The sequence below is a fragment of the Lysinibacillus cavernae genome, from assembly GCF_009724685.1.
Classification (GTDB): Bacteria; Bacillota; Bacilli; order Bacillales_A; family Planococcaceae; genus Lysinibacillus; species Lysinibacillus cavernae.
The window spans coordinates 513,868-571,538 of record NZ_WMEF01000002.1 but is presented as its reverse complement, the minus strand read 5'-3'; the positions used below and the strand labels follow the sequence as shown (position 1 = coordinate 571,538).

55 protein-coding genes and 3 pseudogenes (1 of these 58 running past the window's edge) are annotated in these 57,671 nt (G+C 33.5%); 15 read left to right on the top strand and 43 right to left on the bottom strand.

The window, feature by feature from the left end; translation table 11 throughout:
* The 4 genes from GJU32_RS07250 to GJU32_RS07235 form a co-directional block, all read right to left on the bottom strand.
* Positions 1–1,401: the 5' portion of a DDE-type integrase/transposase/recombinase gene (locus tag GJU32_RS07250; protein WP_155591256.1), read on the bottom strand. It extends 777 nt beyond the left edge of the window; the window shows 1,401 of its 2,178 coding nt (coding positions 1–1,401); its start codon is at positions 1,399–1,401; its stop codon lies beyond the left edge, outside the window.
* Positions 1,377–2,027 carry a TnsA endonuclease N-terminal domain-containing protein gene (locus GJU32_RS07245; protein WP_155591255.1) on the bottom strand — a complete coding sequence of 217 codons (651 nt, stop codon included), beginning with the start codon at positions 2,025–2,027 and terminating at the stop codon, positions 1,377–1,379. The genes GJU32_RS07250 and GJU32_RS07245 overlap by 25 nt, the downstream gene beginning before the upstream one ends.
* Positions 2,028–2,164: 137 nt before the next feature.
* Positions 2,165–2,776, bottom strand: a complete 612-nt coding sequence (locus tag GJU32_RS07240) for an RHS repeat domain-containing protein (protein WP_155591254.1) — start codon at positions 2,774–2,776, stop codon at positions 2,165–2,167.
* Between the two features lie 185 nt (positions 2,777–2,961).
* Positions 2,962–3,741 carry a DUF7683 domain-containing protein gene (locus GJU32_RS07235; protein WP_155591253.1) on the bottom strand — a complete coding sequence of 260 codons (780 nt, stop codon included), beginning with the start codon at positions 3,739–3,741 and terminating at the stop codon, positions 2,962–2,964.
* Positions 3,742–5,036: 1,295 nt separating this feature from the next.
* Between GJU32_RS07235 and GJU32_RS07230 the strand changes: the two genes are divergently transcribed.
* On the top strand, positions 5,037–5,723 hold the full coding sequence (locus GJU32_RS07230) for a hypothetical protein (protein ID WP_155591252.1): 687 nt from the start codon (positions 5,037–5,039) through the stop codon (positions 5,721–5,723).
* A 153-nt stretch (positions 5,724–5,876) separates the two neighbouring features.
* Here GJU32_RS07230 and GJU32_RS07225 read toward each other — a convergent pair whose 3' ends face one another.
* The 6 genes from GJU32_RS07225 to GJU32_RS07200 all read right to left on the bottom strand — a co-directional run bounded on the left by GJU32_RS07225 (position 5,877) and on the right by GJU32_RS07200 (position 14,970).
* The gene (locus tag GJU32_RS07225) at positions 5,877–6,113 is read right to left on the bottom strand and encodes a tyrosine-type recombinase/integrase (protein ID WP_420798375.1); all 237 of its coding nucleotides are present in this window, start codon (positions 6,111–6,113) and stop codon (positions 5,877–5,879) included.
* 654 nt (positions 6,114–6,767) lie between these two features.
* Entirely contained in the window at positions 6,768–9,074 is a 2,307-nt protein-coding gene (locus GJU32_RS07220; protein WP_155591251.1) for a glycoside hydrolase, read from the bottom strand.
* A gap of 949 nt (positions 9,075–10,023) precedes the next feature.
* Positions 10,024–11,862, bottom strand: coding sequence for an alpha/beta fold hydrolase (locus tag GJU32_RS07215; protein ID WP_155591250.1), 1,839 nt, complete (start codon positions 11,860–11,862; stop codon positions 10,024–10,026).
* A gap of 57 nt (positions 11,863–11,919) precedes the next feature.
* The gene (locus GJU32_RS07210; protein ID WP_155591249.1) at positions 11,920–12,486 is read right to left on the bottom strand and encodes a TetR/AcrR family transcriptional regulator; all 567 of its coding nucleotides are present in this window, start codon (positions 12,484–12,486) and stop codon (positions 11,920–11,922) included.
* Positions 12,487–13,370: 884 nt separating this feature from the next.
* Complete coding sequence (locus GJU32_RS07205) at positions 13,371–14,486, bottom strand: hypothetical protein (protein ID WP_155591248.1); 1,116 nt, start codon at positions 14,484–14,486, stop codon at positions 13,371–13,373.
* Positions 14,473–14,970 (bottom strand): RNA polymerase sigma factor, encoded by a 498-nt coding sequence (locus GJU32_RS07200; RefSeq protein ID WP_155591247.1) that lies wholly within the window; start codon positions 14,968–14,970, stop codon positions 14,473–14,475. The genes GJU32_RS07205 and GJU32_RS07200 overlap by 14 nt, the downstream gene beginning before the upstream one ends.
* 658 nt (positions 14,971–15,628) lie before the next feature.
* On the opposite strand from GJU32_RS07200, the gene GJU32_RS07195 reads away from it, so the two are divergent.
* A complete protein-coding gene (locus GJU32_RS07195) occupies positions 15,629–16,066 on the top strand; it encodes a hypothetical protein (protein WP_155591246.1) in 438 nt (145 codons plus the stop codon).
* Positions 16,067–16,226: 160 nt separating this feature from the next.
* Here GJU32_RS07195 and GJU32_RS07190 read toward each other — a convergent pair whose 3' ends face one another.
* The 5 genes from GJU32_RS07190 to GJU32_RS07175 all read right to left on the bottom strand — a co-directional run bounded on the left by GJU32_RS07190 (position 16,227) and on the right by GJU32_RS07175 (position 20,218).
* Positions 16,227–16,784, bottom strand: a complete 558-nt coding sequence (locus GJU32_RS07190; protein ID WP_155591245.1) for a carbon monoxide dehydrogenase — start codon at positions 16,782–16,784, stop codon at positions 16,227–16,229.
* Positions 16,785–17,035: 251 nt separating this feature from the next.
* Positions 17,036–17,614 (bottom strand): GNAT family N-acetyltransferase, encoded by a 579-nt coding sequence (locus tag GJU32_RS07185; protein ID WP_155591244.1) that lies wholly within the window; start codon positions 17,612–17,614, stop codon positions 17,036–17,038.
* 497 nt (positions 17,615–18,111) lie between these two features.
* Positions 18,112–18,267: a hypothetical protein gene (locus GJU32_RS23120; RefSeq protein WP_196426596.1), complete on the bottom strand. Its 156-nt coding sequence runs from the start codon at positions 18,265–18,267 to the stop codon at positions 18,112–18,114.
* A 441-nt stretch (positions 18,268–18,708) separates the two neighbouring features.
* Positions 18,709–18,972 carry a cold-shock protein gene (locus GJU32_RS07180; RefSeq protein ID WP_155591243.1) on the bottom strand — a complete coding sequence of 88 codons (264 nt, stop codon included), beginning with the start codon at positions 18,970–18,972 and terminating at the stop codon, positions 18,709–18,711.
* 283 nt (positions 18,973–19,255) lie between these two features.
* Positions 19,256–20,218: an alpha/beta hydrolase gene (locus GJU32_RS07175; protein WP_230874971.1), complete on the bottom strand. Its 963-nt coding sequence runs from the start codon at positions 20,216–20,218 to the stop codon at positions 19,256–19,258.
* A gap of 106 nt (positions 20,219–20,324) precedes the next feature.
* On the opposite strand from GJU32_RS07175, the gene GJU32_RS07170 reads away from it, so the two are divergent.
* Together GJU32_RS07170 and GJU32_RS07165 are read left to right on the top strand one after the other, a co-directional pair.
* Complete coding sequence (locus GJU32_RS07170) at positions 20,325–20,504, top strand: hypothetical protein (RefSeq protein ID WP_196426620.1); 180 nt, start codon at positions 20,325–20,327, stop codon at positions 20,502–20,504.
* A 98-nt stretch (positions 20,505–20,602) separates the two neighbouring features.
* The gene (locus tag GJU32_RS07165) at positions 20,603–21,289 is read left to right on the top strand and encodes a hypothetical protein (protein WP_155591241.1); all 687 of its coding nucleotides are present in this window, start codon (positions 20,603–20,605) and stop codon (positions 21,287–21,289) included.
* A gap of 334 nt (positions 21,290–21,623) precedes the next feature.
* Here the strand turns inward: GJU32_RS07165 and GJU32_RS07160 are convergent.
* The 9 genes and pseudogenes from GJU32_RS07160 to GJU32_RS07120 all read right to left on the bottom strand — a co-directional run bounded on the left by GJU32_RS07160 (position 21,624) and on the right by GJU32_RS07120 (position 27,958).
* Positions 21,624–22,360: pseudogene (locus GJU32_RS07160) on the bottom strand (class I SAM-dependent methyltransferase).
* A 323-nt stretch (positions 22,361–22,683) separates the two neighbouring features.
* Positions 22,684–22,917 (bottom strand): hypothetical protein, encoded by a 234-nt coding sequence (locus GJU32_RS07155; RefSeq protein ID WP_420798371.1) that lies wholly within the window; start codon positions 22,915–22,917, stop codon positions 22,684–22,686.
* A gap of 217 nt (positions 22,918–23,134) precedes the next feature.
* Positions 23,135–23,551: a VOC family protein gene (locus GJU32_RS07150; protein WP_155591240.1), complete on the bottom strand. Its 417-nt coding sequence runs from the start codon at positions 23,549–23,551 to the stop codon at positions 23,135–23,137.
* A gap of 196 nt (positions 23,552–23,747) precedes the next feature.
* Complete coding sequence (locus GJU32_RS07145) at positions 23,748–24,188, bottom strand: IS3 family transposase (RefSeq protein ID WP_155591239.1); 441 nt, start codon at positions 24,186–24,188, stop codon at positions 23,748–23,750.
* A gap of 100 nt (positions 24,189–24,288) precedes the next feature.
* Positions 24,289–24,537, bottom strand: coding sequence for an IS3 family transposase (locus GJU32_RS07140; protein WP_155591238.1), 249 nt, complete (start codon positions 24,535–24,537; stop codon positions 24,289–24,291).
* A gap of 320 nt (positions 24,538–24,857) precedes the next feature.
* Entirely contained in the window at positions 24,858–25,418 is a 561-nt protein-coding gene (locus GJU32_RS07135; protein ID WP_155591237.1) for a DJ-1/PfpI family protein, read from the bottom strand.
* 197 nt (positions 25,419–25,615) lie between these two features.
* On the bottom strand, positions 25,616–26,071 hold the full coding sequence (locus GJU32_RS07130; protein WP_155591236.1) for a hypothetical protein: 456 nt from the start codon (positions 26,069–26,071) through the stop codon (positions 25,616–25,618).
* Positions 26,072–26,350: 279 nt separating this feature from the next.
* Positions 26,351–26,875 (bottom strand): P-loop nucleotide/nucleoside kinase family protein, encoded by a 525-nt coding sequence (locus tag GJU32_RS07125; RefSeq protein ID WP_155591235.1) that lies wholly within the window; start codon positions 26,873–26,875, stop codon positions 26,351–26,353.
* 585 nt (positions 26,876–27,460) lie between these two features.
* Positions 27,461–27,958: a hypothetical protein gene (locus GJU32_RS07120; protein ID WP_155591234.1), complete on the bottom strand. Its 498-nt coding sequence runs from the start codon at positions 27,956–27,958 to the stop codon at positions 27,461–27,463.
* Positions 27,959–28,647: 689 nt separating this feature from the next.
* On the opposite strand from GJU32_RS07120, the gene GJU32_RS07115 reads away from it, so the two are divergent.
* Complete coding sequence (locus GJU32_RS07115; RefSeq protein ID WP_155591233.1) at positions 28,648–28,923, top strand: YqhV family protein; 276 nt, start codon at positions 28,648–28,650, stop codon at positions 28,921–28,923.
* A gap of 280 nt (positions 28,924–29,203) precedes the next feature.
* Here GJU32_RS07115 and GJU32_RS07110 read toward each other — a convergent pair whose 3' ends face one another.
* From GJU32_RS07110 to GJU32_RS07095, 5 genes are all read right to left on the bottom strand, one after another.
* Positions 29,204–31,360 carry an ATP-dependent helicase gene (locus GJU32_RS07110; protein WP_155591232.1) on the bottom strand — a complete coding sequence of 719 codons (2,157 nt, stop codon included), beginning with the start codon at positions 31,358–31,360 and terminating at the stop codon, positions 29,204–29,206.
* A 473-nt stretch (positions 31,361–31,833) separates the two neighbouring features.
* Positions 31,834–32,175 (bottom strand): hypothetical protein, encoded by a 342-nt coding sequence (locus GJU32_RS07105; RefSeq protein WP_155591231.1) that lies wholly within the window; start codon positions 32,173–32,175, stop codon positions 31,834–31,836.
* A 975-nt stretch (positions 32,176–33,150) separates the two neighbouring features.
* On the bottom strand, positions 33,151–33,597 hold the full coding sequence (locus GJU32_RS07100; protein ID WP_155591230.1) for a YfmQ family protein: 447 nt from the start codon (positions 33,595–33,597) through the stop codon (positions 33,151–33,153).
* Positions 33,598–33,897: 300 nt separating this feature from the next.
* Positions 33,898–34,032 (bottom strand): hypothetical protein, encoded by a 135-nt coding sequence (locus tag GJU32_RS23560; RefSeq protein ID WP_274381807.1) that lies wholly within the window; start codon positions 34,030–34,032, stop codon positions 33,898–33,900.
* 64 nt (positions 34,033–34,096) lie between these two features.
* Positions 34,097–34,297 (bottom strand): DUF3977 family protein, encoded by a 201-nt coding sequence (locus GJU32_RS07095; protein ID WP_230874980.1) that lies wholly within the window; start codon positions 34,295–34,297, stop codon positions 34,097–34,099.
* 357 nt (positions 34,298–34,654) lie between these two features.
* On the opposite strand from GJU32_RS07095, the pseudogene GJU32_RS07090 reads away from it, so the two are divergent.
* Positions 34,655–34,792 (top strand): annotated as a pseudogene (locus tag GJU32_RS07090) (hypothetical protein); the annotation flags it as partial.
* A gap of 460 nt (positions 34,793–35,252) precedes the next feature.
* Here GJU32_RS07090 and GJU32_RS07085 read toward each other — a convergent pair.
* The 5 genes from GJU32_RS07085 to GJU32_RS07065 all read right to left on the bottom strand — a co-directional run bounded on the left by GJU32_RS07085 (position 35,253) and on the right by GJU32_RS07065 (position 42,459).
* Positions 35,253–36,710, bottom strand: a complete 1,458-nt coding sequence (locus tag GJU32_RS07085) for an aldehyde dehydrogenase family protein (protein WP_155591229.1) — start codon at positions 36,708–36,710, stop codon at positions 35,253–35,255.
* Between the two features lie 554 nt (positions 36,711–37,264).
* On the bottom strand, positions 37,265–37,930 hold the full coding sequence (gene deoC, locus GJU32_RS07080) for a deoxyribose-phosphate aldolase (RefSeq protein WP_155591228.1): 666 nt from the start codon (positions 37,928–37,930) through the stop codon (positions 37,265–37,267).
* Positions 37,931–38,631: 701 nt separating this feature from the next.
* Positions 38,632–39,015 (bottom strand): LysR substrate-binding domain-containing protein, encoded by a 384-nt coding sequence (locus tag GJU32_RS07075; RefSeq protein ID WP_274381810.1) that lies wholly within the window; start codon positions 39,013–39,015, stop codon positions 38,632–38,634.
* Between the two features lie 500 nt (positions 39,016–39,515).
* Positions 39,516–42,128: a heavy metal translocating P-type ATPase gene (locus GJU32_RS07070; RefSeq protein ID WP_155591226.1), complete on the bottom strand. Its 2,613-nt coding sequence runs from the start codon at positions 42,126–42,128 to the stop codon at positions 39,516–39,518.
* A gap of 10 nt (positions 42,129–42,138) precedes the next feature.
* Positions 42,139–42,459, bottom strand: coding sequence for an ArsR/SmtB family transcription factor (locus GJU32_RS07065; protein WP_155591225.1), 321 nt, complete (start codon positions 42,457–42,459; stop codon positions 42,139–42,141).
* A 288-nt stretch (positions 42,460–42,747) separates the two neighbouring features.
* Here GJU32_RS07065 and GJU32_RS07060 point away from each other — a divergent pair, with 288 nt between their 5' ends.
* Genes GJU32_RS07060 through GJU32_RS07045 form a run of 4 tightly spaced genes read left to right on the top strand, consistent with a single transcriptional unit; the run spans position 42,748 to position 45,246 of the window.
* The gene (locus GJU32_RS07060; RefSeq protein WP_155591224.1) at positions 42,748–43,431 is read left to right on the top strand and encodes a DsbA family protein; all 684 of its coding nucleotides are present in this window, start codon (positions 42,748–42,750) and stop codon (positions 43,429–43,431) included.
* Entirely contained in the window at positions 43,424–43,867 is a 444-nt protein-coding gene (locus tag GJU32_RS07055) for a disulfide oxidoreductase (protein ID WP_155591223.1), read from the top strand. Before GJU32_RS07060 ends, GJU32_RS07055 begins: the two co-directional genes overlap by 8 nt.
* 3 nt (positions 43,868–43,870) lie before the next feature.
* The gene (locus GJU32_RS07050) at positions 43,871–44,581 is read left to right on the top strand and encodes a cytochrome c biogenesis CcdA family protein (protein WP_155591222.1); all 711 of its coding nucleotides are present in this window, start codon (positions 43,871–43,873) and stop codon (positions 44,579–44,581) included.
* A gap of 44 nt (positions 44,582–44,625) precedes the next feature.
* A complete protein-coding gene (locus GJU32_RS07045) occupies positions 44,626–45,246 on the top strand; it encodes a class I SAM-dependent methyltransferase (RefSeq protein ID WP_155591221.1) in 621 nt (206 codons plus the stop codon).
* 55 nt (positions 45,247–45,301) lie between these two features.
* Here the strand turns inward: GJU32_RS07045 and GJU32_RS07040 are convergent, their stop codons facing one another.
* Positions 45,302–45,745, bottom strand: a complete 444-nt coding sequence (locus GJU32_RS07040) for a GNAT family N-acetyltransferase (protein WP_155591220.1) — start codon at positions 45,743–45,745, stop codon at positions 45,302–45,304.
* Between the two features lie 64 nt (positions 45,746–45,809).
* Positions 45,810–46,159, bottom strand: a pseudogene (locus GJU32_RS07035) (flavoprotein); the annotation flags it as partial.
* Positions 46,160–46,379: 220 nt separating this feature from the next.
* Here GJU32_RS07035 and GJU32_RS07030 point away from each other — a divergent pair.
* On the top strand, positions 46,380–46,793 hold the full coding sequence (locus GJU32_RS07030; protein WP_155591219.1) for a DUF3888 domain-containing protein: 414 nt from the start codon (positions 46,380–46,382) through the stop codon (positions 46,791–46,793).
* Between the two features lie 601 nt (positions 46,794–47,394).
* Here the strand turns inward: GJU32_RS07030 and GJU32_RS07025 are convergent.
* The 4 genes from GJU32_RS07025 to GJU32_RS07010 form a co-directional block, all read right to left on the bottom strand.
* A complete protein-coding gene (locus GJU32_RS07025) occupies positions 47,395–47,892 on the bottom strand; it encodes a DinB family protein (RefSeq protein ID WP_155591218.1) in 498 nt (165 codons plus the stop codon).
* A gap of 530 nt (positions 47,893–48,422) precedes the next feature.
* Complete coding sequence (locus GJU32_RS07020; RefSeq protein ID WP_274381809.1) at positions 48,423–49,019, bottom strand: HD domain-containing protein; 597 nt, start codon at positions 49,017–49,019, stop codon at positions 48,423–48,425.
* 232 nt (positions 49,020–49,251) lie between these two features.
* Complete coding sequence (locus GJU32_RS07015; RefSeq protein WP_155591217.1) at positions 49,252–50,130, bottom strand: ribokinase; 879 nt, start codon at positions 50,128–50,130, stop codon at positions 49,252–49,254.
* A 17-nt stretch (positions 50,131–50,147) separates the two neighbouring features.
* Positions 50,148–51,101 (bottom strand): nucleoside hydrolase, encoded by a 954-nt coding sequence (locus GJU32_RS07010; protein ID WP_155591216.1) that lies wholly within the window; start codon positions 51,099–51,101, stop codon positions 50,148–50,150.
* A gap of 93 nt (positions 51,102–51,194) precedes the next feature.
* Here GJU32_RS07010 and GJU32_RS07005 point away from each other — a divergent pair, with 93 nt between their 5' ends.
* A complete protein-coding gene (locus tag GJU32_RS07005) occupies positions 51,195–51,827 on the top strand; it encodes a Crp/Fnr family transcriptional regulator (RefSeq protein ID WP_155591215.1) in 633 nt (210 codons plus the stop codon).
* A 189-nt stretch (positions 51,828–52,016) separates the two neighbouring features.
* Here the strand turns inward: GJU32_RS07005 and GJU32_RS07000 are convergent, their stop codons facing one another.
* Complete coding sequence (locus tag GJU32_RS07000; protein ID WP_155591214.1) at positions 52,017–53,114, bottom strand: DNA alkylation repair protein; 1,098 nt, start codon at positions 53,112–53,114, stop codon at positions 52,017–52,019.
* 51 nt (positions 53,115–53,165) lie between these two features.
* Entirely contained in the window at positions 53,166–53,489 is a 324-nt protein-coding gene (locus GJU32_RS06995) for a hypothetical protein (RefSeq protein ID WP_155591213.1), read from the bottom strand.
* Positions 53,490–53,645: 156 nt separating this feature from the next.
* On the opposite strand from GJU32_RS06995, the gene GJU32_RS06990 reads away from it, so the two are divergent.
* From GJU32_RS06990 to GJU32_RS06980, 3 genes are all read left to right on the top strand, one after another.
* A complete protein-coding gene (locus GJU32_RS06990) occupies positions 53,646–54,587 on the top strand; it encodes a helix-turn-helix transcriptional regulator (RefSeq protein ID WP_155591212.1) in 942 nt (313 codons plus the stop codon).
* Between the two features lie 378 nt (positions 54,588–54,965).
* Entirely contained in the window at positions 54,966–55,784 is an 819-nt protein-coding gene (locus GJU32_RS06985; protein ID WP_155591211.1) for a MerR family transcriptional regulator, read from the top strand.
* Positions 55,785–55,802: 18 nt separating this feature from the next.
* Positions 55,803–56,984, top strand: coding sequence for an MFS transporter (locus tag GJU32_RS06980; protein WP_155591210.1), 1,182 nt, complete (start codon positions 55,803–55,805; stop codon positions 56,982–56,984).
* Positions 56,985–57,133: 149 nt separating this feature from the next.
* Here GJU32_RS06980 and GJU32_RS06975 read toward each other — a convergent pair whose 3' ends face one another.
* Positions 57,134–57,577, bottom strand: coding sequence for an SRPBCC family protein (locus GJU32_RS06975; protein ID WP_155591209.1), 444 nt, complete (start codon positions 57,575–57,577; stop codon positions 57,134–57,136).
* Between the last annotated feature and the right edge of the window lie 94 nt (positions 57,578–57,671).

Below are 57,671 nucleotides of genomic sequence, written 5' to 3'. Positions count from 1 at the left end.
GTCTCTGTTTTCCATTGGAATAGTAGCAATATGCATTCCTTGATTAATTCTACTTTCAAAGACCTCTAACGGAGTAAAGCCATCATTACCATCATGAGGTGTTGAATTGTAATTTGCTATAATTACATCACATAATTCCTCAATCGCATCTGAGGTAATAGAAAATTTAATTGCATTTTGCTCAGCATCTTTTCTTCTAGGATCCATTACATTACTTCCTGTAGTTGAGGGAAGCCTATGAAAACTGCTCTCTTCAATATTTCTGAAAAGACGTTCAACAATTGGTCTATTAACAGGAACTGCTACAGGTCCCATATTAATAGAACAACCTATTTGTTTTGTTAAAATATCTTTTATTTCTTTTGAAAGATGTGATTTTGCATTGTCATAACATATTTCGTCCCAAATACCATACTCAGCTTCAGAAAATTTAGATGACGGAAAGCCCGCATTTTTAGAATAACTTAATCCTGGTATAGTAAGTTCTTTAGGTTTCCAAGGTGAAATTGCAGATTGAAAACACATTTTTACATCTTCCAGGTTATATTCTTTATTGAATGATAAATGGTAACCTATAACAGCTCTAGTTGCTACGTCAACAACAGTTAGTAACCAGATACGATTTAGTATATCTATAATTTCATCCCCCTTGGGCGTTTGAAATACAATGGCTGTTATTACATCAAGTTTATGACCATCAAACTCTACTCTTTCCAATGGTCTAGTAATTGTTGAATTTGAGTTAATAGAGTTATTTACATTATTTAAAAGCATTGAGGATTGTCCCCCATTAATGTTAGCTACTTCCCGAATATAATTATTGGAAATATCTTTAATAAATCTTTCAACGGACTTTCGCGCCAAACTAACTGTGTTAAAAGGATACTCATTAGCTTTAATACCTAGTCTCCTACATTCATTAATAAATTTCCTATGCAAATTTTTATAACTAATTTTACGTTCTCTAGCGCTATTTTTTACTTTAGATTTATTAAAATACTCCTCTATTAAAAAAGTTTTTAATTCAGGGTAATTTTTCAAAAGTAATTGGAATGCACCTGAATAATTAGTTGGATTAATATTACAAATCAATTTACGATTATATGGAACAACAGTTTGATAATGTATCAATCCTCTATAACCTAGAATTTTGTTAGTGTCATCATACATAATACAGCGGGAAGCAAAACGATATATTTCACTCCTTACTATTCCTGTTTCTTCAACTATATTATCTATGGGAAGTTCGGTACTGAAAAAAAGATCAATTGCTTTCTTCCGCGAATTAAATGTTTGTAGTTCATTCACAGTCATATTCCCTGTATAAATATGTTCCCAATTTGAAATATTTAAATCTTTAATGGGTACTTTATCTGTTAGGAATCTTCGCATATCTTCCAAACCTCCATATTCTTCCCTAAATGTGTTGCATCTAAATCACAATTAATATATCCGTTATTTACAAGAATACATACAATTTTTATCAATTCACTTATTTCAATATTTGTTTCAATTGCTATTTGTTGAATCAATTTTGGTTGCCCCGAAATATGTTTTTTTACGATGTCTATTTTCTCTTGTTTTATTTCTGTTGTATTTTTAACTTGTCGTATTAAAAGCTTTAAGTTAGACAATTTAATAGGGCTGAGTCCTATTTCATATTCCGTCTTAATTAAATGAGTTGCTTGATTTGCTTTACACCAAAGTTGTTGTACATTTATTTGTTTCTTTACAGAGTCCTTCATTAAATCCTTTGAATATTTAATTTCAATAAAAAATTGCTTCCCATTTTTGTATCTTACCCACATATCTATAATAGAGAATTGTTTTTTATTATCTTCTATAATCTCCATTTTTATTGCTTGTTCACAAAAATCAATTATATTCGGATCGGTTTCTATTTGTAACCAATGCTGATATTCTAAATCGCTAAATAAATATACATTTCGTTTTAATTTAATGCTAAAAGATTCCCATCTGTTGTTACCATATCTTTTGCTAGCAGAAGTTATCAATGGTTTATACAAAAATATCACCCACTCATATAAATTGAATTTTCTGAAATTATTTTATATGGATATTCTTGTCTTTATTATACAAAATCCGGACATTCTTGTCTCTAAATTTAGACAAGAATGTCCAGACATAATTTTAATAAATACTATTATATCAAATAATATGTAAAATATTTAATGTCTGTAGATTCTTGTCCATATACAATTATTCTAGTTATTAAACCTGCACCAGTGCTAGCAATCGCTCTATAAAATCCCATTCCTCCAATGGAGGTAATGGCACCTACAGCAAAAGCTGTACCGAATCTCCCCCAATAAAAACCTTTTAGGTTTTTATGTTTAACTAGATAATTTAAAAGCATAGGCATAGCGTTTAAAAGACCTCCTGTAATTGCTGCACCTATCCACCAAGCTATCTCACCATCAGGGTCCACATTCATCACTGGATTATTATTCGCATAATTATAACCATTCAACGATAAGGGATTCATTGTATCACCACGTACTGGATCTAACGATAAGAACACACCTGTATCTGGATTATAGTAACGAGACATTAAATAGTATTGTTTAGTATTTTCATCATATCGATAACCTGCATAACGATAAGGATTAATAGTTGCCATATTACCTTTTTGGCTCATAATATTTCCCCACGCATCATATGCGTATTCAGCCACAATGTCACCGTTATTATCTGTTAATGCTAATACATCTCCTCGATAATTTGTTAAAATAAACTCTAATTCAACTAGTGCCATTTGATTTTGTTTTAGGTGATTTTTAGTGAATCTTTTCACTAGAACGATAAAGGATTTCTTGCTCCATTAAAGCGCCCTTTAATTGAATATCGATCAGCCTCTATTAGCTGGTTTCGCCTTCCATGAAGCCATGTTTCACTACAAAGAACGTAAGAAAATACGGTTCTTACATGGTAGTTATATAATTAGTTACCACCCCATAATACATATTCATATTTAGAGAAGTCCATTTGATGTTTCATAAACTTTTGAATGGAAGCTGCTTTTTTGTTAGTGAGTGAAAATGAGCCAATTACTGGATGTTCTTCTGATAAATTAAATAGTTTACGATATTCATTTAAAGGGATACCAATAAGTTCTTCCTCTCCTACAATTAATTTATCCTCATCATTCTTTTCTTTCCACTCGATTCTTCTAATTATTTCTTCTTCAGTGAGACAATAGGGTGACCTAGCATCCTCAACAAAAAGTCCATTAGCCTTCGCAAAGGAAATAGATGATGCACATTTTACACTTGAACCGATATACATGTAATAATCCCAACCGAAGTTCACAAAAAAGTTCCCTTTTGAATACAATTGACACCAACCAAAGTTCCTTAAAATCATTTTACAAATTGTTCGTATTTCGTTTGGATTTACTTCTAAATCTTCCTGTAGATCTAGTTCATCAAATGCTTTTTCATACAACGGCATAGACTTTTCTTCAGGTGAAATATCAAATTTAGATAATTGTAAAACTCTCAATTTATTAAGTCCGGATTTTTTTAAAAATGTTGATACGGTATTTAAATATGCAGATTCAACCCTGAAATACTCATCTAAAGTGAACTCTTTTCCGTCTATTATTTTTCCAATTTCAGAAGGACAAGTCCACTCTTCTTTTAATGTGTAGTGTCCATTATCATCTCTAAAAGCAGGATTGTATTTAGTTATTCTCCATTGAAAATTTATTTGATATGCCATTTTACCCCCCATTATTTCTTACTCTATGCTTCTCACACTAAACGCTCGGTTACTTTAAGTACAGAATTTCACAATCTCTTCTAAAATTTAGCATAGATTTCGCTTTTCTTTAACAGAGTTGCTCAACAATCTGGCCCTTTTCATGAAGAATGACACTTTCTTTATTTCAGAAAAGCGCCCGTTTGTGGCATAAAATTACAAGGTCACCGAAATAATCCACTTTATTATAAAGCGTAATGTTGACACAACTGTGCAATATAAAAAAGTTATCTTTTAGTAACTTAGAATTAGAATTTCTTTATTAATATTTAGAAAGCCAGTCAATTAATTGATCATAGTTACTGGAGAATATGACATTATCTTTAGTATTAGACTGTTCGAGGTGATTTAGAATATCCCCTTCTTCTATTAAAAAAGCAATCGCAATAGTGTTGTCTAATATACCATTTGAGAAAAATTTGTCTTTCCATAATTTTTGTACAGAAAAATGTTCTGGGGTATAACCTTTACGGTTAACTAACAACTTATACTTTTTTTCTTGTTTAATAAACGAATAGCATGTTTGCTCAAACGAATTAAACCACATGTTTACATCAGCGATGGTGATGTAACCTGTTAAATTAGTAATAATAATATCTTCAAAAACGGATGTACTTGTATTTTTAACATTTAATATAAAAATCAGCTCCTTAAAATCATTATAAACTAAACAATTATAAGTACATTGACTTAATATTTATTGCACAATACGAGAAAACGCTGCACTATTTGTTCAGCTAAGCCGTCCATTAGTGAAACAAGGTCCATCCCCTGTTACTAGGAATACCTCAAGGCTTATTCCGTTAAATGGCCCTTTAATGAAAACGAGAGCTGATTCTTGTTACAGAATCGCGCCCTATAATGGAATAACTAAAACATGACCTCCATTTAAAAAGGGCATCAAGGTTGAAACCCTGGTACCTAATACTTATTTTACTTTAGTTGTTTCCGAGTACTGTTCATCATTTACTTGCTCAAACCATTCCTGGTTTGCTTAAGTTGCTTGTAGCTGCTAAATGAACAGCTCTTCAACTACCCTGCTCTGTTGGTTTAAGTAGATTAGACTTAAGTCCTGAAGGGGCAAAGATATTGTTAGAAGAACTAAAAAAGAATAAAGCCGAGCATTAAAAACCTGACGCCTTAAAGGCGGCTTTTTTCTTGAAATCTAGTTTTCATGATACATTTTATAAAAATTGTTTAAGACGAAAATGGTCGAATACATTTTAATATCTGCTCATATCGTTAAATGAGAGGAGATGGGATTTATTAGAAATAAAGCCCTTATTGTAGTCTTTAGCATCATTGGCGTTCTTCTATTAAGCTTCGGATTAGCATCTTTAAATGGTTCTGCTGAAAAAAACATTAGTCCACCACAAAAAAATGCCGACGTTAAAATGATGGAAAAGATAGAAGAAAAACTGTCTGGAAAATATGACATAAGTGGAGTTAGTATTAAAATCCACGTTGATAATAATACAAAGGATATATATATAGGCGTTCTTGGAAGTCAAGAGTATTATGATTCAGTAAAAAATGAAGTAAAAGATATTGTGAAAAGTTTAATTAAGTCTACTAAATTTGAAGCTTATAATGTTAATGTGAAAAAAAGTGAAAGCCCAATGATAAACAAAGATCTGTTGGAAAGACATAATTTAATAAGTGAAATAGGTAAAACAATAGATAACGATATATCTAAGGCTCATTCAAGTTACTTTGACAGAGTAAATATGAGTATTACCCCAGCAGATTCTCCCACAGAACTAATTATTGAAGTAGATACATTCCTAGAAAGAAACAACCAAGAAGCTATTGGTAAGGAAATAGAAAATACAGTATATACAACGTTAGAAAAAAAGTTATTTTCTAATAAACTTGTAAATGAAAGTACCGTTAAAATATTCATCTATAACAAACATAAAGAAAAAATAAACACATCTTTTTAAAAAGATATCTACAGTCTGAGGCATCTAAAATAGATGCCTTTGTTTGTTTAGCTATTTGTGTATAGGAAGAGGAAATTACTTTACTAAACAGTCTGGCCCTATAACTAAAAAACACCCATTTCTACATGAGTGTCTTAATTGAATAAAAGTTTTTTAAAAGTTTTTACTGTATAAATCTTGTCTTAGCTTTCCGCTTAGTTGAGCGTATATCTTTGTAGTCTCACTCTTTTCATGACCCAGTAAACTTTGAATGACATCAATTGGCGCACCGTTATTAATCATATGCGTTGCAAAGCTGTGTCGTAATTGATGCGGATGTATACTCTTTTTTATCCTGTTGATACTTTTTTTTTCTAACCATATATTCCAATAACCGTCGTCGCTACTTATATCAGTGAAATATGTATGAGTCCACTCGTCTTTATACGGATTAGATACTAGTCCATAATTATTTAAAATCAAAATACGTTCTAACCCCCTTTTTTCACTTACGGCATACAATCCCCTTTTCTTAGCCGTTAAGTGCTTAGAAAAGAGGATTGTATTGTTTATAAAAATGCTTATTGGATTCGTTAAAAATGCTAGCGCTTATATTCGGGCTGTTCTAAAATAATCGGATTCGGATTGCTAAGTACCCATTGCACTGCCAACTCGCATAGTCTCGCAGGTTCCTCATCTCCATCGCTATTGTGAATTTCTTTCGCTAAAGTGATAGCCTCCTGAAGTGCAGCGGGATGTAATGGCGTACCAACAGCCCTTTATTCCTCGTTTCTTCTACAACATAAACAAAAATACCCTATAAGATGACCTCTTTGAAAGTGTCTATCTTATAGGGTACATTTTAAAACGTAAACTTCACCTTTTTTCTAATATTTTTACACTAACTGCAGCATACGTAATTATTACTTTTTTCAATGAATCCCCACAATGGATAAGCTACTTCTATGTCTTTTTGTAAACTTATTCCTTAGCGTTCAGATTTAGCCTCTCTGAAGATTATCTCAAGGAAAATTATTAGCAGTTATACTATTGCGAATTTCACGCTTATTTTTCCGGTGAATAGATAGTATTACTATTTCCATCAATAATTAACACTGATTTTCCTGGTATTGTCTTGCCTTGATAGTTAAATTCATCTTCTGAAAAATTTGCGACTACTCTTAATGCTTCACCATATTCAGTCATTTGAACGAGTCTATCATCTGATATAATTTTAAAATCTGTCATTTCTTTCGTTATTGCTTTTTTGCTAAAATTTGACCATACCTTTGAATGCTTTACAATTGTTTCTTTTTGTTTTTCCCACTCGTGTTTATCTATATGATATAAAGGAGGAACATTATAAAGTATCTCATACAACATTCTATTTGTTATTTCGTCTTTAAATTTTAAGGTTCCCCATCCCCACCAATGAGTTGTGATCACTGAATCGTTGTAAACCAACTTATACAATGGGATCGTGTAGTTTGAATCCAAAAATAACTTCTTGTACTTATCCTTTAGTGGTATTTGTTTAGAAAACATTTCGGGAACTCCACCATTACTCGAATAGTATCTCCCTACGTAATACTCACTTTGTTTGTTTTTTGCCATATCCTCGTCCATCCAAGAAAATGATGGCGTTTCTATTCCATGTGCAAAGGCAATAGATTTGCTAGCAAAATCATTTCCGCCCTCAGTTCCTACTACCATATCCCATTCTTTTTGCAGATACTCCATTCTCTTAATCCTAGCCTGGATATCTTCCTTTTCAGTAGTAATATGTTCTGGCGAATAGTCATCGAAGATTTCTCCAGTGCCATCTGTGTCTAAAAACCATGAGTTAAATGCTAAGCCAGTATTTAAAATCGAAGTTACTCTTTCTTTTACACTAGGCATTGCAAGCGTCGGATTCAACTTTCTGCCTGCACCTTGGAATCCTTCAATCTTTTCTCCATTTTTATTTGTGACAGTTGCATTCTTGTAAAGTGAAGCATCCTTAAACTTAGCAGTTTCCCACTTCTCTTTACCTGGTTCATGGATTGAATGATATGAATCATAGGTACCAAATAGATAGCCGAATTCTTCTGCATCTTTTACTAACTCAGGTTTAATGAATCCTTCCTGCCAATCATCCAAGCCGATCCACATATGTTCTAGCCCAGAATCCTTCATGTCCTTTATCACATCTACAGTATTAGCATCTGCCCACTTCTTTATTGGGTCAACTACATCTCCAAGTATGCTTTTTAATAATCTCTTATTTAGGTCAATTAATTCAACGGGATTTAATTTTTCTATTCCTTTGTTTAACAGCCTCTGAGTATCTTTATCTGTTTCAGTAAATACTTCCGGATTATAGAATTCATTTAGTTGCATTACTGCACTTAAGGATTTTATTATTCTTATCTTATTGTATATATCTACATAATCTAAGCTTTTTAAATCTTCAAAAGCTGATGAAAGCTCTGATCCATCCTCAACATTAGTAGTTAATAGCCTCTGAATCCATAATTTCAGTTTTTCGGGAAAAATGTCTCTCAGCTTTGCCCATTTAATATTTTCTTCTGAAATCACAGTTCTGTCCCAAAAATAAGCATGAGGTGCTCCATAAAGCTTTTCAATATTACTATTTTCTTTAGCCTTATCCGCCAAGCTTTTGAAGTCCCCCTGTTCAATCAAATAATTTTTATAGGTTTTTGCAACGTCTACTGGATTTTTTTTCGTTAAATATATTCTGAAACCATATTCCTTCTCTTTGTTAATAGTTGGAAACTCATGATTAAAAGTAAACTCAATATCGTTTTCTGTATTATAAACAATTTCACTATTATAAGGGTTTTTAATTATATATACTAGTGAATACCTACTTTTATCAACTGCAAAAAATTGCATAGATAAAGCCTCAATTACCTTCATTTTTTCTTCACTTAAGTAATTTTTCCAAATTGAATCATTGCTTGGAATATACTTCCCTTGATTTAATGGGAGCATATATCCGTCACCTTTCACTTTTGGCCATGCAAACATGTTGTCTTCATCCTTGCTGGATTGTATGGTTACATCAACATACTTATCTTTTTTTTCGATATCAACCTTAATTCCCTGTTCTGAATAGGTCCAGCTAATGTTATCTCCACTGTCTTTTAAATTTGAAACTTTCATTTTCCCCAATGGTTCAGATAATTTCTCAGTAATTCCATTGGATTCCACCTCAAGCGCAAGTGTCTCAGGATCCACACTAAAGTTAAAGTCTAAATTATTTACTTGTGGCTTACTCTCTATCCCTGTATTAATTTTTTCTTTCTTACATCCCGTAAGAACGCTTGTTAATATTGCAGCAATTAACATGATTGATAGAATTTTTTTCATGTAACACACCTCCATACCTAGTGTAATATCGGTTTGTTACACGAATGTCACAAAAAAAATCTAACTTATTATTTTTTAATTCAAAAAAAAGGCAAGCCCAAATCCTTAGTAGCAAGCTCCTTATTAGAAATCTCGTCAATCAGATTTTGGTTGACCGTCACATCTTCCCTCATTCAGGGTCAGTTTAACTCAGTGACCCCTTTTATAATTTCTATTCTCAGATAAAGAATAAAGACCCAGTTCCAAAATCCACTTCAATTATTTCCGATATGAAAAATTATTGATTGCCATTAAATTTAACTTCTGCGTTACAATCCTTGACCCTTATTACCTTTACACCTAACTCTTCTAGCGCTTCTCTGCTGCATCTGTTGGCTTAGATTAGATTATTGTCTGACAATTTGAAGTGCAATTAATTGTTACGATGAATATTTTATTCGTCTTAAGGAGAATCTAGATTAAACGATAATTAGTATTAATTCCCTTTTGAACGATAAATTATAGGAAGCTTTTATAATAAGAAAGTAGTGACCAAGGTATTTATATTATGTAAACTTTATTTGGCGTGGAGGAGGGCTTGGATACGAAAAGTTTCCATCCCAGTTGTATAAGGACAAGAACTTCCTGACACCCTCTCATAACACTCCAAAAAATTAAGTATAGTCTTAACATAAAAATCCATTAAAATTAGGCGATTTTCACACATTTAAAGTCTATATTATTTAGACAGAATCCAAGACACCTAGTTAATCCTAGATGTCTTTATTAATTTTATTTATTGTTCCTGTTTACTATTAAACTATTGGATGTTACTTAAATTAATTGATGTTCTTTTTCTAAATTGTAAAATGTCAGATAGTTTTGGACACTTGAGACAAGATCTCATCTTTTTTTGCACGATCTTACTCCACGCTTTTTATTTATCCCACACTCTCATTTGCTAGTACTACTATTCTATTACCAAATTAGCTGTTTCACTCGGATGGTTAAGAGGAAAATGATGACCATATGGGACAAAATCAACCTTACCCAGGTGCGAAGGAGCAGAATAGCCTCTGTCATAATTCCCCCAAATAATGCGAAGATTATACTTTGTTACTTCATTGAAATCAGGTTGAACGTTTTTCAAAAGTAAACTGTTAAGCTGAACCGTAGTATTTAAAATTCTAGGAGAAGTAAAACTTTTACTTATTTTTTCAATATAATGTTTAGGGATACTCTCCGTATTTTCAAATAAACCATTACTTAATAAATAACGCTCTATCAAATTAGTAGTAGACAATTTCAATGTCCATTTGTTCATAAATTGAGGAAAATTTATCGAGTTAGCATTTTTTTTAGCAACAGGTGGCTGAAGTAAAGTAATTGTATACTTCTTATCTATGTACTTTTGTACTAATGCTTCCAAAAGAATATATGCACCAAATGAATGGCCAATTAGATGTGCACCATTAGTAGCTTTCTCCAATAACTCTTTCACTACATTTAAATAGATATTTAAAAGATTTTTCTCTCGTTTAAAAGGAGAACGTCCCAAACCTGGAAGATCCATGATCCATACAGGCTGACCCGTTTTCTCATGAAGCTCTTTCCCTAAAGGAAATAAATCCTCTCCATCACTTAATAAACCATGTAATAAAATGAAAGGTTTACCCTCTCCTTGAGATTGGTAAATGGTAGTATTATTACATAATGTTCGTTTAAATAAATGACTATGCTGGCCATTTTGATACATCATGCGATAATCCAAATCAGCTATTACGGCTGGGAAAAATTTCATTACATTCGTCTCCTTAAACCAATCTTCTCCCATAATCTTTTTCACTGAACCATTTGAAAATGTTCGATTTGTAATAAAATTCAGCCCATCAGTAGGAATTTGGGTTATTTTGCTTACCCCACTATTCATAATTGCTTTCATAAATGGCAATGGTGCAGAAATTTTAGGTGCAGTCATATTCATACTTTCTGACATAGCATCTAATAATTCTGAAATATTTTGATCTTGTTGTTTATCTTCAACAAGTGTATATGTTTGTATAGTTGGTTGCTCCAATCTGAAAACCTGCACAATAAACTTTGCTAGCTCATCGTTTGCAATAAGTGGTAATCTATATTCCTTACCTCCAGGAATCACTGGCATGAGCCCTTTTCGCATACTCATCACAAGCAAGCCTAAGCCTCCTGTTTGCTCCGTACTCCCTGTTTTACTACTACCAACTACAGTTGGTGGATTAATTACTGATAGCGGATAACCTACTGTTGATGCTTGCTGACGGATATAAAGATCTGCTAAAAACTTTGTTCTCTCATATGGATTTTTTATTTTCAAAAAATTGTTTCCTTCTTTAAACACATCTATCGCAATCTTGCTATTTTTATCATCAAAGGGACTCATATAACCTACAACATGAATAAATTGTTGCAATCCCTTCAATTGATGAATATTTTTAGCGAATTCACTAATATGTTGGGCACCATTCAAAAATACGGAAGCTGCCTCTTTGCTTGTCGCTTGAATATCCATGGGGCCTCCTGCGTGAATAATCACATCCGTTTTCAATACCCACTCCTTATCTTCAGCACTTAAACCTAAGTCTATTTTAGTCAAATCACCTTCAATAAAGTGCATAACTGCCTCTTTTAAGAGGCCTCTTTCTTGAAAAATGCGTGTTGCTTTACTTTTCGATCTCACTAATAAAAGAATTGTAACCTGCTCTTTGGCTAATTCCTTCACTAATTGCTTTCCAATAAAACCTGTTCCACCAGTTAAAAATACTGTTTTCATATAAATCCTCCTTTTAGTACTATTCAGTACTAATTTGATGTAAAAAAAATGCTTCTTTTATCGAAGCAAGTTAAAAAAATGATCTGCTGTTTTCATGATTACAGTTGCATCCTTCAGTGTTTCTGAAATAAATAGCGCTCCTTCAAGATTTGTAATAAAAAGAGATGCAACCTCGTCAATATTAATTGTCTTTCTAAATTCACCATTCTCTACCCCTTGTTTAAGTAATAGAGAAACTTTTGTTTGTAATCCTATAAAGAAAAGACCTATTTTTTCTTTTACTTTTGTGGCATTTGTAGGGCTTTGAATATAAAGTGTAATAAATGGACAGCTCCCCTTATACTCTCTCGTCTGAACTCCTTGTGATAATTGCTTTAAAAACAGTTGGATACGATCTTCAACTAATAATTGGTTTTGAGATAGTAAGCCATCAATTGCAGATTGATACATTTCAATCCAATAATCAACGACCCCTTCCAACAATTCTTCCTTATTAGAGAAGTGATAATACACATTAGACTTTGAAACTTTGCTTACACGAACTAGTTCATCCATGCTTGTATAAGCAAACCCTTTTTCTAAAAATAATGTTGCAGCTACTTCAATCACACGTTTTTGATTCATTAATTTTCCCTTTGTCATAATTAGTACTGTACAGTACTATAATAGGTGTTGCAAGTATTTTTGTTAGTTTAATAAAAAAATTGATCAAAAAAGCTATACTTTAATTGATTTTACTGCTAAAAATTAATCTCATTTTGAACAAAGTTGAACTGAACCCCAAAACTGTTTGGGATGGCTTGCAATTCTTCACTTGTGTTTTAACGCTAGGTTCATATATTTTTGAAAAGAAAATAAATATGTTTTTTTTTGGAAGATACATACGAATTTATTTTGAAGTCACTAAATTGTTTAGATGAGATGCTTTTATGCCCATTTCAGTACAGCATATTTGACATGCTACATCAATTATCTCAATAAATGGAAAACGATTTCTGTTTGATCCTGATCATCTTCTACATGTACAGCTCCCAAAATAGCCATAACATCATAAATTTTCCTGGTTGACTTTAACTTTTTAATTTCTAATTTAGAGTAATTATTGGAAAAAATAATTAAAAAACATCCCTCAATCCTTATCTAATAGCAACTTCAAAAACTCCATTTTGAAAAAAGATTGTTCAAAATGGAGTTACTCCTTTTAAATAAGTATAAGTTTTTTATAAAAAAGTTTGATCATTTTCCAACTATGTTGTTCAATAAATGTGCCCGATTGTTGTATAAGATGTCCTCACATTCCTCATATATATGATACAACATTAAGCACAAAAGTCTTCCCAAATACAATTTTGGGAACGGGGTTGGATTATAATAGCATGGGAATGAAAATTGCCAAATGACGCTTTGGGAAGGTTTTTACTTCATAAAGAATTTTTGATGCACCCAAACAGAATCATAAGGAAATCAATGCAAGCATTTAAGAGTGAATTGATGTCCTTTCTTAAAAGCTAATAGATTCCCCTACTAAAGGCTGGCTGCCATATTCCTTGGGCATTTTTCTCCATACTTAGCTCTGTTTGACCTTCAAGTGAAATAAATTTTACAACCCCAGTTGTATCTGTTTGTTGCTCAAACTCTGCATTTTCTAACCCAGCAAAGAGATTTGCAATAATAAGGCGATTTATTTCCTCTGTAAACAACTCCTGACGTACGATTTCCGTTTTCTCGTAATATCTTCGAACACTTTCTGTTTCTTCGTTAATATTTGTTGTAAACAATGCTTCATATGTTTCATAATCTTTTTCAATATCACTCAATAAAAACATTTTAGTAATCGCTTGTGGTGTCATATTTTTTAACTTTTCAATATTATAATCCGTTTTAAAAGCATTAAAAACTTGCTGCTCCTGTTCAGTCAATTCAAATGTTAGTTCAAAATTTTGGAAACCTACGACCTTACCTACTAATTGCTCTTCATTAATTTTCATAATCGTGTGCCCTTCGTCACTGTCATAAACAACAATTTCTTTTTCTTTCGCAGAAATCGATTTGTCATTGAATGGCGCTGGTCTTGTTCCAAAATTATGAAAAAAGTAAGGATTCTTAAATGGGTCATTGATATCCTCTTTTTTTATTTGCTCATTTAATCCATGAACTTTTAATGCGGTATGATCTACTAAAATTTGCCCTTGATTCATTGTTACATTATCATTACCTAACCCTAATACAGTTGAAACTACAAGCCCATCAGTTCCATAAAAGGCAATATAATCTCCATACGTAATGGTGGCATCCTTATCGATAATCATTGGCAAAAAATGCAGCATCCATTGTTTCCCAAGTAGACGGGCATATTTCGGTTCAATTATGTCTAAAGAGGAAACATCATCGACAATCGGTAGTAGCTCATTTTGCTGACTAGCTGTTTGTAGGTTATTCTTTTGAGAAAATTCAACGAATAGCATTAACCCAATAATGAAACAAGCTGCAATAGATACAGAGACGACCTGCCAGTTACTCTTCCTTTTTATTGGTTTAGGTTGCAGTAAGCGTTGCTTTATGTCGTTTGTAAATGGGGCATCTTGTCGCAATTCTTCTTTTAGCCTGGTTTTAAATTCCTTCATAAAATATTGCCTCCAGTTCCTGATTTGTTTTCAACAATTCTCTCGCTCTACGAATCCTTGTACGAACGGTGTTTTGTGAAACATTTAATAAACTTGCAATTTCAGAAACATCAAATTCTTCATAATAAAACAGTATTATGACTTCCCTATAATGAAGTGGTAATGTGAAGACAATTTGCTTTAAAGTTGTATAATCTTCAGTTGATATATACGTTTGCTCCACTGATGGTTCAGTTCTACCAAGTGGGAAAAGTTTTGAAATAAATGATTTTCTCTTTTGTTTTCGTAGTTCATCATGACAACAATTAATAGCGATACGAGTTAAATATGTTTTCAATGAAGCATCTTTTCTAAAATGGTCTTTATGTAATAGATACTTCATTAGTACGTCCTGTGTAACTTCCTCTGCAAGTTGAAAATCATTCACATACAAATAATTAAGATGATATAAATATTCACCATATTGTTCTACGATTTGTTCCAACGACAACTCACCTCGTTTCAATCCTACTACTTAGACGCTCGTTTCCTAAAAAATTGTTCAATCTCCTGAAATTATTTTAAGAATAGCCTTTTTATATTTATTTTTTAAGTGCTTACTTAAAAAAGATTGCGGTTTTAGCAGTATTTGATGTCACTTATAGCCATTTTGATGATGCAACAGTTGCCTTTGTATTATTCCAACTTCAGAATGTTAGCTTAGGGGATAATTGGTAATAGAAGGGGTTACTTAATTAAGTGTTACAGTGTAAACTTAATTCACAAAAATAAATGATGAAGTTTGTGTCTCTTTTCACTTAAACTAACGGTGCTTTAGTGCAATAAGGATTTAAAAAGTATACAAAATAAAACTAAATTACGTTTCCAAGTAAAATTTTGGAATACACCCAAAAGGCACGAAGGCTGTTTAATCAACGTTCGTGCCTTTTTGCGAGGACTATTATTTATACAAATAGCACAAACAGTTGATGCAACAGCATTTATATTTGCTGGGGTTGTTCTTCAATTTGCATAAAACATGTATAGTATATTTCTTATCGTTGTAAATCTGCATCTTTTTTGACGCTACCCATAAATATTGTTCCTCAATTTAATGGCACTTAAATGGAAAAAGACGCTTTCCTTATTACGGAAAAGCGCCAATGAAAAAAATTCTATACACGTCACTAGTCTTTATTTCTTTAATTTCCATTTTTTTAAACAGTTCAATTTCTGCAAAATCTCAGACTTCAGAAAACGTTGGAAATTCTTCGCATATAGAAAATAACGATGAAGGAAAAGTTGTTTTTACTTACAAAAGAGATTTTAAATCTTTAGCAAATTTTTTCAACCTTACTGAGAATGAATATTTCCAAATGCGGGAAGGTAAAAGTATGATTGAAATTGCTGAAATTCAAGGTATAAACAAAGATGACCTATTTTATTATTTGGTAGCTAGAAATTATGAAGCTCTGGAATCGGCGTACAATAAAGGGCAAGTAGATTTACAGTTTGTTATGGATTATGTTTTATATTTAAAACAAGATGTGGAGCAAGAAATGCAAGCTAAAAGAGATATAGATCTTCAATACGAAGATTAATTTTGTAAATAAATTTATTTAATCGATGTATCTTTTCCTTATCAATTAGTCAATTTTACTTTAAACACTAAATAGCCATCTGTTGAGAAATCAGCAAGATGGCTATTTAGTTTTATAAGGTCCCAATGATTTTCATCTAAATTATTATTTGAATTAATTATTAAATTGAGTTAGCTATTAGAACAAAAGTTTCAGGTGTTACTTTGTTGGCTACTTTATTATAAATTCCAAGCATATACTGCAAATTATTTTTTTCAAAGACAAAAAAGTTAAATAATTGATGCTCAAAATAAATGGCTTTTGCACCATCTTGAAGTGCATACTCCTTTCCATTTAAGTTCAGTTTATCTGCGAAGTCCAATTTGTTTTTTAAAGGACGAATATCAATTTTATAAATATTATTACTTAAATCTTTGTTAACAAACCTAATTTCTAGGGAATCATTCACATTATAGTTCTTATCTTCAAAGAATCTTCCATATTGATGTGTGAAAGAAATAGAAGGCAACTTTTCGGGTAGCTTTACATCACATTTACACTGATTTTTAAATTCCTTAACAGCAGCTTTTACAGATTTATATCCAGCTTCAGTGTACTTTTCCTCAAAAGAAGGAGGCGTGTCACTCGAATTTGCATTTTTTACTGTTCCAAAACACCACACGCAAATTAATAGACTAAATAAAACCATTAGAAGAGGAATACGTTTATCCAATTTCATCACCCTAATTTTTATTTAGGTATAGTATGTCTTGTTCATTTACAATAATTCTTTCTTCAACTATTACTATCCTGCACCTTTAATTTAAGTGAAAATTTTTATAATTTATTTGCTCCATATCGATTTTCTTTAAATGTGTTACTCAAGAAAATGGCCCTTTCCATAAATAAAGAAGCTATCTTCATTACGGAAAAGCGCCCAATTGTTGAATAGTATTATTGATAAATATGTCATTCATAACTTAGAAATGATTAAAATGATTTTTCAAAACAAACACATTGGTGAATACGTTTATTATTTGTAAATTGGTCAATATCTTTCCCAACGTAATGAGTAAAAGCATTAACTAAGTATAGATTGGGCATATTACTTTGAATTCGATGATTCATTTCATTTCCTTCAAAATAAACGTGATAATAGGAATCAACGATATTAAAATTCATTTTTTTATACCAGTTCTGAACCCATAAATCATCTCTTGTCCAAGCCTCAAAACGATTTAAATTCACTCTTCTAGCTTTAGTTTCAGCAGCATAGAGTAATTGTTGTCCTATTCCACGTCGGGAGAAATCCGGATGAACAGCGATATGCCAAATCATCCCTCCTAACCCTTCTCCTCTGGAGCAAACTGTTCGTTCTTCTATTTCATATTCTACATCAATAAGCCCAACGATTTGACCGTCCAACTCTGCGACTAGCTCGATTGCTGGATTTTCATAACATTCTTTCTTATTTAGTACATTATCAAAATAGGCAGTCTGTAAAAACGCAAGTGTTCGGCATCTTACCCAACCAGTCTCGTCATTAACCCTATAGTCTCTAATAATCACTTTTTTCCCTCCGGATTTTAGGGACCACATAGTTTATAGGGGATTTATACGCTCGTCCCTTAAAATAGATTCACCCCGTTAAATATGTTCGCGATTTTCACAATATACCGCCTCCTTCTAACTATAATTATTTAAATTTTATCAGATTTTTCCAAAATATACTGAATCACTTTCAAGTCCCGTTTGCGCTGTCATAGATTACTATTATTTCATTTTTTAATTCAGATTATAACCCGTTTTTCTGAGAAACTACTACTCCCTACTCGCTTTCTAATACTTCGGTTGTTTTACATCCAACTAAAGATTGAACAAAATACAATTCCATTACTTAGCGCGTTTTTTATTTGTAGATAGTCATAGCAATGAAAGCACAAAAAAATGACAGGAACATATCGTAGTTTACGTCTGTCGAAGTTTATTATTTAGTAGTTCAATGACTATTGAAGATACTTTTAATAAAAATTAGAGCCACAGTTTAGTGACTCTAATTTTTATGTCTATTCTTTACAAAAATCTACAAATTTTTTTGCCTGTATTAAGGATATATCTGTTTGTTCTCTCACAAACTTCACCGCTTTAATTTCACCGACGGACTTTATTTTCTCTTTTACTAAGGCAATCAGTTCCTCATTATAGATTTTAGTATAATCCATTTTTCCGACCTCCTCTAATCTATAAGACCTTATACGACTACTTTAACCATTTAGTTTCAAATATATATTAATACCACAAAAAGAAGGTTTCCGAGGTTGAAAGATTCGGATTATCTTTGACCTTTTCAACATACGGATAAAACAGTTGATTGGCATGAATAATTTTGTACTTTTGTTTGGTTTGAGGGTGCTCAAATGAGAACACAATCTCTTTTTAATCTGTTATTTGCTTTTTCTCCTGAAGTTGATTCTCACCTTTTTCTGTTTGTGTACAGGAAGTAAGCGTAAGACATGTAATAATTAGAATAAATACAACAACTATTTTTAGATAATTTTTCAAATAATATTCTTCTTGTGAAAAAAACTATTTGCAAAATATCCACTACGGCTTTGAAATAATCAGCATGTCTACCGTGAAGCAATAAGGCCATGTACAATACTTTAATCAGAGATAACAATAAGATTTTCCGCAACTTGTTTCTGATCAGTAGAATTGGGATTTTCAATTAAATCAAAAGATACTTTTTGACCTTCTTTAAGAAATCTGAATCCATCCGAAAACCTTTTGTTATCGGGCAAAATTGAACTGAAGTGAATGAAAACATGATTTTGATCCTCACCGTCGAGCATAATACGACCGTAACCCTTTTCTTCTTTAAACCATTTGACAATTCCCTCTCTTTTAATATCTTTTCGTTCCCCCATTACAATTTCGTCTTTTGAATTTTAACATAAATAACCAAATTCCTTTAAATATGTTGTTCAACAATATGGCCCTTCCCACGAATAAAGACGATTTCCTTAATTACAGAAAAGCGCCCGATTGTTGAAGACCACAAAATATAAAAAGTTACGATTGCATACGTAAGTTGTAATTAAATGAAATGAAATAAACTAATAAAGGACAAAAGACTTTGCGATTTATTAGTTTAGTTTGACTCTTCAATTGGAGTTGGATAATTACTGAATTACATCTTGCTTCCTATTATTACCGATTTAAACTTTCTATAAACTCTTCTGATTCCTCAGCTATTCGCTCATAGTCAATACTATGAACATAGTGAGATGAATCTAACTCAATTAATTTACTATTATAAATCATACTAATAAAGTCATTCTGAATTCCATTCCACTTTTTATTATCAAAACCTGTCCCCTCCCCATTGGATGAAAACAAAAGTATAGGAATGTTCGGCATTCCAATTTTTTGAACTTTTTGTGCATTACCTTTTATATTGTTTATTTCATTGATCATATCTTTAGTCAATGTTCTTCGATAAAAAATTACTTTATACAACTTTTTCTCTTTATCTGTTAAATTTCCATATTTTATTGTGTCACTTTCCGATAGATTTGAAATCCATCTGGTTAAACCAGTATTTGCTGCAAAAGCACCTAATCGAATGAGGAACATATTGATATTGAACTCTTCATATGCAGCTGGAACAGCCATATCTAATCCAATGATAGCTTTTATTTCATCAGGGTAGTCTTGCGCCCATTTCAAGGCTTCAATGCCAGACATAGAATGAGGAAATAAAATATATGGTCCTTCAACTCCTGATTTAAAAAGAGCTTCTTTTGTTTCAGCTAGAATTGTATCAATGTCTCGATCAGTATCTGTGACTTCGCTAAATCCATAACCTGCCTTTTCAACAACAACAATTTTATATTTATCGCTTAACAAGGAATAAAGTGATTTAAAATCTAATGTAGGTGAGCTTGTGCCACCACCAGACATAAAAACAAGTGTTTCTTCTCCTTTTCCTTCTGTATAAATGTGCATTTGATGACCTTTAACTTCTACAAGTTGTCCAGTCGGAACAAATAGTTCCTCTTCTTTTGACAATTGTATTTTATGATTAATAAAACTCACGGAAAGAATCAACACAAAAAACGAAATAATAACTGTAAATATTATCAACACAATACGTTTAAATCCTCCTTTCATATTTATCACCTATATTCTTCTTTTTATAGAACAAATTTACTTCATTATCCCACAAAATGGCTCTTTAGAAAACGAGCGCTGATCCTTGTTATGATCTGCACCCCAAATGTTAGACACGACTCTAACATTTGGAGGTGCCTTTTTTATGGCAGGAATTACTCTTGAACAGAAAATAGATGCGATTACTCGTTTTGAAAACGGTGATAAAAGCCTTACTTCAATTGCTAAATCACTCATACGTAGTTTTTCCAATTTGACTTCTAAAGGAGTATCCACATCGATATAGATCTCTTTTGCATTATTGCTAACAACACCAGGAAAATTGTTTAAGACGAAAAGGTCGAATACATTTAAATATCTGCTCATATCGTTAATTGAGAGGAGATGGGATTTATTAGAAATAAAGTCCTTTTTGTAGTCTTAAGCATCATAGGGGTTCTTCTAATAAGCTTCGGATTAGCAACTTTAAATGGTTCTGTTAAAAAAGACATTAGCTCTCCGCCAAAAAGTGCTGAAATTCAAATGTTAGAAAAGATAGAAGTTAAATTAGTTGGGGAATATAACATAGGTACATATAGTATTAATACTCACGTTGATAATAATTCACAGGATATAAATATTGATGTTCTTGGAAGCCAAGAGTATTATGATTCAGTAAAACATGAAATAAAAGATATCGTGAGAAATTTGATTAAATCAACTAAATTTGAAGTATATAATGTTAATGTAAAAAAAGGTGAAATTCTTCAAATGATAACAGAAGAAGAGTTGGAAAGAAATAATTTATTGGTTGAGATAGCAAAAAAAATAAATAACGAATTATCTAATGCTTATCCAAATAAGATTGATGGAGGAGTAGATATGAGAATTCCTCCATCAGACGCTCCCCAAGAACTAATAGTGGAAGTAAGTACATTGTTAGAAGGGAAAAAACAAGAAGCTATTGGTAAGGAAATTGAAAAAACAGTATATACAACATTAGAGAAAAAGTTAGCTTCTAATAAACTTTTAAAAGAAAGCACAGTGAAAATATATATTTATAATAAATATAAAGAAAAAATAAAAATTTAATGTAAACTTTTCACTCGTATCAACTACAATAAATGTGTAAATCCACAATTCACTTGAACTACGCTCCTTATTTTTCCCTTTTCCTTCCGAATAATAAAACTGCGCACGCTGTCTAACCTTAATACAGGCCTATCCCCTAGGCTACGCTCTCAATCGAAACTTAAATAATTCCAACTTTTAAACTTTATAAACAGTACGACTTTATCTCAAAGCTACTTAGTGCTTTGTTTTATATTACTGAAAAAGTACAATTCCAATTCAAGACTTGCGCCCGATAATGGAATATTGATCCAACATATTCTTGGCGAGCAATTATTGTATAAAGTCTTATCAGCTATTTTCCTTTTTCTACTGAGATCATAAGAAACATAGGTCTTCGATTCTCATCTATCATTTTAGGAATACTTTTTAACATTTCATCAGAAGGAACTGATTCCTTAACTGCACTTATAATAAATCCAGTATTAATTAAGTCATTTATATATGTGGAAACCGTACGATGGTATTTTGTAATATTCTCATTTAAAAATGTTGTTTCACGTATTCCTTCTATTTGATAGTTGTCAACTGGCCAATGCAGGCGATTTCCCAGTTCATTATAATACCAATCCTGTTCATTTCGAGAAGTAAAAATTGGATGTTCAACTGAGAAAACGAAGCTTCCCCCAGGCTTTAGACAATTAGAAACTTTTTCACACACTGATTTAAACGACTTAATATAGTGAAAAGCCAATGAACTGATTACCACATCAAATTGAGAGATTGAAAAATCAATGTCTTCAATTGACGCTTTTATATATGAAATTAAAGGATCATTTGTCATTTCACGTGCTCTTTGAATCATTTTTTCAGATATGTCTACGCCTGTTACAGAGCTTGCTTGCTGCTCACGAGCATATCGGCAATGCCAACCAAAGCCGCAACCTAAATCGAGTACATTTTTTTCTTTCAGTTCAGGTATTAGTTCTTTTAATATATACCATTCTCCAGCACCTTCAAGTCCTTTAACTGATCGTGGCATTTGTTCATAAGCAGAAAAAAATTCTGATCATCATATTTATTTTGTTTCATCGTTAATACATCTCCTACTATTAAGATAGCCTTCCTAAAATTAAGATTACATATATCTATTTTAGAAAGGCTCTTCGTCTCCTTCTTACCATTTCTTTCACCTCATTATTTTTCCTTTAAACGATATTTTTATAATAACATAATGTGCTTAAACCCTTTCAAGCCCAATAAACTTAATTCAATTAAATGGCCCTTTCCATGAATAAAGACGCTTTACTTATTTCAGAAAAAGCGCCTGATTCCAGAAGAGCGTTATATTAGATTCATAGATATTATAGAAAAGCCCCGACTAAATTGATCCAAATACATTTATTGACAACTCCCTAATAGATTGCCATCTGGTCATAGAAAGTAAAAAACCTAGTAGTTCCTTCTTCACTAATAGGATTTACCTTGATATCCTTTTCAACTAACAATTTATGAGTCTCTTCAATATCTTGAGGAATTAAATTGCAATATTTACCAACACAAAAATTATTATCAGGGAAATTCATTGGTTGATGATTTGGTGTTTTAACAAGACATACTACTGTTTGAGATTGTTCTGCTATCTTCATAACAGCTGCTTCTACCTCAATATAAATAAACGTAAAGCCAAGTTATTCTTCGTACCATTATGCTGATAATTCAGGGTCTTTCACAGGAATAAATACTCCTTCCATTTCCTTCCCTTCAATATTGGTTTGGTCATTTTCTTTAGCTCCTTATAGTTAATTTAATTGCTAATTAAATCGAAGCGCGCGATTATTGAATTAAAAGCTCTTTTATTACGGGTTATGATATTAGGTATCTTTCTTTGAATATCGAGCTTAATTCACTCCAAACATCAAATTTATTACCGTTTAAATCATAAAATACAAAGTTTCTTCCTGCATGTCCTCTGTTTTCAATCTCTCCAACTCTTATTTCTTTTTTAATAAACTCACTATGTATTGCTTCTAGTGCAGTTAAACCATTTACTTCAAATGTTAAAGAGAAACGCTCTTCACCGTAAATATCATAAAAGTTCAAACTTTGGTTATCTTGGGATTTAACCAGAAAAATGCTTTGGTTTGCAAAGTTAAGAATTGCTTTGTCTTCGTCTTTATAGCTCAACTCTGCACCCAATTTGTTTACATACCATTCTGAAGAAAGTTCTACATTAGTAACAGGAATGTAAGTAGTTCCTATTCTGAGTAATTTTTCGTTCATTTTATCATCGCCTTTCAATAACTTGAAAACATAAGTATATACATTCTCCTTTTATTTACATTTCTCCTTGTAAAATCCTTAATTTTCTTTTGCTTCGTTAGTTCAATAAGGTTTGCTCTGTTAAATGGCCCTTTCCATGAATAAAGACACTTTCCTTATTTTGAAGTGACCCCAAAAAGTTAGACATTATATTAAGTTAAGCTGCGGATTGAATTCGGTACTGTATCGGACTCAATCCTTTTAATTTTCCTTTGATACGTTTGTGATTGTAGTATTCAATATACAGTTCAAGCTCACGCTTGAAGTGAACTATACTCTCGAATTCTTGTATATATAATAACTCAGATTTTAATAAACCAAAAAAGTTCTCAAATACTGCATTATCTAAACAGTTGCCTTTACGAGACATGCTTTGGAAAACCTTGTTTTGTTTTATTGTTTTCACCCACGAATGATGTTGATAATGCCAGCCTTGATCTGAGTGAATGGTCGTACGGTATTCTACACGTTCATGAATGATTAGGAGCGCTTGTTTTAGTGAACCCATCACAAAATCGAGTGTCGGGCGTTTTGACATGCTAAAAGCGATAATCTCACCATTATATAAATCCAGTATATAATTTTTCGTCTCTTGCACACTTGATTTCCGATATGTCTGTTACGACTTTTTGAAGGGCATACGGTGTACTGAAACGACGGTTTAAACGGTTTTTCACCACTTTCCCAACCGTGCCTTTCTATGATTTATAGCGTGATTTGCGTACGAATTTTTCACATTTCAAATTCAATTTCTGCATAAATCGCTGTACCTTTTTATGATTAATTGTGTATCTTTGCGCTTTTAATTCCCCATGAATACGGCGATATCCGTATCGACCTTCATGCTTTTCAAACGTCTTTAAAATTAACGTTTCCCACGTTTGGTCTGGAGCTTTTTGATGCATTTGCTTGATATGATAATGGTACGTTGCCTCTGGAATATCCACTTGTTTTAAGACGTCTGTTAATCGAAATCCTTCTTCTTTGAGTTCAAAGGTAATCGCTGCTTGTGCTTTTCGAGGAAGACATCCGGATTCTCTCGAAAAACTTTCAACTTTTTTAAATACGCCACCTCTAAACGAAGCAGTTCAATTCTCGTTCTAACTGTTCCTACGTGACATTGATTTTTCTTGTTTTTTTGTTGTTATTTTTGGTTTTTTAGACATCGAAGTCGAGTTTATTTAAAAATCGCACCTTTTAGCAGAAGATAGTAGCTACACGAAATGACAAACAATGTTTTTTGTAAACCTTTGTTACAGTAAAATTTTTATCCTCTTAATTGATTTTTAAAGAACAATACCGTTTCTAATTCGTCTTCCCTATCTTTAAAAATCTTCAACTCTTTTCCAACAGCGACCGCAAATTCAACATACGCATTTCCTTCGGCTGTGATTAAATTTTCACATACTGTTACATCGGTTTCACTCTTGAATGTGTCATTGAAATAGTGTTTGTAGGTCGGGTCGTCGTCAATAGAAGTGGAGTATTTCCTTTCTCGTAAAACGCCTGCAGCTGCTAAAAAGGCAGAACCTCCACAAATAGCTGAAATCACTTTACCTTGGTCATCAAACCCTCTAATAAGATTCAATATACGATCATCCTTAACAAACGGATCAGGCTCCCCACCAGGTATGATTAAAACATCATAGTCATTGGGATTACATGCTTCGATATTCATATCCATTTTGATTTTGAACTTCCCTTTATGAGTGACTTCATCACTTAATGCGGTTGTATTAATTTCTACACCAGTTTCATTTAAAATGTAGGATAAAAGACTGATTTCCCAATCAACATATCCTTCATACAGAAAAAATAATGCTTTCAACTGTTTATCCCCCTTAAGATTTTTCAGACCAATATCAACATGTTTTTGCTACATCTATGTTTTTCTTTATGTAACAATATGTTCCGTTAAAGTATAATCTTCCTAAAGTGATGTTTGGTTACGATTTTTGCTTAATGATTGTTAATCAGGATAATCTCCTATCGCTTTCTGCTCAAAGTAAAATTAGTTTTTGATTTTCATATACCACAATGATATATATAATAATTGCCCTCAGACAGTTGTTTGGATATAGAAGTGAATTTTTCAAATTTTGCTATCGCATAGTCTCTATCGAAACGCACTAATTCATCCTCGGAGTAATTATGGTAATAAATCATTTTTAGGATTTCATTTGGACCATTTTTTAATAAATCACTCCAAGCAGTAAAAATAGAAATAAGGGAAGTAGCCGAATGTTCATCAAATAGGGTGACGCCAATGTTATTAAAGCCAATGTGTTTAGGCATTCCAGGCAAGCTAGGGTTCCTGCATGGAATCCATGTAAGTGAATCATAAATATATTCAACTATGTTATCTTCAAGTCCAATGTATTCAACAATTAAATCTTTGTAATGCTCTTTATCTCTCCAAAAATATTCAAAAAATTCTTCATCTTGTGTTTCGGTCTTTTTTATTAAATAAAAATCATTCATAAATACCCTCCGTAGTAATTAAAAACATTTAATGTAATTAATAACCATATTATCATATAATGTTCATTCATTTGTTTTAAATACTTATCTTTTCTTTAATAAAGTTTTCTGCTTGGTTCGTTTGGTAATCTTTTATAAAAAGTTGTTATTCAATAATCTGGCCCATTAATGAAAACGAGCGTTGATCCTTATTACAGAATCGCGCCCGATATTTGTATAACTATTGAATAACCATTAACTTCTATTAGCTGGTTTAGTTGAATAAGTAAAAACAGATAATCAGGTATTTATATAATCCATTACTTCTTGTATATATTTATCCAATGGTTGTCTTGTATTCACAGTGATACACCTATAGTTGGAGGGCTTTTTGCTATTTCGAAGTGTTTGAGTAAAAGCGGCTTCCGATTTTATCTCTGCTATTTGACTAACCATTCTCTCTCGTTTTTTCAATCTATAATTTATCTCTTTAAAGTCATCAAGATAACACTCAATATATTTATATTTTGCATTGTATTTAATTGATAGTTTTGTTCCTATATCAACCAATTCTTCATATAGACAAGGACTATCAAATATTACGTTATGACCTTGTGATAAATGAAAGTCAATTAAGGACCAATCAATATTATATGAAATCTTACCTGCAAGCTTCCCATCAATTGAAACTTCATCAATAAAATTTAATAGGGATGATTTTACTATATCGTGGTCAATGACAATACCCCCGGTTCTTTTAGCAATCTCACGAGCAAGAGTAGACTTTCCAGAACCAGGAAATCCAGACATTTGAACAAAAAACAAATTTTATCACTCCTCTTCAATAAATTAAATAAGGAAACTTACCTGCACCGTTTTATAATAGCCATTATTGCTAAAGAGTCCAGTTTTCCAAAAGAACATTCCACCATTAGTAGCGCACCATTTTGGATGAATGTAATTCGAGTAGCTATAACATATTTACCATACAAAGTTAGGAAACTTATAAACGTCATGATCCTATTATTTTTGACTATTTTGTTGGGTTATCTATTTATAACTACATTGTAAATAAATCAGTAAAACTAAATTCTAAGGGTCACAAGTGTTAGTTATTCAACAATCGGGCGCTTTTCTGTTCCGATGTTCAAACGAGAAAATAGTTATTTTAATAATACACTTAAATTAACTGGTGCATTAACTAAAGACCATTGAACTGCTTAGACAGCTCTTTTTCTTATTGTACTATCATTCATAATTTAAAGTCTCCTTACTTTTTAAACATATTTATTATCAATAATAATCTGTGAAACGCTATTCCACAATCTGGCCCTTAGATTAAGAAAGACGCTTTCCTTATTTCAGAAAAGCGCCCGATTGTTGAAGATCGTTATTCAACTAAAACCTTAGTTAGTTCAAAAAGGACCGTTCTTTTTTAGATTTGTTAAATAAATCTATTCTTTCTTTACTACTTTCGTTCTTACTAATTTCCCACCATTCAACGACCACATAAATCTCATCTATATCTTTAAGTGTAACAGAGTCACCGTTTTTATTTAGGTATGGCCCTTCAATAGCACCAGTTGTATATTCTGCTATGTTCATCTCACCAGTAGCTGAATCAGAATGAACCACTGAATCATCACTATTTATAACCACATGCGTTTCAAAGTGGAAGGTATCTGTAATATACTCATTCACGTTTTTCATATTTAAAGTCCCAAATCCTGCTTTAAAGTCTTCTGGAGTTATAACAATTTCATAACCTGTTAGATTCCAACTTTCACTTTCACCCATCAATAATAAATAATAATTATTACCACCTTTTTGAGCATTACAGCCAGATAGTACAAAGAAAGACACCATCAAATAAATCCAAGGCACTAAACCTTTTATATACTTCTTCATTACTACTACTCCCCCTTTCAAAATCAATTACAGATTCTGCAACAATTCACCACTCATAAGTTTTGCGTAAATAAGTAAACAATTGTTCCAAAATAAGATTTCATTTTGTTCACCTATACTGTTTAGTTATTTAAAAGTTTTTCTTCATAAATCCCACTTCCAATTTTACTTATTGTATTTTATTCAATTAAATGACTCTATAACAAAAAGACACCCAATTTCTACATGAGTGTCTTATTTGAAATTAAAGTTTTATTTATTTAATTTCAAAAGTATTTACTGTAAAAATCCTGTCTTAGCTTTCCGCTTAGCTGAGCGAATATCTTTGTAGTCTCACTTTTTTTATGACCCTTGAATGACATCGATTGGCGCACCGTTATTAATCAAACGCACTGCATAGCTGTTTATAAGTACTATATTTCCCATAAATCTTTAGGATTTATTATATGCACCTATACTATTTCCTTTCTAAAACAGAAAATGGATATATAAAAACTGATTCTATTAATAAATTCATTAAACTTTTAACTAGGAAATCACTTATTAACTTAACACTATAAAGCATTATATAACAAGAATATTTGATACGAATCATACATATATTGATTTTAGTATTTCTTTAAAACAGAAGTCTATAATTATTCTAATGATGGAATTATTATATAAGCGAAAATTATCTATAAGATAGGATGATGACAATTATTGAAAAATCTCTTCTTGCTATGGTTATTTTACGCGTATTGTCTGGAAGTATTGAAGTAAGTGCTGGATTGTTGATGCTAAAGTTTAATAGTTTAGAAAAAGCCTTCTATATTAATACAATGCTTGCTTTGGTTGGTCCAACAGTTTTAATCGTAACGACTGCAATTGCATTATTTGGACTAGCTGATAAAATTCCTGTAATGAGAATCATTTGCCTATTTACGGGAATTACACTTATTCTTATTAGCTCTCATGTTAAGTAATAAAAAAGTATTCCATATACTTCTTCACAGCAATATGGACATTTCATTCATAATCCTTGTTAAATTCTTTATGACAAACATCATATTTATCAACCATTTCGGTAACTTAAAATAATATCTATAAAAGTTATATTCATATGATCATCTTTTAACGATAACCATCAACAGTCTCATCTGGCTTATGTAGTTTACCAATTTACTCGCCATTTTAATGAAGCTTCGATGTGGAACTGACCGAGCGGACGCCTGTACATTCAAAAAAGAACAGAATACGCTTCATTTAATCTTCCATCGTTTCTAAATAGCCTTGGTGTAAACATGTATCCGTCAAAAACTTCTTAATCCCTGTTACAAATGACAATTCAATCGTGCTACTTGTAATAGCTAATATTTCCCCTTCTCCAAAAATCACATGCATTACTTTTGAGCCAACGATTAACGCGGACTCTGTTGTAATCGTGCGCTCATTATGATAATGCTTCTGTGCTTTCCTCGGGCTTTTCTGCGCTTTCTTTGGCAATTCCCGCGGTGAGACGATTTGTTTTAACTCCTTCATGAAAATCGATGGCACCACACTTGTTTTAAAGCGCTTGCTATACGAAATTAATTCCAAATGGCGAATCGCACGCGTGATACCGACATAAAAGAGTCGCGTTTCTTCTTCGATTTCTTCTTCTGCCTCACTAGGTAAAATCCCCTCAATCAAGTCAATCAAATACACACGGTCAAATTCCAAGCCTTTTGAACTGTGCAATGTTGTCAGTGTAATTGCATTCAAATCATTTTTTATGTGAGACGAGCTTGCTAAATTTTCAAGCTGCTTCAAACGACTTGCAAATTCGGTCATCGTCTGCGTATGACGCGCTATTAAACCAAGTACATCCACAATATCTAGTAAATTTTCATAATTAAAACCGAGATTCTCACTCATTTTCTTTAAAGTACGCTCATATCCGAAGTCATAACGGATATGCTCTAGCATGGCGGTTGGCGTCGTTTTATCAAATTGAATGCTATCATACGTTTTGCGAATTCGCTTAATATATTCAGGCTGATAATCCTTTAACTCAACATGCTCTAACAACTGTGTGAATACACAGCATTCCTCCGGCACCTTTTGTAGTGCCTTCAATTGCGCTGGTGTAATATAAGCATTCATTTTTCTGTAAACTTTTTCAAATACAGTGATGTTTTTTGTATTGTACGCTAGACGCATGAAGTTCATAATATCCTCCACAACCCAATGCGTAAAAAAGCGAATCGTGGAATCTTTCATATAGAAAGGCAAACCTGCTCTGTCAATCGCGTCCATAAGCGGAATGGCTGACGTATTATTTCGATATAAAATAGCCGTTGAGCCGCGCTTAGACAGATTTCTCAACTGGTCCACTAAATAGTTGGCCTGTAAAGTGTAATTCTCTAGGATTTTAAACGAGATTGGCTCTGCTGCAGGATTTTCCGTAAACATTTGTTTGTTATAACGCTTTTTATTGCGCTGAATGAATAGATTGGCTGGCTCTACAATCGTTGCAGATGAACGATAGTTTTGCGTCATAAGTAAAACTTGCGCCTCCGGATAGATCTTTTGGAAATCCAACAAATAGTCTGGCTCTGCACCGCGCCAGCTATAAATGGCCTGATCCTCATCCGCTACGACGCATAAATTTTGATGGACTGCGACGAGCTTCGCGATAATCTCATGTTGAACGGGCGATGTATCCTGACTCTCATCCGTTAAATAATAATCGTAGCGGCGTTGGTATTGCGCCAGCACTTCTCGATTTTTCGTGAAAATTTCATTCGCCATTAACAGCATATCGTCAAAATCAATTAACAAACGGTCACTACCTGTGCGTTTATATTCCTCATAACGCTGTAAAATCTGGACTTTTCTTGGCACCTTTACTTTTGCAATATCCCATTCCTGTTCTGGCAGCATTTTATTTTTGATAAACGTTATGTACGTCAGTAGCTCGTCTAATTGATCTTCGGTAATTTTTGTGTCATTTAATTGTTCAAAAATTTCGCGAAGCACTCGTTTTTTTGAAACGACACCCGGCTTGTCCGTGTCTTCAATAATGCCATACGAAATGCCCTGGCGTTCGAGTGTCTGCCGCACAACTTGAAAAGCTAAACTATGAATTGTTGAAAAATCAACTGGTTGCAAATGCGGGAAAAATTTCGCAAAACGTGCTTTCATATCACCTGCCGATGCCTTGCTAAACGTAACAGCCTTTATGCGAGAAGGTTTCACACCAAGCTCCTCAATCATATACCCAATACGCATAATAATCGTCGTCGTTTTTCCTGAACCGGGCGATGCCAATAGTAAAAGCGGACCATTCGTTTGCAACACCGCCTGCGTCTGCACATCATTTAGACGAACGCCAAGTGAACGCTCCTTTTCCTCAAAAAACGCTTTTTGCGTATCATTCATAACAATCGCTCCATTCAAAAAAATCTATACTATATTATAACCTAATAAATTCAATGATGAGCATTCATCATAGGAAAGCCGCACAATTAGCGCCCACTGGTTGATCAGGGGACGCTATCAAGGATAAATTGGATGTGAATAATTTTTATTCGTATTGGGGTACTATACTTTAAACAATAATTAGCTCAATTTGTACCGAATAAGTCCCTATTTAACAATAAATTATAGGGAGTTTTCGATAATTATAAAGTAATGACCAAGGTATATTTATAATATGTAAACTAAAATTATTTAGCGTAGAGCGTGAGTACGTCAACTTCCCCTTATCCCTTTACTTCGGTATATGGTCAAGACCTTGCTTACACTTTGGACAAGAATGTCCAGACAACTAAAATTACTGAGGAGAGGATAAAAGAAATCAATAAATATCAAAAAGCATAAGCTTTTTACGCCTACGCTTTTCAAAATTAATGTTAAGACATCGTTATTCTTTTACAAGCTATTTTTGCTGCTGGAATGCCAACACCAGCACCAAGTGCAGCATCTACTGAATCTCCCCAAGAACCACTGCTAGCCTTTATTTCGTTCCCTGCTGTCAAAACTCCCTCTGCTACAATTTCAACACAATCATAATAGTCTGGATTAGGATTACCTTCAAGATACTGAGCAGCTAATTCGTCTGCTTTCTTTTGTATTGAAAGTCGACCTGGTTCAGCTAATGAACTAAAAACACTCTCAGCTTGCCCACCTAAATGTACTATTACGTCGTTAATGTCTCGACCAGTACGATGTATTTCTCCCATTTCAGATGACATATTTAGTCCTCCCATCCTTGAAATATGAACTTTTTAAGTTCACAAATATTGTATCCAACTGAGATTGAACTATTCCAATAACAACTATTTCTTATTGGTTAAATTTAACATGTTTGTCTGGACATTCGTGTCTCAGAATTTGGACAAGAATGTTCAAACATATTCTAAAAAATCAGCATTTATTAGTTAGTTAACTTTATATACAATATTCGTGTTTTATTCAATCTTTGCTGTATCCAGTCGATGGAGGAATAGCATTTTTGTAATTAAAACACGAACATTTAGATTTATTTTGAGTACAATAGTTCGTTTATTGTCGTCTGTCAGTATTTTTGTAAACAATCGCTCTAACTAATATCACTTCAACCCAACGATCATAATGTTTGCTACTTACATATGTATTCCTTATGTGAATAATTTTTACTACAGTTTGGATGAATAATCCCCTTTTGAATGATAAATTTATAGGAACCATGCGATAACAATATGGCGAATAAGGTAAGAAATTTTAGATAATTACATTAAAAATAACGCTATGAGGCGTATCGACATTCAGTTACATGTACCGTTGCCTTTCTCGATCGCTTTCACAGCGCACAATTAAAGCTATCTGTGGCTAAGGGAGACATGAAATTATCATTATAAAAGATTTCGACATGTAAAGTTGTTTTAATTCTCATTGAACTAAGGTATCCCGTTGAATAAGATATTTAGTTGATTCTTCAGATTCAACAATTAAAATATCTCCTCGTTCTTTGGTGAAAAAAACTTTGTACCAACAGGAAGTTTATTCAACATCTCGTCTTTAAAATCTGTATTAGTATTGTTTCCTGTTTTAATTTCACACCCTCTCATATATCTTATTTATTATCAATATGGACAAGAACTTCCAAACACTCATATAAATTTTTAGAGTTAAGCCGTATTAATCCGAATAAAAAAGGATTCTGCGCCAAAGACAGAATCCCTATTTTTTCAGTGGTTTGCATATGAAGTTGAAATGGTGAATTTTTGTAGATGTTCAGAGCTAAGACTATATGAAATAACTTTCTCCTTGCTCTTCTTGACTACATCAATGTGATCGTCGTAACTAAAAATAAAGAAATTAACATTATTTTTGCCTCTATTTAAGTTGATGACAAATGGCGTAACATTAGTTTCTGGCTGTAAAAATAATTTTTCATTGCCTGGAAATATATAATGTTTTTTTAAAAAGAAAGCTTTATTAAAATAGTCTATAAAACTAATTTTTTCTTCCTCTTCTAAATTCTTTCCATTAAATGTTATCGTAACATCATTTGAATCGAGTTTTTTATGAAGTTCAAATTTACTTAATCCCCATGCCACAGCTGCACTAGGTGGACTCATTAACAATTTAATAATAGATCCAATCACTAGCGTAATTATCAAACCCAATGTCATATCCTATCAACTCTTTCAGTAATTTATTATAGTAGCAATTACTAAATTATTAACTTCATTTCACATTGTTTCATAAAAAATAATTAGTAATTAGGCTATATCCATGTTTTATCATTCACCTTTCAATGATAAGGGATTTATATTTTTTCTCACCATCCAATTCAAAATTATTTTGACCATCCATTTAACTTATAATTACATAATATCTTATAACATCCAATCAAACATATTTTAGTCATCCAATTGACTATAAACTATTAAGAACTTCTACAATGGAAATTATTTCATTGTAAAATCAGGTCAATTTACTGCATTAACAGTCACGTCCTTCGCCAACGTAGAAGACTTCTTTTTAAACCATTCATACACATAAAAATCTTTTGCAGTACTATCACCTACAGATAATGAAGTAACATTTAATCTTATCCCCTTCATAAGTCCTATCGAAAACCCTAGACTACCTGTGTACGATAATTTGTTTGATTTTGTATTGTAAGATTTAACCACTGACTATACCAAATATAACTTTAAATTCGTTACGGTTTTTCTTCTGTCTTTTCAAACCTTCTTTTAAATCTGCTATTAAAACGGTTTTACCGATCCAAATTCTTAAATACAACGAGTAGAACTTTATTGGTCCTTTTATTTCTTTCTCTTCATATTCCGTGCCATCTTCTAACTCTATTTCAGTCCTAATTATCTATGCGTTACCTATCCCGAATTCAATGAATTTCAAAATTAACTCACCCCAATAGCCGCACAGTATAACTTTTAGTGTATCAATAAACAAATATCCGTTATTCAAATAAACTGCACCGTTAGTGCCAGAGATTTTATTTTCATGAGCGTTTAAGTAAAATTTTTCACAAGTTAAACTTCAAGTATCATTTTAATAATCAATCACCTCAAAAAATAACTAAATGAAGTGACCTTAAAAGTTGATACGGTTATTTCATTAAGCAGCGGTTTGGGCATGAGTTCGATATTGTCGTTTTGTATTGTAATATGTTATGTGTTTTTCTGGTTTCATTTTGAAATGTACTATACGTTCAAACTCTTCCAGACAGCTTTTCCAATCGATGATGTGGGTCTTATTAATTCGATAAAAGTATTACGTAATACGAACCGAAAGCCTACGAAAGATGAAATTTCGCAATATCGTTTCCGTAGAAAAACTGGAAATCATAGGATTTAAATGGCGTATCTTGTGCTGAATAATTACAATTCAAACCGGAATGTACTCAATAAAAAGAGAACGAACTTTAAACCCTAATCCCCGAGGTTTGTTTAAATTAATGATATTAACCTTGATAGGAGAACAAATCAAAAGAGCATGTTTTGAAAAAGATTGATCAAAACATGCTCTTATTTGAATGTGAGCAGATTAACTACAAGGAGAAGAGCCAAACTCTCATCATAGTGTATCGAAAATGGTACATCTGCATTCAAAAACTTTGTTCAAATAAATATTCCAATAATGCTATTTTGGAAAACCCCCTTTAGACTACTATGAGCTAACGGGGGATTTCGTCGCAACTTTATTTCAAAGCTTTTCGAAGATTAATAATCACCAAAAAGTGTTCCAAGTTTCTGTTTTTAGGGCAACCTTTATTAGGTTAACATTAAAAAAACGTAATCAATCGCTTAGCAATCTCTTAGAATGGATAGTTTATTGGTTTCACTTGAACCGATACCCATTTTGCCTGTGTAAATTCATCGACAATCCACGGATTACCAAAACGGCCAATCCCACTGCCCTTCATACCACCAAATGGAATATTAGATAAGCAATTAACCGTTTGATCATTTACATGAGTCATACCAGCTTCAATTTGTACTGCTACATCTTCACCAAGTGTTAAATCATTTGTAAAAACAGCAGAACTTAGACCATATTCTGTATCATTGGCAATTTGGATCGCTTCTTCATCAGTAGAAGCTTTAATGAGTGACACAACTGGTGAAAAGAATTCTCTTCTTGCTAAATTACTTTCATTATCGACATTACCAAAGATAAATGGTGTCAAAATATTGCCTTCACGTTTGCCGTCTAATAACACTTCCACACCATCTTTTTTTGCTTCTTCAATAAAGCCTAATACTTTCTCAATTTGTGCGTGGTTAATAAGTGGACCAATGACTGTGGATGGAACTTGTGGATTACCATATGGTAATTGTTTTGCACGTTCTACAAATTTAATGGCAAACTCTTCATACAGATTTTCATGGACAATAATACGGTTAATACTCATACAAATTTGTCCTTGATGTAGGTATTTACCCATGATTGCTGCATTCACTGCCTGATCAATGTCTGCATTTTTCAATACAACAAATGGGTTATTGCCACCCAATTCTAATGCTGTACGTTTTAACAATTCACCAGCAATTTTTCCTATATGTTTACCAACTCCAGTAGAACCTGTGAAGCTAATTAGTTTTGAATGTGGATTAGTAATCATTGTATCTCCGACTTCAGGTATATCAGTAAGTATAGAATTGAACACACCTGATGGAACACCGGCTTCTTCAAATGCTTTTGCAATAACAGAGCCGCCTGAGATACCAGTTTGAAGATCTGCTTTATGCACAACAGTATTTCCTAAAGCTAATGCTGGCGCAATCGTACGCATAGATAAATAAAGAGGGAAATTGAAAGGCGAAATGGATGCAATGACGCCCAGAGGTAAGCGATAAACCTTATTCACTTTATCAGGTATTGCGGACTCAACAATCTTCACTGTACCAACTTCGTTAACTATTTTTAATGATTCTTCTAAATCTGCAATAACAAAGCTAACTTCTACATTTCCTTTGAGTACGCTACTACCCGTTTCTAAAACTAAAACATCCACAATTTCTTGTTGGTGCTCTTTAAAGTAAGCGATTACTTTTTCAATAACGGATTTTCGAAGTTCAGCATTTTGTGCCCACTTTTTTTGTGCTTCACTTGCTGCTTCAAATGCAGCATCTAATTGTGCTTTTGAAGCAATTGAAATATTGGCTACTACTGTATCATCAAATGGGTTTAGATCATGATAAATGCGACGAGTTTCTCCTTCAACCCATTTACCATTCATATAACTCTTATTTAATAAAAAATATTGATTCATAGAAAATTCCTCCAAATATAGATATTACAATAGTAAAGGTCAAAGCGAATTTACAAATAATACAATTACGAATTGTATTGGATTATTCAATTGACATTGTCCCTTTATTAGTTCAACAACAAATTTACTTCTTTTTTTCGAGAAAGTTGAGAAATTACCAGTAGTTATCTCGATTACTAGAAAGTCCATAATCATCCACCCGCTGTGAGTAAACTCCCTCACTCAACTACAATCCCAACTTCTCAAAGTAAAGTTATAAAAATTAGTTATTTATCTAAAATGATATAGCATCTTTTATAAAAATTAGCGGTCCACTTATTAAATTTTTTAACCATCCACTGGAGGATTTTTTGCTCACCGTTATCGCTTCGAATATAAATGGAGATACTGATACTTCGAACTTCAAGTAGTCATCAAGTTGAAGCAATACACCTTTCTTCTGCATAAAAAGCCGATTTCTTCACGGAGAAACCGGCTTTGTATTAAATATAAATTAGTTACCAGCACCAAAAAAGAAGAAAAACATAAACTACTTTCCCGAAAATAAAGCAGTGCTAATAAGATGTTGCATTGTCATTGTTATTAATGATTTTAACTGCGGAGCTAGTACCAATTCTGGATGCCCCTGCTTCTATCATAGCTTTGATATCGGCTACATTACGAACTCCTCCAGATGCTTTCACTCCAACTGCTTGGCCCACAGTTTTTCTCATTAAGGCTACGTCTTCAACGGTTGCCCCATGTAAAGAAAAGCCTGTTGAAGTTTTCACATAATCTGCTCCAGCTTTGACTGATAACGCACATGCACGAACCTTTTCATCGTCAGTTAAAAGACTTGCCTCGATGATTACTTTTACTAAAGCATTTCCCTTGGCTGCTTCTACTACACTGCGAATGTCCTGCTCTACTAGAAAATCATTTTTATCTTTTAGAGCACCGATATTAATTACTACATCAACCTCCGATGCGCCATTTTCAATCGCATTTTTTGTTTCAAATGCTTTTGTTTCAGGTGTATTAGCACCTAATGGAAAACCTATAACCGTACAAACATTAACTCCTGTGTCTTGTAATTGCTTTGCAGAGAGACTTACCCATATTGGGTTTACACACACAGATGCAAATCCATACTGCCTTGCCTCATTACATAATTTTATAATTTCATTTTCCTTCGTAACTGGTGAAAGCAAAGTATGATCAATCAATTTATAGAATTCCATTGGTTTCTCTCCTTTAAATTTTGATCTAAATTAATATGACATTTCTGTTGGGGACTTCATGTAAGACAATTACTATCACTTTTCTACTAATGTATTCTGACGTTTGAAAACACTCTTTTATAATAATCGATTTTAAAATTTTATAACCATCCATTTCAACACTTTTTAACACATCCACTTTTCATAAAAAAATCAATATCATTAAAATAACGCTAACTATATGCTTAGCTTTCATGCAGAAAAGTTTGTACAACAGCTTCACATGTAAACTTATTAGCATCTGTAGAAAACAAGTTTGCAAGTCACCTTATGTCCACCATATCTAAATAATCCGATGACAGCTTTGGAATTGAACTAAAACTAAAGAAATAGCAGATTTACTTGAAACAAAATATGAACACCTTAATCGAGTTATTGATTCTCTTGCTGAAAAGAAAATTATTGTGAGAGAATAAGAATTCTATTCAAATAGTAAACTGAAATGAATTAGAAAGAGTATCCAATGGAATTCAATTGAATATAAAAGTACGCCCCCTCTTTTTTCTAATAACGTAGTCAAAAAAATAAACGTGTTGAATCTGATGACTGCAAAATTTTAAAATTATAGAACGCCGTATACAACAAGTGAAAAATAAATTAAAAATCGAGAAATAAGCATGTCTAATGCTTGTTCTCGATTTTTGTTTTTTTTATTTAATTGATTAATTTAAACGGCCTAAATGAGCTTTTAAATACTGAATAAATGGATGCTCTACTATATCTGATTTGCGAGTGCATATAAATAAACTTTGCTGAATATCTGCATGCTCAATAAACACACGAGCCAGTTTCCCTTTTGATATACTTTCTATCACACTATTTGAGGGTGCTAAAGTCATACCGTACCCTGCTTCCACTACTTTGATCGATTCATGTAATCCCTGCATTTGAAGTCCTGATTTGGGTAATGGCGCATTAAAAGTGTAAAATATCGCCTCCAATAAATCGAGTGTCGAGCTACCACGTTCCCTATAAATAAAGTCTTCGTTCGATAATTCGTAAATGGAAACAGTTTGATTTGCTAAAGAATGTGATGGGTGGACAATAAACCAGAACGGGATATTTTAACTTTGCTATAAACAATTAAAAATTACAACTGAAGATGTAAATAATAGCAAAAATGAATGTTCATAAATTTGTTTTAAATATATTTTTCATAAAAATAGAGAAACAATTTTTACCTTCATGACTTATAGTAAAGAAAGTCCTAACTTTATTGTCCAAATTTTAGTACATAAAAGTTAGGACTTCTTTGTTAAAATCCCTCTATTAAGCTAATCTTTAATCCTCACTTTAATATCCTTTTACACAATTCCCATAATGTCTTTTGCATATGGGCAAGATCTTTTAGACCCATGTTATAGTAATAATTTAAACTTTGGTGTCTTTAATATCATTAAGATTGTAGAACTCGACACAGTTTTTCGAAACAATTTTGTTCTGTAAAGAAATTTTTCTAATCTAATTAAAATCTTATCGTATAATCCATAAATAACAGATTTTTTTATTTTATCATATATAATTTTTGGTCTGTTATAATCTCATTTTACTTTGTTCTAAGTAAACGAAGCGAGTTTAGAATAACAATTAAAGCAGCCCCTGTATCACTTAAAACTGCTAGCCATAGCGTAAGCCATCCAGGGAAAATCATCACTAGCGCAATAACCTTAATAATAATTGAAAAGATAATATTTTGTTTAATAATCATTAAAGCTTTTTTACTTAGTTTGATCGTATGTGGTAGTTTATCAAGGTTATCAGCCATTAATACAATATCTGCCGTTTCCATGGCTGTATCAGTACCCGCACCACCCATTGCGATGCCTAAATTTGCTGTTGCAAGAGCCGGGGCATCATTTATACCGTCTCCTACCATTGCAACTGTGTAGCCTTCATTTTGAAGCTTCTGAATGGCCTTCACTTTATCTTCCGGTAATAGATTTGCAAAGTAACGTCCAACATTTGCTTCAGAAGCGATCATCTTAGCAGCACCATCATTATCGCCAGTTAACATTACAGTTTGATTAACATTGTTTTGCTTCAATAAATTTAAGGTTGAAACAGTGGAAGATCGAATCTTATCTGATACTGAAATTAAGCCTAACATCTGTTTTTCAGTACCGATTAAGACAACTGTTTTGCCGTTATTTTGAATTTCATTGATTTTTTCATTCAGCATAGTTAAAGGAACACCTAGCTCCTCAAACAACTTCACATTTCCAGCATAGTAAATCGACTCTCCAATTTTTGCTTGAACGCCCTTTCCTACAATATTTTTGAAATCAGTACCTATTTTTTTCTCAATATTGTGCTCCACTACGTAATTTGTAATGGCTTTAGCAATAGGATGAGTGGAATATTCCTCTAATGTTAGTGCTATAGATAATAATTCCACTTCAGAAATCTCTTCCACTTGAACATCCGATACTGTCGGTTTTCCTTCTGTTAATGTTCCTGTTTTATCAAATGCAACGGCATCAATCTTCCCAGCAATCTCAAGGAATGTGCCGCCTTTGATGAGAACGCCATTTTTCGCCGCATTCCCGATAGCTGAGACTATGGCTACTGGTGTAGATATAACTAATGCGCAAGGGCAAGCGACTACTAAAAGTTCAAGACCTTTATAAAACCACTCGCCAGCTGTTCCAAAGCCAAATAAAGGTGGAATAATAATCAATGCTAATGCAGAGATAAATACTATAGGTGTATAGATGCTTGCAAATTTATCAACAAATGCTTCTGTCGGTGCTTTTTTTTCTTGTGCTTCTTCTACTAGATGAATAATTTTAGCGATAGTAGTATCTGCAACTAGTTTTGTTACTTTTACTTCCAATGTACCATGTTCATTAATAGTACCTGCATAAACAATATCACCAATTTGCTTATCTACTGGTATAGATTCACCCGTTATTGGGGCTTGATTAATACTTGATTCGCCTACCAGAATTTCACCATCTAATGGGATTTTTTCTCCTGGTTTAATTACGATAATTTGACCAAGTACAATTTCCTCAACAGGTTTCTTTTCAATAGATGTACCTACTTTAACCCAAGCTTCTGGTGGAGCTAAGTCCATTAAATTTGAAATTGAATCTCTCGTGCGTTCGATTGATTTGGTTTGTAGGTAATTTCCTATAGCAAACAACCAAACAACCGTTGCTCCTTCAAGCCATTCCCCAATTAATACAGCCCCTATAGCTGCACCTGACATCAAAACATTCATATCTAGAGATCTGCTCTTAATTGCATAAAATGCACTTCGGACAGGCTTATATCCACTAACGACCATAGCTATTCCATAAAAAAGATTACTTAGCCATTCTGGGAGAGCCATATAGGATCCGATGAATCCTAATGCTATTAAAATTCCTGAAAAGATGATGATCTTGTTTTCAGTTTTCGATTGCTTTTGTTTCGATTTCGATGACATCCTATTTTCTACAAGAGAAGCTTGGAAACCAATCTTTGAGACTTCTGAAATGATTTCATCTGAAGTGCCTACGTGTTCAACCTTCATTTTTCCTATAGAAAAATTGACGATAGCTGTTGAAACCGTTGGTAAACTCATTAAGTGTTTTTCAATACTTTTCGCACAACTACTGCAATCCATGCCAACAACATCATACGTTTTTAGATGATTATTTTGTTGGATGGGTTCTGCAGTAAATCCTAATTTTTTTACAGTTCGTTCAATAGGCAATAATGCTTGTGAAGAATCAGCACTTACCTGCATTTTTGCAGTACTGAAATTTACTTGAACTGTACTAATTTCAGGGAGAGTAACTAACCCTTTTTCTATGGTTTTTGCACACGCTGCACAATCCATTCCGAAAATCCGATACGACATTTGAAATTTAACAGGTTCTTTTTTATTTGAGTTGATATGATTTGCTGAAATATCTTCGAGTGGGATAAATGTCTGTTTTGATCCCCCACTACAACATGTGCTGTTACTGTTATTAGCAGTTTTTGATATTGTCGTTGAAGAACAACAACCCTTACCTAGTTGCTCATCATCGGCATTATGATTTGTTGAATCACAGCAGCTCTTACTTGCCTGCTCCCCTTTATCATTATCATGATTTGAATCACAACAGCTCTTACTTACCTGTTCATCTTTATCATCATGACTATTTGAACTACAACATTTATCTGCCATCTCAATCCCTCTAGTCTATATGATTTGCACAGCATGAAACATCAGAGTGAACATCTTCTAAAACAGTATCAAACATTTCAAGAAGATCGCGAATACGCTCATTTCTCAAACTATAGTAGCAATACTTACCTTCATTACGGCCAACAATAATACCACAACCTTTTAAACAGGCTAAGTGTTGTGAGATGTTTGACTGATTGCCCTTTAATTCATCAACAATCTGAGATACTGTCTTTTCCTTCTCTTTAATACACTCTAAAATTTGAAGTCTTACCTTATTGGAAAATCCATGAATTAATTTAATTTTTAAATCAAAAGAATTGTCTGTCACAAAATCTCCTCCAATTCACATTAGACTTTGCTAATATGTTTTGTTATTATCATATTCGATATTACTAATATGTGTGTCAATCATATTAGCACTATCTAATATGTCTGTCAAAATCTTTAAAAATGAATTTATTGGAGGTCAGTATGATAAAAATACTCTTATTAATGCATTAAGATGTTATGTGGAAGCGCATACATCAATTGCAGATTCAAGATCATATGAATGATAAAGTGACTACAGAAACATACCATTAAATTTGAGAAAATCTAAAAAACGAGGTTATTAATAATGAAAAAGAAAAATATTGGCGCTAAACTCGCTGTTATCCTCACGCTACTTATCTTTGTATTCGTTGCTTTAATCGTTGTATTAAATCAAAAGGATGAACCAGTTACGGAGAAAGCCCCTACAGGACCACCTTCCATAGAAGATCAACCTCTATTCGGGGAATCAACTGCTCCTGTTACAATCGTTGAGTTCGGTGATTTCAAATGTCCTGCGTGTAAAGCTTGGGGAGATACAGTATTTCCTAGACTAGTAGAAGATTATATTGATAGTGGAGAAGTGAATTTTGCCTATGTTAATGTTCCATTCCATGGTCAAGAATCTATCTTAGCGGCTTTGGCTGCAGAATCTGTTTATCAACAAGACCCAAGTGCATATTGGGAGTTCCATAAGACGCTCTTCTCCTCTCAACCAGAAACAGCAAAACATGATGAATTATGGGTAACAACAGAAAAGTTATTAGAACTTACAAGCACTATTCCATCCATATCCCCTGAAAAATTAACACAAGACTTGGAACAAGAACTGACAATGCCACAAGTGGAAACAGATACTGCTTTATATAAAAAGCACGGAGTCGGTGTAACACCAACAATTATCATTGGTGATAAAAAAATTAGTGATCCATTTGATTATGAAGAAATTCAAAAAATAATAAAAGAAGAATTGAGTGCTGCAAATGAATAAAGTGATGAAGGGAACTTCCAAAGACATTTATCTACTTTACTTTGCTTGGCTAGTCTCATTAGTTGCTACTTTTGGCAGCTTATATTTTAGTGAAATTCGAGAATTTATCCCTTGTGAAAAGTGTTGGTATCAAAGAATTTTCATGTATCCACTTGTTTTTATTCTAGGAATTGCGATGTTTCAACGTGATGTAACAGTGAGAAAATTTGTTTTACCTCTTTCCATTATGGGAGGCTGTATATCTCTTATTCACTATCTTGAACAGAAAATCCCTGGATTTGGTGGATTTAAACCTTGTGTAAGTGGTGTACCTTGTAATATCCAATATATTAATTGGTTTGGGTTTGTAACAATTCCCTTCCTAGCATTAACAGCCTTTACACTCATATCAATTAGTATGATAGCTATATCAAGAGCCAAACGAAAGGTGGCGTAATCTTTGCAAAACGAGATTAATTTATTACTAGTCTTCGGAGCAGGATTATTATCCTTCTTATCTCCTTGCTCATTACCTTTATATCCAGTGTTTCTTTCGTATATAACGGGTGTATCTTTAAATGAATTAAAAGAAAACAAAGGGATGTTAAGCCGCCATGCCATAAAAAATACATTATTATTTTTACTTGGTTTTTCCATCATTTTTATAGCACTTGGTCTCTCTACTTCGTTTATAGGGACATTCTTTATACAATATAAAGATTTATTAAGACAAATCGGTGCCATCATTATGGTTTTCTTTGGTCTACTAAGCGTAGGTATCCTTAAATTAAATTTTCTACTCTCTGAAAAGAAATATCAGTTTAAAAATAGGCCTAGTGGCTATATAGGTTCGATATTAATAGGAATAGGTTTCGCTGCCGGCTGGACACCTTGTACAGGTCCAATCTTAGCTGGTGTAATGGCTTTAGGGCTAACAAACCCCGATAAAGGCTTATTATATATGCTCATTTATGTACTTGGTTTTTCAATCCCATTTCTTATGATGTCCCTATTTATTGGCAAATTACGTTTTTTCCAAAAAAGAAGTCATCAATTTATGATTATTGGCGGTTGGATCATGATTTTAATGGGGATTTTATTATACTTTGACATGATGACAAAAATTATTGCATGGGTTACGCCTATTTTCGGAGGGTTCACAGGATTTTAGGGGTTCATATGCTTTAATGTTCTGTTGAAAGGTTGGAGGACATATTGAATAATACGTGGAACAAGATTATTTACAAAATTGGCTCTTCCTTCTACGATAAATTTTTTAATACAGGTATTTTTTTAAGGGCCAGAAAAAGGATTTTTCAAGAAGCACCTTTTCAGAGTAAACAAAAAATCTTATATGTAGGTATTGGTACTGGCGCTGATTTAGAATTAATTGATTACGTTGATTACGATATAACTGCCATTGATTATTCACCTGATATGCTAAATAAGGCTATAAATAAATTCAAGCACTCTACTATCAAATTTTTAGAAATGGATGCTCAAAAAATGGCTTTTGAAGATGAATCTTTTGACTATATTGTAGCGAATTTAATTCTCTCGGTCGTTCCTGATGACAATAAATGTTTTGGAGAAATGATAAGAGTTTTAAAAAAGGATGGAAGAGTTCTCATCTTTGATAAATTTGCTCCTAAAAATCAAAAAATAACATTAACAAAAAAACTATTAAGGCCGTTTATAAGCATGTTAGGAACCGATATTGGTCGAAGTTTTGAGGATTTGTTTAAACAAAATGAACAAAGGCTCAAAATTATAAAAGATGACCCAGTTATGTTAAGTGGAATGTATAGATATATTGAAGTGATTAAACTCAATTAAATACCCAGATGGTAAACAAAAATAGGCATGGATGCTTCAACAGCACAATGCCTATTTACTTTTTTTGATTTGCACTCCTTTTTTCCATAATAACGGTATCATGCCATTGCCCCTGTAACTGAGCGATTTTTTCTCTCGTACCAACAACTCTAAATCCCATCTTTTTATGTAATTGAATACTTGATGTATTGATGGCAAAGATAGATGATTGGAGTGTCCAAAAACTTGCCTTTTCACTCTCTTCAATTAGTATTTTAAATAGCTTTGAGGCAATACCTTTTCCTTTACTATCATTTGATATATAAACACTAACTTCTCCCACTCCAGAATAAACGGTGCGTGTAGAGACGGGGGAAATGCCGATCCAACCAACTACTCTATTGTGTTCTTTTGCTACAACGCGCAAGGTTGCCATCCCTGTTCCGATTCCCTCTTTATAAATCTTTAATACCTCGTTTAAATCACTCGTTTCCATTTTACGAACAATAAGGTTGTCCATCCCATTTCCCCCTTTATATTTTAAAAGAACTGTTAGCTTTCGCTAACAGTCAAATTTTTAATTTCTAACAACATGAATTTGATGGATTGGCAAGATTTATACCGCATACTCCTGTTTCAGGTAACTCCAATTCCACACGTTTTGAGGCTTCTTCATCATCTGATAAATAAGCTGTTATGGAACGAACTTGTTCGTAAGGTCGGGCCTATTTCCTGAATTGACAATAAGTTCTTCAAATCCTGTTAATACTTTTTGTTCGCCATTTATAGTACCAACAATATGGATGTTCTCATCTTTCTTCACCTGTGAAATATAGAAAGGTGTTATTACTTCAACCTTACCTGTATCTACTAATTCGTGAATTCGAACACCCAGAGCGCCACGTGCTGCCAATGCATCCTTTTCTTCACAACCTCCACGGCCAATTTAATTATTATATTTTATTCAGTTAAATGGACTTACCCGAAAGAACAAGCACAATTCTTTTTGCAGAATGGCGCTCGATTGTTGAAATTATAAGCATATTTCTTGTTTAACTAAAGCCCTCCGTTATTTCAATAAGTACATACTTTATCTTATAAAGGAAATAATACAATTAATTATGTAAAGACCTTAAAGAGGTGTATTTAGGTAAATGAAAAGGATATTACTCGTTTTTATACTCTCTCTTGCTCTAGTTACATCTTTTCAAACAAGAACTGTTTCATTATCTGAACACGCTCAGGACTCTAGTGAGCTTAGATTACAGGATATGCTCATGCTAATGCTTACTCCTTATATTGAAAAGGATTTGAGAAGCTATTATAATCCGAATATTTTAAAGGATGTTTCACCCTTTGTTACTCCGTGGAAAATTGAGTTGATTGAAACAAAAAGAAATCATTTTCGAGGCTTTAATATGCAAATTACATTTGAAATTGAACCAACAGATGGCGGTCATCATATTCCAGTAGGGAAGGATCGAATGACTTATGAAATATCTGCTGGACCTGAGGTGAAATTGATAAACCATACTCATCTAAAGACGTATAAATATCCACCAGAATAATTTGTGGCTTTGGAATAATTCCACGATAAAATAAAACAATCTAAAAAGGCATCAAGGTTGAAACCCTGATGTCTAATACTTTTATTACTTTATTTGTTTCCGAGTAAGTCATCATTTGCTTGAGTTACTTGTAGCTGCTAAATGAACAGCTCTTCAACTAACCTACACCATTAGCACAAGAAGCGCCTGCTCTAATTTAATACACCCGTTAGTTGACAAACAATTTTATTCCAAGTAACCATTCTTTTAACGGCAAGAATCCCTTTCCAATATAACCTTGCAGATTATTGCCTTTTGCTTTTTAAAGTAAAGCCCCCCTATACTTTAAGTACAGGACTTCATAATCTTTTTTTACACCTCATTAAAGTCAATCCCTAAATGTGTTTGTACAAGCAAAAAGTCTTCTTCTTACTCAAGAAAAAGTCCGACTGTTGAACAATGAAATATACGAAAGATCGCTCTGCAATACGTTCTAATTTATTTGACTTACTCACCCGTTTAGCCATAAAATCACCCGCTTCACCTGAGAGAATGAATAGGGCTTCACACAGTCAATACTGCTTCTACAGCTTTGCGAGGAAGGTCGCTGAATTTTGGTGCTTTATGACCAATCAACGCCACCCCAAGAGGATTGCAACTTTCGCAACAGAACAATTTGACCGATGTGATACGTATCGTGCATCATGATATTGCTGAGTAAACACTCAATAGAGGACCTGTTGGCTGCATACGGGGCTTTTAACTTTTCATCGTCAAGGTCCGCAATGACCATTTTTAATTTATTCATGACTTCATTGAGGCGCTGCACTGTCTGAGCCCACTCAATTTCGTCTTCTGGATCCCCCGGATTTCCAAAGGTTTCTTCATTGTCTTCTGCCTTATGCGGATTTTCCGTGCCCTTAATTCGATGGATTACGTCTTCATTCCAAAATATCAAATGGTTGACAATTTGCCAAATCGAATTACTGATTCCCGAACTTGTCCATGCTGCCTCAGCTGCGTTGACTTCATGAAGCGCCTGATCCATGGATGCAAACCAATCATTCTTATGGCAATGCATGTCGAGTTGTTCTAAAAAGATTTTGGTTACATCTTGCATACAACTAATCTCCTTACTGTTTAGTGTAATCTTTCAAAGTTACAAGACAAGAAAAAATCTGACTTAAGTGTCTACTTATAGGGTACATTAATGATAGATTTCCTAAATACCGCGAATTTTAATAGCTAATAGCACGGCTTGTCTTGCACCTATATTTTCATGAATGTCAGAAATACATCAACTCTCTTTTTCACTATCTTTCTAAAGTAAGCCCTCATAATAAAACTTACTACCATTAATGAATTCCACAAAATTATAAAAAACCCTTTTTTAAATAACCTACTCAATCGATTAAGTTTTAACCTTTACAATCTTTATTGCAGTCTATATAAACTACAATTGGTATTGTTCACTTTCCTCCACAATCTTGCCCGTTTGCTGTATAATCTTATAACTTTTACCACAGAAAACCCCTTCAGATACAGCATATCTAAAGGGGCAAAATAGTCTCCTGTTCTTTTAATAAAGGTAGATAGGTTAAAATTCTTCTTACTCTATAAGTGGTACTTTCTTAATACAATATGCGTTCTTTATTGATTTAACTTGTATCTTGTCTCTCTATCCAGTTCTGCTCTTAAACTTATTAGGAAAGGTTCCTGTTCAAAATATTTTAAGCCATAGGTGAGATTAAATTCATAGTCGAAGTCAGGAGGATTTTTCCCTTGATTATGCTGTATAATGGTTTCAGCTTTATCAAGTGCTTTTACCAAAACAGCTTCCTTTGTTACTCCTTCATTGTACTCTTTACAGACATCAATTATATGATGACCAATTTCTTCTGGTAAAAAGCTTGCCAACTTTTTAATTGCAAATTCTTCTTCTTTTGTCTTCTCTAACTTATCTGGCAGTAACACGGCGGATTGGTCTCCACTATAACGTTCACCAAGATCATGAACTAAACTCATAAATAGTACTTTCCCGTGATCTAATTCTGGAAATTGCCTTGCTACGATTGCTGCGAAAAGTGCTAATCTCCATGAGTGTTCAGCTGTACTTTCTTGACGACCTGATTTCATCCAAGCCGTCCTTGTGACTGACTTCAAGCCTTCAACTTCTTTAATAAAATCAAGGTATTTTCTTATCTCAATTTTTAATCTACTCCTTTCAAATACACTTGCCGATATCAAATTAAGCCATGTACTGTTTGCAAATAAGTACGAAACTAACCGACTCAAATAGATGGATTACTACTACTGAGGACATTAAGATAAACATTTGGTGTTACGTTCCCCTTGCAAGTGGCTCTGCATGACCTTATTTCCGTAACTCCCCATAAGAGTGGAATCATCACCATGCGGGAAAAGTGATGTCATTACCTTCAATAATCGGCAGCTTTCCTATCTATCATGTATATCTAACTTATTTACCGAGTACCTCTGCCAAAACCGGGATAGAAGAAGAGGAGCCTTTTCTAGATACTGCAAGTGAAGCAGCTTTTGAGGCAACTATAAGTGCAAATTTAATATCATGTTTCTGGGAAATCATGCTAAGGAAATAACCCAAGAAAGTATCACCTGCTGCCGTCGTGTCTTTCACTTTGACTTTATAGATTTCTTGCTTGTGTTCTTGTACATTGTCTCTATATACGACACCATTTGTACCTAAAGTCAGCACAACCTTTAAATTATTATAGTTTGATAGTAAGTGATCGAGTATTTTGTTAGGTGATTTTTCCCCAGTCATTTCTCGTCCTTCGATCTCATTCAGTATCAGATAGTTAATTTTTGAATAGTCTAAGCTCTTAATAGAATCACTTATTGGAGAAGGATTTAACGCAATGGTTAAACCCTTTTTAAAAGCAGCATTGATTAGGTAATCTAGACAATTTATTTCGTTTTGTAGAACTAGGAAATCATCGGCATTGAAGTCCTCTAATACGTTATCAATTTGTTCAACCGTTATTTCTTTATTCGCTCCACCATAGAGGAAAATGCAGTTCTCACCTGTTGGAGCCACTTGAATAATGGCATGACCTGTTATCAAACCGTCATCATATATTCTCTCAACACTAATTCCTTCTAATGCTAATTCTTGTTTTAGAAACAGGCCATCTTTGCCAATTTTACCTGCATGAAACACTTGAGCACCAGATTTTGCAAGGGCTATGGATTGGTTTAATCCTTTGCCACCTGGATATTCATCATAACTGACCGAAGATAACGTTTCTCCTTCTTTAACAATGTGAGGAATTGTATAAACTTTATCGATATTTAATGATCCGAAATTTAAAAATTTCATCTAAACACCCCATAATGTTAACTTACCAATAATTCTAATAGACGTTTCTTGAATAACTGATTGTCAATGGTCTTACAAACTATTGCATTAGGAGTGTGACCTGCAAATCCGTCAGAAATGGCAAGTTTACTACCGTCGTTTACTATCACTTGACCATAGGCAGCAGCTTCTGTCGTGCACACATAGCAGTAACATAACTTGTCTTCAAGAACAATTTCATCCCATAATACAACACCCATTGCCACGGCATCTGGTAAATCAACAATATGTTCATTACTTCTTTGTAAATTATATTCAAGCAAGGTGCGGTTACATTTAACAGAGAACACAGCTTCTTCTTTACCACTTGATAGTAATACATCCATATCGTCCTTATTTAAAGCTGCCTCACCTAAACATACATCAAATCCAATGATGGTAGTCGGTATACCTGCGTTGAGCATAATACTATATGCCTCTGCATCTACATACACATTAAATTCAGCAACAGGTGTAGTGTTTCCAGGGCCAAAGCCTGAAGTGCCCATTGTGTAAATATGCTTTACCTTTTTCATGGTCTCAGGTGCTTTTAAAATGGCAAGGGCAATATTTGTAACAGGACCAATGGTTACAATTTCGATTTCATCAGGGTTATTTTCAATAATTTCAAGAATAGCATCTACGGCATGCTTGGTTTCTGGCAAAAGAGTAGGATTTATTAAATGACAATCTCCCATTCCGTCTTCACCATGAACATTAACAGCTGTAACTAAATCACGCATAAGTGGTTTGCCTGCTCCAACATAAAGAGGTGGCTTTTGACCATTAGCCACTTCAATCGTCATTAGTGCATTTTTAGTTGCTAATTCAACTGGGACATTGCCACAAACAGTTGTGATCGCTTCTACTTTAAGATTAGTTGATTTTAATGACATAATTAACGCTACAGCGTCATCACTCCCGGTATCTGTATCAATAATTAATTTTCTCATAACAAGACCTCCAATCCTTATTTGTCCTGATTATATAATTCAATCTATAATGAAAATAGGTCAAATGACCAAAAGCGAAAAGAAGGTGAACATATGGATTTTAAAGATATTGTGAATGATGCACCAAAGCATATTAAGAAAGAATTTATTTATAGAAGACACAAGAAAGGTAGCCTTATTCTTCACCCGCATGAACAAAATAATTATCTTTATATTCTAACTACAGGTAGTGCAGAAGTGTATAGACAAAGTTATGAGGGAGCAATGCTTTCCCTTTATATTTATGATTCATATAGTTGTTTTGGGGAAATAGAAATTTTTAATGAAAAAATGAAAACACTCGGTGTAATTGCAAAACAAAATTGTGAAACGATAGCCATCCATAAAACAAAGGTTTATGAATGGATGAAAACCGATTTTAATTTTAATTTTTACATAATAAAACAACTTGCCTTAAAATTAACTTTAAGTTCAGATACTACAGCAAAATTATCATTGCTAACAGTTAAAGATCGTATCTTATTAAGTATTCATAATCATTATAAAATCGGTGATTTAGATACCCTTACAAAACAAAATTTATCAAGTGAGGTCTGTGCACCAATTAGAAGCTTAAATCGTTCAATAGCTCAGTGCATAAATGAGGACGTTATAAGTTACAAAGATAAAAAATTCTCTATAAATTCAATTGAAGAAATAGAAAAATACCTTGAAAAATTTTTATGAGGATAAAATTATCAAACAAATGTAAACCTAAAAAAGTCGATTTCCTGTACGATAAGGAAACCGACTTTTTTTATTGGCTGCTTTGCTCCATTAAACACGGTTTCTTAACGACCGTTTTGGTTAATTACAGAGAATAGATGACGTATTACGCGATATCCTATTATCATTTTTGTGTGATTCTTACTTTTCTTAAAAAAATTCTGCGGTATTACGGACATAAAATTGTGTTGTAGCTAGCTCTTTACCATTTATTATGATGGCTAGCTTATGTTTACCTGGATAATGCTTACGGGTTGTCAAATCTTTAAAATGATGACTCTTTATATATCGGCGGCCTTCTTTTTCGAATATGCGTTCCGTCACTTTAAATAATTTTCTAGAAGTCGTTCCATTGGCTTTGACAAAATCAATCCCGTATTCCACACGGAGCTTCTGCGATTCAGAGGAATTAGTCTGAACGAAAAATGAAAAATTAAGCGTTTGCCCAATTTCCAAACTAACCTCTTCTAGCGATAATTCAGTAACTGACACATTTGGAGAGATTTCAAAACCAAGCAAGAAAAGTACTGCTGCATCTCCCTTCCTTAGTAAACCACGACATCCATGTTTAATAATCCAATTTGTAATGGAGTTCGCTCCATACCAGTTATGAGCGATATCTTTCACTAAATCTGGATGGTCTTTGGAAATATCATTCAAATTGTTAGCCACACTTTTCTGTACATACACAGAAGTATCCTGTTTAAGCTGGTTTAAGATCGGTAAAATGGGTGATGGATTCAATTTGAATGCTTGCAATATAGGCGCCCAAGGTAATCTTGGTCGGCACCCCTCGCTGGCTAACCGTCTGATATGATGATTGGGATGGCTCGCCCACTTCAGCATTTGATCCATCATCCTTTCTGGATCTTTTAATATGAAAGACCGAACAGCAAACTCTGAACTGGAGAATTGTGTAAATATCTCTAATGCATGAATGGAATCATGCCAATCATCTAATCCATTCACTTCCACAAAATCTGGAAAGAATAAGTATTCCACTCCAATACATTTAGGTGCAATGCGAGTCAAAATAGATAATGCATCACTATAGGACGTAGGTAAGGTCATTCGTAAAGAAGCACTAATATGTCTGATACGCTGTTTGAATTGTTCCTTTTCCCAGTGATCGTCGTAGATTAAACTCATAAACTTATGTGCATCGAAAGCAGGATATTCTAGTTTTACAATATGCGTAAATTTGTTGAAGAAATCCGGTGTGTATTTACCCGCAAATGTATCAGCCATGTTCTATTTCCCTTCTGTTAGCTAGTAATTCCATAGGCACTTAACAAACATCTACAAGTTCAAATTAGTCGGAATCAGATGTCTTAGCGTAATCTCCTTTGAATCGATCATCGACACAAAATTTTGAAACGCTGGTATAGACTTGAGTTGCTCCATTGCAGTCGATGCTCTTTCCATGTCGCACCAATATATGATGTCGGCCCATTGACTTTCATCTGCTGTATGTAGCAAAGTGCGCCCCTCGAATCCGGATACTTCGAATTTTAATACCTCGGTAAGTGCGGCAGCTGCTTGACAGAAACGATGCTTGTCAGTCCCCTGCTTTAGCTCAAATAATACAACTTCCATTACATAGTTTTGTTTTTCTAGTTCCATTTGTCGTCTCCTCCGATGTTCTTAATAAGGAAGTCAATGTAATTCCCGTATAGATTTCAAAGCTTCATAAATATTGACTTCGAGTTTTACTATACGGGATAATAGTGACAACTATTGGCACTATTAATTCATTTTTTGAAGAGGAGGAACTTTTTTATGCACAAAGCGCAAAGACTTATTCAGCTCATGATGAAGGTCAATGAACGTAAAAAATTTACCATTCAGGAGATGGCACAAGAATGCGGTGTTTCACGCCGAACAATGATTCGCGATTTAATGGAACTGAGTGAACTTGGTGTACCGCTTTATTCTGAAACTGGACCCAGTGGTGGTTATCGTGTTTTACGTGAAAAAGTGTTACCGCCAATCAGCTTTACTGAACATGAGGCAATCGCATTGTTTTTTGCTTGCCAATCGTTACGTAATTACAAAGCACTCCCCTTCAAAAACGAAGTGAATACAGCATTAGATAAATTTTTCCACTATTTGTCGAGTGAATTAAAGAAAAAGATTGAAAGTATGCAACAACGCCTTATATTTTGGGTGCCTCCACATGAGTTACATGTTCCATTTTTAAAGGAACTACTTGAAGCTGCACTGGATCAACATGTCGTCACGATCCTGTATGAAGCTTCTACTAGCAAAAGTAGAGTAATTCAACCTCTCGGAATTTATACGATGAATGGGTTATGGTACTGCCAGGCCTATTGTTTTTTAGCAGAGGATTATCGAGTGTTTCGTGTAGATAGAGTGAAGGATTTTTCTTTAGACGCAGACCAAAGTTTGAAATTAAATATGGCGAATGAGCACATAAGGTCGTGGATCATGCCAACAAATGAGGAAACTATGTTAGACCTTGAGGTAGATTTAACACCAGAGGGAGTAAGACGATGTCAATCAGAAGTTTGGTTATCCCAGTGGCTTAACCTGCGAGAGGATGGCTTTGGTACGATACGTACAAAAATGAACACTTCGTTTACACCATGGATCGTCCATTTTTTCCTAGGCTTAGGCATAGAGGCCAACGTAAAACAACCTCAGGTAGTACGGGAACAAATAAAAAGCAAGTTACAGGAACTAATCAAACAATACGAATGAAGATATCTTGAGGAATCGTTTTTCAGTTACATAATTTAGCACTCTACAGGGATCTTTTTATATTTTGACATGACGACAAAAATCAGTGCATGGGTTACTCCTATTTTAAGGGTTCACGGGGTTTTAGGAATACATATGCTTTAATGCTACGTGGAACAAGATGGTTTACAGAACGCTACGTCCAATTTTTTAAAACTAGAAAAAAGTTTTTCAAGAAGTACCTTTTCAAAGCAAGCAAAAAATCCTATATATAAGTATTGGTACTAGCGTTGATAAAAACCAAACTTATTCCTGCTAGAATGAAAACTTCGCACACTTGACTTTCCCCTGCACGGGAAACTGTATACTTTCATTACGTTATAGATTGGAGGTGATATTTTGTTTAAAATCAGTGAGTTTTCCAGGCTAAGCAAAGTATCCTTAAAAACATTGCGTTATTATGATCAGATTGGCATATTAAAGCCGAGAAAGGTGGATCATGACACAGGCTACCGTTATTATTCAGCAGACCAGCTTCTTGAGCTCAACCGAATCTTTATCTATAAGGAATTGGGGTTTACCTTGCCACAAATTATACATTTGCTCCACGAAGAGATTACGTTGAAGGAAATCCAAGGGATGTTTAAGCTGAAAAAAAGTGAAATTCAGCAAATTATCGATATGGAACAAGCCAAGCTCGCCCGGATTGAGGAGCGTATGCAACTTATAGAAAGAGAGGGGCAAGTGGAATCAGAACAAGAAATCAGGATTAAAGCAGAAGGTGCTCAGCAGTTCCTTTCTTTGAAAGCGCGCGGGAGAGAAGAAGACATTCCAGACCTATTTCGTACATTTAATCAATTATTAACTAAGGAAACTCGCCAATTGACTCAAAGTCCTAAGGTCGTTTTATGGAAAGAAATTGATGAAAAAGAGGATGAATTTGAATTTGAAGTCGGTTATTTTTTAACTCGGGAGCTTCCATCATTCCCAGATACATTCCAACTACGGACTCTGCCTCCTGAGCCGATGATGGCCACAATGGCCTTTCGTTCGGATTCTAACTTTGCTTGTACAGCCTGTGTTGATTTAGCTAAATGGATTGTGAAAAATAACTATCAGATTAAAGAAAACGAACCTGGTAGGGAAATATATTTGCCATTATCTACAACACAAGATGCACAATTAATGGAAATACAAATTCCAATTATAACAAGCTAACTGGAGGAGTGAATTGAGTTGAAAGGAAATCTGATCATCTATGTTCTAGCACTTGCTGTTTTTCTAATCGGAACTGTTGAATACATTATTACAGGAGTAATTGAAATGATCGCGGTAGACTTTGGAGTAACTATTTCTGAAGCGGGGTTGTTGGTGACTGTATTTGCCCTCGCTGCAGCCATTGTCGCTCCAATTCTAATCGCCCTAACGATTAATGTGGACCGTAAAAAGTTGCTCATGGTAACGCTTTGTGTGTTCATTGTCAGCAATGGACTGATGTTTATAAGCCCTTCTTATGAAATCGCACTATGGATACGAATTATTCAAGGAGTTAGTGGAGGAATCGCTACAGTTGTAGCCATGGCAGTAGCCACTCGACTGGTTGAAAAAGAAAGAAGAGGCCGTGCTATTGGCATTATTTTGATGGGCCTAAGCAGCTCACTTGTGCTAGGGGTACCGATCGGCACATATTTTAGCGAGATGTTTGGATGGAGAGTTTTGTTTATTTTGATTGGTTTATTAACCATTCTTCCATTGCTAATCGTCTATCAAAAGGTTCCGGTAATCAAGGAAAAAGAAACGGTTACCATCAGGATGCAGCTCTCCATTCTAAAAGATTCAAAAATAGTAACTGCCTTGGCTATTACATTATTTTATATAGGTGGATATGCTACTCTATTCACTTATATTACGCCTTTCTTGCAAGCCACATCCACTCTTTCCATAACCGAAATTAGTGGCATTCTATTCCTGGCTGGCATTTGCAGCTTCGTTGGATCAAGAGTGGGCGGGCAATTGGCAGATGCAAGGGGATCGAAATTCACAATTTACCTCGGACTGCTGTTACAAGGAGCAACGCTCTTTCTATTCGCTCTAGCGGGTGTCCATCTCTTTGTATTGATCTTGATTTTAATGATTTTTATGTTGGCAACATGGAGTATTTCCCCTGCACAGCAACTATTTCTGGTCACACTGGTACCTCGAAATCCAGACATTGCCCTAAGCATAAATACTTCCTTCATCCAATTTGGTTTTGCGCTGGGATCTGGATTAGGCGGGCTTGTCATCAGCCATACCTCTGTCCTGAATTTGAATTGGGTAGGTTTGGGTGCTGTAAGCATCGCTTTACTTCTTGCCATTTTGCTATTCAAAAAAATAAATAGTGGGTTTGAGACCGCCGTTATTACTAAAGAAAACTAGTAATAGCCCCAAATCTTCCTACACCCTTCCTTTATGTATATTGAAATACTCGACTGAAAATCGATATATTCAACAATAGAGGTAGGGTGTTTTTTATAGCTCAAGGATTTAGAAATATCGTGCTGCCCTTTTACCTTCTCTCTATTTCTTTAGGCTTCAGCTACATTTTTTACACGTTCTAAAAATTCAATGATTACTTTTTCAGAAGCAAACAATAAAAATAATTTTACAAACCACTTTAAAGCACGATTAGTCGCCGTATATTTTAACAAGGTCTTATTATTATCTATTTCACTTAGTTCATAACAGGCTGTTATTTCAAACATATTAGCAAGTGTAAAACCTACTTTTAGCTTTTTCTTATGAGGTGTATTCAAATATTCTAATGTTTCTATATCATACTCCTCTATCCGTTTTCCTTCTTTATATTTTTGACGATATACACTTCCAACCACTTCGTCAGTTATTTTAATCGGTTTGTGTTCAACTACTTGAGGCATGATTTTTTGCATATTTTCTTGTGAACCATCAAATAGCATCCAAACTTGTTCAATTGGAGCATTTATTTCTATTTCTTTTGTCCATTGTTTCATCTAAAAGCACCTCTATCAACATTATTTACACAAAACTAGCTTTCATCTAATGTGCACTTATTCTTCTTATCCAACCAATTTTTTTTGTATCGGG

What these genes read in the sequence shown, in the direction of transcription:
- GJU32_RS07190 (WP_155591245.1), bottom strand. Translation starts at nt 16,784, where the DNA reads ATGAAATTGGATAAACGTATTCCTCTTCTAATGGTTTTATTTAGTCTA.
- GJU32_RS07130 (WP_155591236.1), bottom strand. Translation starts at nt 26,071, where the DNA reads ATGAATGATTTTTATTTAATAAAAAAGACCGAAACACAAGATGAAGAA.
- GJU32_RS07175 (WP_230874971.1), bottom strand. Translation starts at nt 20,218, where the DNA reads ATGAAAGGAGGATTTAAACGTATTGTGTTGATAATATTTACAGTTATT.
- GJU32_RS07085 (WP_155591229.1), bottom strand. Translation starts at nt 36,710, where the DNA reads ATGAATCAATATTTTTTATTAAATAAGAGTTATATGAATGGTAAATGG.
- GJU32_RS07210 (WP_155591249.1), bottom strand. Translation starts at nt 12,486, where the DNA reads ATGAATCAAAAACGTGTGATTGAAGTAGCTGCAACATTATTTTTAGAA.
- GJU32_RS07005 (WP_155591215.1), top strand. Translation starts at nt 51,195, where the DNA reads ATGGATTTTAAAGATATTGTGAATGATGCACCAAAGCATATTAAGAAA.
- GJU32_RS07235 (WP_155591253.1), bottom strand. Translation starts at nt 3,741, where the DNA reads ATGGCATATCAAATAAATTTTCAATGGAGAATAACTAAATACAATCCT.
- GJU32_RS07115 (WP_155591233.1), top strand. Translation starts at nt 28,648, where the DNA reads ATGATGACAATTATTGAAAAATCTCTTCTTGCTATGGTTATTTTACGC.
- GJU32_RS07195 (WP_155591246.1), top strand. Translation starts at nt 15,629, where the DNA reads ATGAAAAAAATTCTATACACGTCACTAGTCTTTATTTCTTTAATTTCC.
- GJU32_RS07010 (WP_155591216.1), bottom strand. Translation starts at nt 51,101, where the DNA reads ATGAGAAAATTAATTATTGATACAGATACCGGGAGTGATGACGCTGTA.
- GJU32_RS07180 (WP_155591243.1), bottom strand. Translation starts at nt 18,972, where the DNA reads ATGGGGGAACGAAAAGATATTAAAAGAGAGGGAATTGTCAAATGGTTT.
- GJU32_RS07055 (WP_155591223.1), top strand. Translation starts at nt 43,424, where the DNA reads ATGAATAAAGTGATGAAGGGAACTTCCAAAGACATTTATCTACTTTAC.
- GJU32_RS23560 (WP_274381807.1), bottom strand. Translation starts at nt 34,032, where the DNA reads ATGAAGGGGATAAGATTAAATGTTACTTCATTATCTGTAGGTGATAGT.
- GJU32_RS07215 (WP_155591250.1), bottom strand. Translation starts at nt 11,862, where the DNA reads ATGAAAACAGTATTTTTAACTGGTGGAACAGGTTTTATTGGAAAGCAA.
- GJU32_RS07030 (WP_155591219.1), top strand. Translation starts at nt 46,380, where the DNA reads ATGAAAAGGATATTACTCGTTTTTATACTCTCTCTTGCTCTAGTTACA.
- GJU32_RS06995 (WP_155591213.1), bottom strand. Translation starts at nt 53,489, where the DNA reads ATGGAACTAGAAAAACAAAACTATGTAATGGAAGTTGTATTATTTGAG.
- GJU32_RS07015 (WP_155591217.1), bottom strand. Translation starts at nt 50,130, where the DNA reads ATGAAATTTTTAAATTTCGGATCATTAAATATCGATAAAGTTTATACA.
- GJU32_RS07100 (WP_155591230.1), bottom strand. Translation starts at nt 33,597, where the DNA reads ATGACATTGGGTTTGATAATTACGCTAGTGATTGGATCTATTATTAAA.
- deoC (WP_155591228.1), bottom strand. Translation starts at nt 37,930, where the DNA reads ATGGAATTCTATAAATTGATTGATCATACTTTGCTTTCACCAGTTACG.
- GJU32_RS07070 (WP_155591226.1), bottom strand. Translation starts at nt 42,128, where the DNA reads ATGGCAGATAAATGTTGTAGTTCAAATAGTCATGATGATAAAGATGAA.
- GJU32_RS07240 (WP_155591254.1), bottom strand. Translation starts at nt 2,776, where the DNA reads ATGGCACTAGTTGAATTAGAGTTTATTTTAACAAATTATCGAGGAGAT.
- GJU32_RS07000 (WP_155591214.1), bottom strand. Translation starts at nt 53,114, where the DNA reads ATGGCTGATACATTTGCGGGTAAATACACACCGGATTTCTTCAACAAA.
- GJU32_RS07230 (WP_155591252.1), top strand. Translation starts at nt 5,037, where the DNA reads ATGGGATTTATTAGAAATAAAGCCCTTATTGTAGTCTTTAGCATCATT.
- GJU32_RS07025 (WP_155591218.1), bottom strand. Translation starts at nt 47,892, where the DNA reads ATGCAAGATGTAACCAAAATCTTTTTAGAACAACTCGACATGCATTGC.
- GJU32_RS07205 (WP_155591248.1), bottom strand. Translation starts at nt 14,486, where the DNA reads ATGAAGGAATTTAAAACCAGGCTAAAAGAAGAATTGCGACAAGATGCC.
- GJU32_RS07165 (WP_155591241.1), top strand. Translation starts at nt 20,603, where the DNA reads ATGGGATTTATTAGAAATAAAGTCCTTTTTGTAGTCTTAAGCATCATA.
- GJU32_RS06990 (WP_155591212.1), top strand. Translation starts at nt 53,646, where the DNA reads ATGCACAAAGCGCAAAGACTTATTCAGCTCATGATGAAGGTCAATGAA.
- GJU32_RS07170 (WP_196426620.1), top strand. Translation starts at nt 20,325, where the DNA reads ATGTTAGACACGACTCTAACATTTGGAGGTGCCTTTTTTATGGCAGGA.
- GJU32_RS23120 (WP_196426596.1), bottom strand. Translation starts at nt 18,267, where the DNA reads ATGGATTATACTAAAATCTATAATGAGGAACTGATTGCCTTAGTAAAA.
- GJU32_RS07155 (WP_420798371.1), bottom strand. Translation starts at nt 22,917, where the DNA reads ATGAAGATAGCAGAACAATCTCAAACAGTAGTATGTCTTGTTAAAACA.
- GJU32_RS07220 (WP_155591251.1), bottom strand. Translation starts at nt 9,074, where the DNA reads ATGAAAAAAATTCTATCAATCATGTTAATTGCTGCAATATTAACAAGC.
- GJU32_RS07110 (WP_155591232.1), bottom strand. Translation starts at nt 31,360, where the DNA reads ATGAATGATACGCAAAAAGCGTTTTTTGAGGAAAAGGAGCGTTCACTT.
- GJU32_RS07120 (WP_155591234.1), bottom strand. Translation starts at nt 27,958, where the DNA reads ATGAAGAAGTATATAAAAGGTTTAGTGCCTTGGATTTATTTGATGGTG.
- GJU32_RS07105 (WP_155591231.1), bottom strand. Translation starts at nt 32,175, where the DNA reads ATGTCATCTGAAATGGGAGAAATACATCGTACTGGTCGAGACATTAAC.
- GJU32_RS06975 (WP_155591209.1), bottom strand. Translation starts at nt 57,577, where the DNA reads ATGAAACAATGGACAAAAGAAATAGAAATAAATGCTCCAATTGAACAA.
- GJU32_RS07060 (WP_155591224.1), top strand. Translation starts at nt 42,748, where the DNA reads ATGAAAAAGAAAAATATTGGCGCTAAACTCGCTGTTATCCTCACGCTA.
- GJU32_RS07040 (WP_155591220.1), bottom strand. Translation starts at nt 45,745, where the DNA reads ATGGACAACCTTATTGTTCGTAAAATGGAAACGAGTGATTTAAACGAG.
- GJU32_RS07150 (WP_155591240.1), bottom strand. Translation starts at nt 23,551, where the DNA reads ATGAACGAAAAATTACTCAGAATAGGAACTACTTACATTCCTGTTACT.